Genomic DNA, 57,671 nt, shown 5'->3' with positions numbered 1-57,671 from the left:
TAAAGTTTTCAGAAACAAACGAGAAGTACTTATTTTCACCGCAAATCGGTCAAATTTTTGGAACTACAGATAGTGGCTCAACTGCTAAAGAAATTGAAAAGATGTTAAAAACGGAAAGTTAAACCTATTGATGGCATGACTTCAAGTCATGCCATCAATAAAAATCAGTAATTCAGAAGAATAATTCCTTATTTCATCCCTTCTAATAACAATTCAGCCAAATCATATACTTTCACAGAATCTTCTTTTTCTTTGTTTTTTACACCGTCCGACATCATTACCATGCAAAATGGACAAGCTACGGCGATTGTGGTTGCTCCTGTAGCCAAAGCGTCTTCAATGCGTTCTACATTAATGTCCTTTTTGCCTTTTTCTGGTTCTTTAAACATTTGTCCTCCGCCAGCACCACAGCATAAACCTTTGGTTTTGCAACGTTTCATTTCCACCAAATCTGCATCCAAGGCTTCTAATACTGAGCGCGGAGCTTCATAAATATCATTGGCACGACCTAAATAACAAGAATCATGGTAAGTGATTTTACGTCTGGTCGGCACTCCGACATTGAATTCACCCCCACCTTGTACCTTTACTTTGCCTGCATCAATCAGTTGTTGTAAAAAAGTAGCATGGTGAATTACTTCATAGTTTCCACCTAAAGCAGGATATTCATTTTTTAAGGTATTAAAGCAATGTGGACAAGCCGTTACGATTTTTTTTACACCATATCCATCTAATACCTGAATATTCATGGTGGCTTGCATTTGAAATAGAAACTCATTGCCCGCTCTGCGAGCAGGGTCGCCAGTACAAGATTCCTCTGTGCCAAGCACGGCAAATTTTATTCCTACGTGATTCAGTATTTTTGTAAATGCAATGGTTACTTTTTTATAGCGGTCATCAAAAGAACCTGCACAACCTACCCAAAATAATATTTCAGGTGTTTCGCCAAGGCTCATCATTTCTGCCATGGTAGGCACTTTATATTCTATTTCTTTTAACATATCTTTATTGATTTTCTTCGTTATTTCACAGGACAAATCATAATTTATTTATTATCTTTGTAATGAACAAAAACGTTTAGGACGTTAGGAGGAGGGATAAAATTAATTTTTAGGCACTCGCTCGTTGTTTTTAAAAGGAACTGTCAGAAATGATGGTTCTTTTTTATTATACGCATGGAATTTAAAGCTAATTGTTTTTTCCCTGTTCTTACCTCTTTAATTATTACATATTTATCTCCAATTATTTTCTGAAATTGAAAAACATCTTTACCTAATTTATTTTGACCATCATAGAAAACTAAATCAGGATTTTGTAAAATTTCTGGAATTAGGTTAAAGTCAGCATCTGTAATAGCTACTTGACCTTTCGGTGTTTCAATTTCTGGAACTCCATGATTCTTAATAATATGTTTTATCGCATATACATCAATAGAAAATCGATAATTAGTTAATTGAATGCCAGATTGCTGGGTTAAAATATTTGATAATTCATGGGTAATTTCACCTATAATTAAAACCTTGTTTTTGTTTTCAGTATCAGTTTTTGCTAGGGTTAGAATCTCGTTTAAATCCATTATTATTAATAAGTGTTTATTTATTATTTATCTCTTCCTGCATTTGCTTCGCTGTTTTTCTAGAACCATCGTGGCTCCAACCTGGAGGAGCAAAAACGTAATTAAAAGCATTCTTTAATGAACCAGCCTTCCAAACGTCTTTAGTAATATCAATCCATTCGCTAAAGGCAATTTTTACAGGATTATAAGTTTTTAAATTAGTAGTCAGTCCATAAGTAGGTCGTTCCTCTTCTTCTATAAAGGTGCCGAACATTCTATCCCAGATAATTAGAATCCCTGCATAGTTTTTATCTAAATATTTCACATCAGAGCCATGATGTACTCGATGGTGCGAAGGCGTATTAAAGATAAATTCAAAGGGTTTCCACATTTTTCCAATAGTTTCGGTATGAATCCAATATTGATATAACAAACTGATTTGTTGCATAATCACGATAACTATCGGATGAAAGCCTACAATAGGCATCCATAAGTAAAAAACAAATGAGCCCGAAATATTGCCCGTCCAAGTTTGACGAAGCGCCGTTGCCAGATTATACTTTTCAGAAGAATGATGCACTTTATGCGAAGCCCAAAAGTATCGAATCAAGTGTGCTTCTCGATGAAACCAATAATAGCTAAAATCGTCAGCAAAAAATGCCAAAACCCACATCCACCAAGCAGAACCATCCAAAGTAAACACATGAAAGTTTTCGTATAAATACAAAAAGATAAAAGCAATAGCCGTTTTAGAAATCAGTCCGCTCAATAAATTGCCAATCCCCAACGCCATAGACGTAAAGGAGTCTTTAGCCTCTAAATAATCTTTTTGTTCACGTGTAATAAAAATTGCCTCAATAATTACAGTCAATATAAAAAACGGAACAGCATATAAAATAAGATTCGGTGCCATTGTGATTAATTTGAGCGTTTGAAAATTGAACTGATAACCGAAACCTGATAGCCGTAAGCCACTACTTCAACACCTTATCTAAAAACACTTCAGTTTTTTGCTGTACATGCTGGTAGTCTTTTGATAAAACATAAGAGCCAATCACATGATTGCCCGCATTCGGAAAAACTACTTTTTGTTTTTCGTTGGCAGGAACACCCAATTCGTCATACATTTTCAACATCGCTGGTACAGATACTACTTTGTCTTGCTCTTCTTCATTTTTGTAATAATAGCCCATAAAGGTTGGACATTTTACTTTTTCAAACGTTGTTGGCGTCATGATATTCGTCAAGAAATTTTGCAAAGCAATTACACCATTGATATGATAATGTGTACTCCAATACCTGCCATGAATAGGGTTGTGTGGAGGGAAATCTCGTATTTCAGAACCTGTGACTAACTTCGCCAAAGTCCGCCCCCAATGATTATCCAATAACTCAGCATTATTGTCAAAAATTTTAATACAAGGCGAATACAATACAATCGATTTAATTTCGGGATGTTGCGAAGCCAAATACAATGTCAATGCTCCACCAAAAGACGTTCCTACCACAATTACTTCATCTCCCAGTTTTTTGCCAATGGCTAATGCTTCTTCGGCTGATTGAATAAAATCATCTGCTGTGACATTCTTCATAGTAGAATCGCCCAAATCGATACCATGTCCAGCCAAACGAGCCAAGTATAGATTGGCTCCATATCTTTTTGCCAAATTAGTATGAACAGGGTCGCCTTCTTCCTGACTTGCCGAAAAGCCGTGGATATATACAATGGCTAGTTTAGTTTTTACTTTTTGGGCAGTATCAGCCCAAATAATACGAGCTTCACAATCGTGACGAATGCCCACAACGGCTTTTTTATCAGTATTGATTTTAGTTTCCAAGTCGGTTAACGAACTTGGTAAATTAAAACTGTAAGTTTTGATAATTGGAGCATCTGGCTTTGGACCCATTAAATAGCCAAAAAAGCAAATGACAATTAATATGATAAATACCTTAAACAATGGTTTCATTATTCAGAAATTGTTAATATTTGATGGATAAATGTTTTTGTTTCTAAAATATCAAGCATGAAGCTCGCCACGTTTTTTCTACTAATGAACAAACTGGGTTTAGATATACTATTTAAGCTAATGTGTACTTTATGTTGTTTAGTGAAATTGGTTAAAACCACAGGACGAACTATTGTCCAATTTAAATTAGAGGATTTAATTAGTTTTTCTTGCTGTTCATGCGCTTCATAACCAAACTTAATATTGCTATAATCTATCATTAATCTAAACCACCATGGAATATCATTTCTTGTTTCCGAAACACCCCAAGCTGAAATAACAATAAGTGACTTAATAGGATATTGATTACTCAAACAAAGAATATTTTGAATTGATTTTTCAATGAAATCTTTGGGGGTATGTAACTTAGCCCAAGGAAAATCAGACTTTCTTGAAATATTTAATGCACTAATTACAATTGAACAATTCTCGATAGCACTTGCCAATACTGTTAAATCGCTTGGTGTTCCTTCAAAGACTTTTAACCTATCAGATTGGATTTCTATTTTTCGAATATCTCGTACTAAAATATTTACTTCGTATCCTCTTGCCAAAGCAAGGCTTAAAAGATGCTTTCCCGTTCTTCCAGTTGCACCTAGTATTAGTATTTTATTGTTATTCATAACTAATTAGTACACCTTAAATCACTAGTTACTTTACATCATTTACCCAGTTGAATCTATCAGAAGGAGAAAACTTCCAAGGAGCTTGGTTCGTTTCCAAATTAGAAAACATAGCATTCCATGAGGCAGGTGCACTAGACTCCTCCATAATTTGATATCGACGTAATTGCAGGATAATATCTAAAGGCGAAATATTAATAGGGCATTCTTGCACACAAGCATTACAAGTGGTACAAGCTCGTAATTCCTCTGAAGAAATATAATCTCCGTATAAGGCCTTCCCATCTTCTACAAAGATTCCCCCATTGACCGATAGATTTCTACCTACCTCCTCCAGACGGTCGCGGGTATCCATCATGATTTTACGAGGAGACAAAGCTTTACCTGTAATGTTAGCAGGGCAAGCAGCAGTACAGCGACCACACTCTGTGCAGGAGTAAGCATCCATCAGGTTTTTCCAAGACAAATCCTTAATGTCTTTTGCACCAAAACGAGCAATTTCTGTGCTGGCTTGCGCATCAGGTTGTGATAAGCCTAACATGATTTGTACTTCCTTTGTTACTTCTGGCATATTCGACATTTCACCTTTAGGCTTCAAATTTGAAAAGTATGTATTCGGAAACGCCAAGAAAATATGTAAATGTTTAGAATAAGTAACATATAAAGCAAAACCCAAAATACCCAGAATATGCAACCACCAAGCTGTGCGCTCATAAACAATGAGGGCTGTTTCGTTCCAGTTTATAAAGATTGGCTTCAAGAAAGAGCTAATCACAAAAGAGCCTACTTGATGATAATGCTCGTTGCCACGTTCTTGTAAAATACTATCTACAGCATTCATACTGAGGAGGGCTGTCATTAATATGATTTCGGCAAATAGGATAGTATTAGCATCGATTACAGGAAAACCATTGAGTTCACGGTGGCGTGCAGCTTGCAAACGTTCTACTTTGGTAATATTTCTACGGATTAGAAATATAAGACAAACCGAGAATACGCCGAAAGCCAGTATTTCAAAGAAATTAATCAAGATAGGATAGAGGCTTCCTAATACTGGAGCAAACACACGGTGAGTACCCAAGATACCATCGAGTACAATTTCCAATACCTCTACATTAATCAATAAGAAACCAGCATAAATGACAAAGTGCATAATACCGACGACGGGGCGGTCAAACATTTTCTTTTGTCCGAAAGCTATTCGTAACATTGTCTGCAAACGTTCAGAAGGATTATCCGAACGGTCTTCAGCTCTGCCCAATTGAATGGTCTTTTTAATGGTTTGTATGCGTTTTGAAATAAAATAAGCTGCCAAACCAAAAGCTGCTACAAAGAGAATTTGTTGAATGATTTGCATAGTTCAGAAAAATAAGCCTGTTTAGCTTACTTAATATTAAAATGTATCAGAACCTCTTTTTGATGATTTTAAAGAAAATCTGGTGATTTTTTTAACAATTTACTGAATTAATTGTGTGTTACAAAGATGTGGTTTTTCTATTTGTTATGCAAGCATACTATTTGAAAAATAATTTTAAAATTTTTGAAATTATTTTTAGAAAATGTTTGGTGCTAAAAAAAAGTTTCCTACCTTTGCAGTCCCGAAACACAGGCGGGATTCAGGTGAAGTAGCTCAGTTGGTAGAGCATCGGACTGAAAATCCGTGTGTCGGCGGTTCGAGTCCGCCCTTTACCACAAAAAACCCCTTAGACGTAACGTTTGAGGGGTTTTTTATTGAATTTACGTTAACTATCAACTGTACTCACAAATGCTGTGTAACAATTCTTCTAGTGTTATATCTATCAACTATCATAGATGTTAGCTTACAATCATCCTAATTTTAATACCTTATCTCCTGATTCTATATTAAACAATTTCTTAGAAAAATATGTCGGCAACTAGGGCGAAATAATACTCAAATTAGAGAAAATAGAGTCTAATATTAAACGAAAAATATTTTTCATCGAAAAAATAAAGTAAAAAAGAAAAATTGTTATATTTGAAATCTTCAAATAACTAAGTAGTTCAAACAATGGCAATAAGTTTAGTAAAAGGGCAAAAAATAGATATTGGATTGTCTAAAATTAGTGTAGGTCTTGGCTGGAATCCTAATGAAGGAACAGGAGAGAGCTTTGACTTGGATGCGTCGGCTTTCATGATAGATGCCAATAGAATTATTCCTGCTGATGATTTTTTTGTATTTTATGGAAACGTAGATTCTCCTGATGGAGCTTTGCACCACACTGGTGATGACCCTACTGGAGGAAATAGTGAACATGGAGATGATGAGACTGTGCAAGTAGATATTGCTAAAATTGACCCAAATATTCAAGAAATTCTTTTTGTAGTAACAATACACGAAGCTTCAGCTCGTAAGCAAAACTTTGGGCAAGTCAGAAATTCATATATTAGAATTGTTGATGAAGATACGAAACAAGAGATTGCAAAATATGAATTGGATGAAGATTTCTCAGTAGAAACAGGAATCGAATTTGGAAGACTTTACAAAAGGAATAATAGTTGGAAATTTGAAGCTTCAGGAATTGGATATAAAGAAGATTTGGCTTTCTTCTTGTCTAAATACTTTAAAGGACAAATTATTAAATAATCCTTTATTAAATTTAATAAAATACACTAATTCTACCCCTTTATGAAAGTATACAAGCATTATTCATTCGACCTTTGGCTTACACTTATTAAATCAAACCCTACCTTTAAAAAAGAAAGAGCATTTTTCTTTTTTAAACATCTCAACGCTTCAAAGAAAACCCTAATAGAAGTAGAAATCATTTTTCGTCGTATAGATTTAATGGTTAATGCTGTCAATCAGAAAAGTGGTAGAAATATTAGTGCAGAGGAGATGTACTTGATGGTTGTTTATGAGATAAACGAATCTGATTGTATTTTCCATAATCTTGATATAACATGGCTCCTTAATGAAATGGAGTTACTTTTCTTTCAATATATTCCTGTAATTTATGATGAAAACACACTAAATGCATTAAAAACCATTAAGGAGAATAATGAAATCTCAATGAGTATTTTGAGTAATACTGGATTCATCAAAGGCTCAACATTAAGAGTTGTATTAGAAAGATTAGAATTGGCGCATCTTTTCGATTTTCAACTTTATTCTGATGAAGAGGGATTATCAAAACCTAATCCCAAATTTTTCGAATTGATGTTGAATAAAGTCTCGACGCTAAAAGAAAATAGACCTATAAGTTCAAGTGAGATTATTCATGTTGGAGATAATTTAGTAGCAGATATTTATGGCGCAAATTTTATAGAAATCAATAGTTTTCAAATAAACTCAAATAAAAATACAATTTCTGACTTATTAAAATAATGCAAAATACTTATTCGCTACATAAAATTAATAGTATCGAAAGCCTAGGGTTTAGTCCTACTCATTATAGCAAATTCAAATATGGAGATGATGCAATAGCCCAAGAATTTGGTACATGTTTGGCAGAAGGTTTTATTAAGGACCAATTAATGAAATATCCAATTGATACTCAGATAGTGGTTATCTCTAGTCCATTTGCTTTTATTCCTACAGCTACATTTGCAATGAAAAACTATTTTGTATTTCGTTTAAACAGATGGCTGGCATCAAATAATTTCCAAGTTGTCCAAGAAACAAAAGTTACTCGTAGTATTACGTACAAGGAAGATTATGGAGAGTTGGATGAAATACAACGTATGAAATTAATTGGTAATGATAAATTTCATATAGATAAAGATTTCCTGAAAGATAAAGTGTTAATTTTCTTGGATGACATTAAAATAACTGGTAGTCATGAAAAGATGATTACAAAAATGCTAAGGGAATATAATTTAGAAAACGAAACCCATCTTTTATACTTTGCCGAATTATCTAACCGAAATATTCATCCTAATGTAGAGAACTTTTTAAACTACTATTGTGTAAAATCTATCTTAGATTTAGATGGCATCATCAAAAATGAAAGATTCGCCATTAATACTAGGATTGTAAAATACATTTTAAGTGGAGATAGTACTATATTCAAAATATTTATCCAAAATCATCATAATAGTTTTCTTGAATTACTTTATGATATGGCTATTGGCAATAGCTATCATACAATAGAGGCTTATCGAGAGAATTTGACTACATTAGAATCACACATTCAAAAAATAACTCAAACTCAAAATATAATAACTATTTAACATGGCAATTAATTTACAAAAAGGGCAGCGAGGGTCTCTGACTGCTCCTAAATTTACAATTGGTTTAGGTTGGGATACTAACAGTTCTTCAACAGGAAAAGATTTTGATTTGGATGCTTCAATTTTTGTAATGGGTGCAAATAAAAAAATCTTATCAGATAACCATTTTGTTTTCTATAATAATTCAAAAACACCTGATGGTGCTGTGGAACATTCTGGTGATAATTTAACAGGAGATGGAGATGGAGATGATGAACAAATTAAAATAGATCTTTCTAAAATAGATATTAATGTTACTGAAATTTGTATAGTAGTAACTATTCACGAGGCAGAAGATAGAAAGCAAAATTTTGGACAAGTGCGCAATTCATACATTAGAGTTTTTGATTCAACTACTAATATCGAAATACTAAAATATGAGTTAGAAGAAGACTTTTCAATTGAAACCGCTATTGAATTTGGTAGAATTTATAAGCGTGGTGATGAGTGGAAGTTTGAGGCAGTCGGTTCTGGAATGAAAGGAGGCTTAGAAGATTATCTAAATAAATATAACTAAAATAAACACTAATACTATGGCAATTAATTTATCGAAAGGTCAGAAAATTGACCTAAGAAAAGAATCAGGCTCTGAACTTACTAATTTTTGTGTAGGGGCTAACTGGGGAGCAATTGAAACGAAAGGCTTTTTTGGATTAACGACCAACAAACAAAATGTAGATTTAGATTTAAGCTGTATTTTGGTGGATGATAACAACAATCTGTGTGATCATATCTATTCGCCGTTGTATAAAATTGAGGTTTTACAGAAGTTCGGTTTACCTAAGGGTAAATTAAATACGATTGATAATGCCATGAGACATACAGGTGATGATTTGCAGGGCGATACTGGCGGTGACGACGGGCTAGACAATGAAATTATTACGGTAGATTTAACCAAAATCAACCCTAGTGTTACTAAAATATACTTTTTCTTGAACAATGCTGGTAAAGAGGATTTTTCTTTAATCCCTTATGCTAAAATCCGTATGTTTGAAGGCTCGCCTACTAGAGTGACTTCTGTTTTTGCTTCTTACAATGTAGCCGCAGAACCACAGTACAAAGGCAAAACCTCGTTGATATTAGGCAAACTCTACAAACGAAATGATAAATGGAAGTTTGATGCCATTGGCGATGCCACCGAAGATATGTTCTTAGGACAAACCATTCACAGAATCATGCAGTCATACTTATAATCATACCTAACCCCTATGGAAATCAATACTAATGGTCTAACACCTGCCGAACTAAGAGATGGTGTAGCACAAGGTGGTAAATTTGTATTTTTTAAACATACCATTTCTATCATTCTCATTACTTTCAGACAGACGTCTGATATTTATTATATAGAACCGGGTGGCTCTACCTTTACCCATTCATGGACTAGCATATTAATAAACCTGTTTTTGGGTTGGTGGGGTATTCCGTGGGGGCCTATTTATACTATAGGGGCATTGTATAATAATTTTAGTGGTGGCGAAGATGTTACCGAGGTAGTGATGTCTCAAATCAATAATAACGATTCATCTTATGGAACAGGCACAACCTATAATATTCCTGGGCAAGGTAATGGTACAAGTCAACCTACCTACAACATTCCAAATACTGGTACAACCAATGGTAACAATACCTACAACATTCCGCGTAATTAATTGTAAATTGTCGATAATGATGGATAGATTAAAAATCCATTATTATCGACAATTTTTTAAACAATCATCCACAAAGGATTAAGCATATGAGAAGACTACCCGTTTACTTAGTATTAGATACTTCTGGCTCAATGAATGGCGAACCTATTGAAGCCGTTAAAAATGGTGTACAAGTAATGATAAGTTCATTACGGCAAAATCCTCAAGCCATTGAAACAGCTTTTATTAGTGTAATTACTTTTGATACTAGTGCACAGCAAATAATTCCATTGACAGATTTAGCCTCTTTTCAGATGGTTGATATAAAAGCCTCAGGAGTAACTGCTTTAGGAGAAGCCCTTAAATTAGTTAGTAATTGTATTGAGCGAGAAGTTGCTAAAACCACGATGGAACAAAAAGGTGATTGGAAGCCTTTGGTTTTTATTATGACTGATGGTGTTCCAACAGATAACTGGCAACATGGATTAACGGAGTTTAAAAAGCATAAAACTGCTTTTACAATTGCTTGTGCTGCTGGTAGTGGTGCAGATACTTCTATTTTGAAGCAAATCACGAATGATGTAGTTAGCTTAGACACGGCAGATAGCGCCAGTATTTCAAAATTCTTTTTGTGGGTTACAGCCTCTATCGGTGTATCATCAACCAAGGTAGAAGACAGCGGTAAAGAAGTGCAAGGCTTAAAAGAATTGCCTCCGCCACCATCAGAACTGAATATTGTAGTTTAATTGACCCCTAAGATGAGAAGATTACCCGTTTATTTTCTATTAGATACTTCTGGTTCAATGTATGGCGAACCCATCCAAGCATTAAACAATGCCCTGAGCGGTATGATTAATACCCTCAGAATGGATGCTCAGGCACTGGATTCGCTGTGGATATGTATCGTAACTTTTGATAGAGAAGTAAAAGAAATAGTACCCCTTACAGAATTAGCCTCTTTTCAGTTGCCCGAAATCACTTGTCCGCAGAGTGGGCCTACCCACACAGGCAAGGCACTAGAGATGCTGTATCAAAAAGTAAAAACGGATATTATCAAGGGCAGTCCCACCCAAAAAGGCGACTGGAAACCCCTATTATTCCTTTTTACAGATGGCAAACCCAACGATTTGCAACTGTATAGAGAGATGCTTCCGCAAATAAAGTCCCTTAATTTTGGAGCGATTGTATGCTGTGCCGCAGGCAAACTAGCAGACGATAGCCTCTTGAAAGAATTGACTGATAGCGTAATTCATTTAGACAATGCCGATAGCACTACCTTGAAGCAGTTTTTTAAATGGGTTTCAGATACCATAGAACAAGGAAATAAAAGCCAAGGTACGGGCGAATCTGTCGCTTTACCTCCTCCTCCAAGCGAAATAAATATTGTAATATAATGAACCTAATACTCCATATTTTAATCAATATCCTTATCGTTGGTTTATTCCTTTATTCAAAACTTTTGCCTTATAAAGATAGACTAGGCGGTCAGTTCAAAAGTGCTTTTGATTTTTTTAGTAGCTTATTTACCCCTATTCTCAACGGACTAAAATCTGCCTTTAAACCCTTTGAGGTTGGGCAAGGGCTGTCTGTCGATATGTCACAAATTGTATTATTAATAATTCTGCTATTGTTGAACCGATTATTTTAATGTAAAACAATGAGACGACTCCCTATTTACTTCTTGATTGATGTATCCGAATCAATGGTGGGCGACCCAATCCAGCAAGTAGAAGATGGTATCGCTACCATCATCAAAGCCATCAAAACCGACCCTTACGCTATCGAAACCGTTTGGATTTCCATTATCGTCTTTGCGGGACAAGCAAAAACCTTAGTACCCTTACAGGAAGTAGTAAGTTTTTATCCTCCCCGATTTCCAATAGGAGGAGGAACTTCGCTTAGTAATGGACTCGGGCATTTGATGTTTGAATTACGCCGAAACATCGTAAAAACTACCATGGAACAAAAAGGCGACTGGAAACCCATTGTATTTTTATTGACAGACGGCGTGCCAACAGATGATACCAAAGCCGCCATAACAGAATGGAAACAGCATTGGGGCAAAACGGCCAACATGGTAGCCATTTCTTTTGGCAATGGTACAGACCTATCCTTGTTAAATGAATTGACCGACAACGTCCTGACGTTCAACAATGCCACTCCCGAAGATTACCGAAAATTCTTTAAGTGGATTACAGACTCTATCAAAACGAGTAGCATCAGTGTAGAAAACAATAATAGTGGTTTTGAAATGGCGAAGCTAGACGATAGCTCGCTTACCAAAATAGATTTTACCGATGCTAAAGCCAAGCCCGCACAGCAGTATATCGATAATAATTTTGTAGTATTAGCAGGAAAATGCCAAAATACTAAAAAACCATATCTTATCAAGTACAAGAAGTTTTTGAGTAATGCTAATACAATGGGCTTTAGTTATCAAAGCCTTTCGTACAGGCTTGTAGGAGCCTATAAAGTAGATGATACGTACAACGAGTTAACAGACATCAACGGTATCTCTGCAAAAATCAATACAGAAGAACTGGTAGGGATGCCCGCCTGCCCATGTTGTGGCAACCAATACGCGTTTGCGATGTGTGCCTGTGGAGAACTACATTGTGTTGGCACACAAAATATAAACGAAAATGATAAAAATGAAGCTGAAATAAGTGCAACTTGCCCTTCGTGCGGTGTACACGGAAGTTATGGTTTTAGTAGTGGCGGATTTGACGTAAACAGAACCCAAGGATAATACCTACCATGAACCAAACAACGAAGCAGTACATAGACACCCTTTTTGCACAAATAAACATAGTAGTACCAAGCCGCAGAAAACAATTTTTTGAGGAGTTTGTTCAAAATGAAAGCAATATTAAAGCCGTAAAAACCATACAAGAAAACCAAGAAATGATGATAGAGCAATGGAGAATAAAGAATATCATACAGGACATCATTGAAACGCATCTTGTAATACCCAATGCTACCGTAGGCAAACCCTATAAAGCCATTTTAGATTTGGGCAAACTTGGCGGTATGGAGGAAGACAACATTGTTTTTACAGAATTTGAAAATTTAGAACACCTAGGTTTAGCTTACGACAACGAGTCTGAAAGCATCAATGGAACGCCTACCCAAAGCGGAGATTTTAAAATCTCTATGAAATTCAGAGTGAGGGGCGAAGCCGACGATTCAGTATTGAACGAAAAACGCATTCCATTGATTATCAATGCCGACCCAAAGTCGCTTTGGAAAGATATACCCAGCACCCAACAAGAGGATAACTATTGGAAGCAAGACAAGGCTGATGCTTTTGATAAACTAGGCGACAGGCACATTGTGGTGGCATCTAAAAGGGGGCGTTCGCATGCCAATGTGGGTTCGTTTAGGGATGATGATTTTGCCTTTAAGCATTTTCCAGATACGGGCTGGAACCTAGTATGCGTTGCGGATGGTGCAGGCAGTGCCAAGTTTTCAAGAAAAGGCTCAAAACTAGCCTGTGATGGTATCATCGACTATTTCTCTGAAAATTTAACGGCAACATCCTTTGCTGAGTTTGATAATCTTCTACTGGAACATAACGCTGGCATTGGCGAAGATACCCAAAAGAAACTCAACCTTTTTGTGTATAACAAATTAGGAACGGCTGCCTTTACTGTTCATAAACAGCTAGAAGCTTTTGCTACAGATACCCAAGCAAACCTCAAGGATTTTCATACTACTCTGATATTTGTTTTATTCAAGAAATATGACTTCGGCTATGCCATCCTGTCGTTTGGGGTGGGCGACTGCCCAATAGGACTGTTGAACAAAGACTTGACTGAGATTAAATTAATGAATTGGCTAGATGTAGGTGAGTATGGCGGAGGTACAAGATTTATAACAATGTCTGAAATATTCAGTAGCAATAAATTCAGCACCCGTTTTGGCTTTAAATTAGTAGATGACTTTTCGTATTTAATGCTAATGACCGACGGTATCTACGACCCTAAGTTTGTGGTAGAAGCCAACCTAGAAAAAATCGAAAATTGGCAAGCCTTTTTGGATGATTTAGGCGGAAACAACGAAGAAAAAATTACAGTAGCCTTCAACCCCGAAAACATCGAAATAGCCAATCAACTATCGGCATGGATGGATTTTTGGAGTTCTGGCAATCATGATGACAGAACATTGGCAGTTATATTTTAAGTAATTGAGTGATTTAATGAATGAGCGATTTAGTAATTATAAAGTTAAACTGCGGCGACGGACTGCTCATAAATTACCAATGAAGCTGTTTAAACTTTCCCTTTCGGGTTAAACTAAGTCTTTTAGCATAGCTTGTTCCAAAATTTACTCAACGTAGCGATGCTATGCTTCTCAAATTTTGAAAAAATCAATTCAAAAATACAATACTTTCACCTTAGAAACGGAAAGTTTAAACAGCTTCAATTGTTAAAGTAGTACATTTAAAACAAACGACGTTGTTTTGTGAATTAAAGTGCTAACTAGCAATATATCAAATTCAAAACTCATCGCTTACAACTCACAACTCCTAAATAATGGGTGTAATTACAGTAAAATCCATCATCAACGATTCCACTTATCAATATGTTGATAACGGAAACCCCAAGAGTGGCACGGCAAAAAATGTGTATTTTAGCCCTGACAAAAAATACGTAGTCGCTATTTTTAAAGATAAACAAGACTTTAACCAAAAGGAAAGACTTACGAAGATTGTAACCCAGTATTACAATGCCATAAAAACCAAAGAAGCAGGAGATTATTACCTAGAAGAAATATATCGTTGGCCTACTGATGTGATTGAAATTGAAGGCAAAACGGGTTTAATTGTACCAATATATAACTCAAAATTCTTTTTTAAGAAAGGCTATGCTACTAGTGATTTAATTCAAGGCGAAGAAAAAAATGGAAAGTGGTTTGCTGCTTCTAAGTTTAGGAATAAGCTTTTCCCTTTGCGTTTGGACGAAAGCGAATTGGGTAACTGGTTGGGGTATTTTCAGATTTGTGTCAATTTGGCTAGGGGCGTAAAAAAAATGCACCAAATGGGTTTATCGCATTCGGATTTATCATACAATAATGTCTTGGTTGACCCAGTTACTAAGTCTGCCTGTATGATTGATTTAGACGGTTTAGTAGTGCCGGGGCTATTTGCAGCAGAAGTAATTGGCACAGCCGACTTTATCGCTCCAGAGGTACTAGCTACCAAACATCTGGGCAGAACAGACCCTAACCGCAAGCTACCCAATCGTTTAACTGACCTTCACGCCTTGGCGTGTTTAATCTATATGTATCTGCTACACAGGCATCCGCTAAAAGGAGGCAAAGTGCATGATTTAGATACAGAAAAGGATGATTTGCTTTCAATGGGCGAAAAAGCCTTGTTTATCGAACATCCCACAGATGCTACTAACAGGCCCAAGATGAACCAAATATCTAAATGGGATACCTATTGGGCAGATGTGAATAAGCTACCTTATACCCTAACGGGGCCATACCTAAAAGAGTTATTTAACCTAGCCTTTATCAAAGGACTACACAATCCCAGCGAACGCCCAAATGCCGATATGTGGGAACAGGCACTATTAAAAACTACAGACTTGATGCAGCCCTGTAGTAATACAGCCTGTGAACAAAAGTGGTACGTTTTTGATAATACCACCACGCCAAAATGCCCTTTTTGTGGTACTCCCCACAAAGGAACACTCCCTGTATTAGACCTATATCACCAATTTAAACCAAGTGTGTGGCATCCAGAAAACCATCGACTGATGGTTTACAACAATCAATATCTATTTCAGTGGCATGTAAATCGTAACATAACCCGAAACGAACGCCTGACACCTGCCCAAAAAGAACCCGTTGGATACTTTACTTTTTATAATAATGCTTGGGTTTTAGTGAACCAAAAACTAACAGGACTCAAGGATTTAACAGAAGATAAAATGATAGGTATTAACGAAATGGTAATATTAACTAATGGGAAAAAACTATTACTATCAAAAGAAGACGGTGGAAGAGTAGTGGTAATCACGATGGCAAATCAATAATTTAAAACTTAACTCATTTAAAATGAATTCGTTAATTCAAGATATTAGCATCCTATGGCAAGATGTAATCAACCATCCTGGCAATTCACTTGCCATCATTGGAAATTTAATTATTATCGAAAGTTTACTATCGGTTGATAATGCGGCTGTTTTAGCTACCATGGTAATGGACTTACCCCAAAATCAGCGAGATAAAGCATTAAAATATGGTATTTGGGGCGCATACTTTTTCAGAGGAATAGCCATGATTTTCGCTTCAATTCTCATTAGTATTTGGTGGCTAAAGCCAATTGGAGGGCTTTATCTTTTATACCTAGTTTTTGACTGGTGGAAAGGCAAACAAACTGAAACTACCGAAGATGATTTAATTGATAAAAAAAGCAATTGGCTTTATAAATTAACTGTTGGTTCATTAGGTACTTTTTGGGCTACAGTAGCTTTGGTAGAATTAATGGATATGGCTTTTTCAATCGATAATGTTTTTGCGGCTGTAGCGTTTACACCCAATATTATTTTGGTTTGTATAGGGGTATTTATTGGTATTTTAGCGATGAGATTTATCGCACAATGGTTTGTTAAATTGATGGAAAAGTACAGTTTTTTAGAAACTTCGGCTTTTATTGTCATCGCTATTTTAGGGTTAAAATTATTATTGTCGTTATATGAGTATCTTTATCCAGAGAGTGGTTTTAGTCAGTTTCTAAAAAGCCATATTGCAGATATTGTAATTTCAGGACTGACTGTTGGTATTTTCTTTATTCCTATTATTACCTCTTTACTTTTCAATTTTCCGAAAGCAAATAATAAAGACGTCTGATACAATCTATTTATTTCATTACAATCTATGTTGTTTGTATGTTCATAAATTTGTTACATCCCAAAATATTAAGATTAAGCCATTGGAAAATATTATCTTTGGGGCTGCAAACAAGCAAATCAAAATTTAATCATGAACTACATAGAAGTAAAACTAAACATCAACCCAGAATTTTCGGATATTTTCATGGCTGAGTTAGGTGAAATTGGCTACGAAACTTTTACCGAAGAAGCGGAGGGTTTGAACGCCTATATTACAGAAGATTTGTTTTCGGAAGAGCAACTGGATGAAATTATGGAGCGATATTTAGCGATGACTCCTATTAGTTATAGCTACTTGACTTTAGAAAAAAAGAACTGGAATGAGGAATGGGAGAAAAACTATGAGCCTATCTTAGCAGCAAACGGTCGTGTGAGAGTACGTGCTAATTTTCATGAGCCTGACCCAACTATTCAATATGAGTTGTTGATTAATCCTAAAATGTCTTTCGGAACAGGACATCATGAAACTACTTCGATGGTGTTGAGTTTACAAATGGAGATAGACCATCAAGGAAAAAAAGTATTAGACGTAGGTTGTGGAACAGGAATATTAGCCATTTTTGCTTCAAAATTAGGGGCTTCGGAAGTAGCAGGTTTTGATATTGAAGAATGGGCTGCCGAGAATTCGCGTGAAAATGTACAATTGAATGATTGTGATAACATCGTAATTCGTCAAGGAACTATCGAAGATGAACCTGCTGACCAATACGATATTATTTTGGCTAATATCAACAGGAATATCCTGATGCGTGATATTCCAAAATATGTAGCGTTTATGAAACCTGCCCCTTCAAAATTGATTGTAAGTGGTTTTTATCAACATGATATTGAGGACATAGAAAGCGTAGCGAAAGAAGCTGGATTAGTCAAAACACATACGGAAAATAAAAACAATTGGGCTGCTGTCATTTTTGAAAGAAAATAATTGACTTTGGCTATCAGCTATCGGATTTCGGTTTTGAGATGTAGAAGCTGTTTAAACTTTCCGTTTCTGAGGTGAAAGTATTCTAAAAGACTTAGTTTAATCCGAAAGGGAAAGTTTAAACAGCTTCGTATATAATGATAAGATAAAATGTAGCGGCAATCTTCAGATTTGCCGTTTTGTTTTTTAAATGTTTTTATAATACCCCAATCCGATAGCTGACAGCCGAAATCCATTTACCCCCTCACCAATCCCTCGGCTCTTAAATAATCATTCGTCAATACCTCTTTATCTGGATTCAATACTTTTTGTGTTAATACTTCACAGACAAATAATTCGTGGTCGCCAGAATCTATACTTCCTACACATCTACATTGCACATAACCTATGGCTTCTGTAAGGTAGGGACAACCCCTTTCGTCTACCTCAAAAGGTAAGTTTACAAATTTGTTAGAAGTCCTGCCACTTTTCCTGCCCAGTTTCGTAATGAGCTTTTTAGCTTGGTCTTTCGCCAAAAGATTTACATTCAGTATCATACTTTCTCGTACCAATTCGATGGTATAGTCCGTTTTGTATAAAGCCACTGTAATAAACTTCCCCTGCATAGCACTTTGCATAACCCAAGTGGCAATGTTGGCATTTATTTTTCCTAATGGCGAAACCGTTGTGATAGCATGCACATCGTAATTTTTGTATTTTAATAAAGATTTACTCATGGTAATTTTTATAGGATTTATAAATTACAAAACAGATTATTAGAAAGAAATAAAACTTTTACTTTAGTGACCCATTGCGCAATTACTAATAATTATTTGGCCTGATTTTACACTTTTCGTGTAACTTTGAAAACTGTTAATCAAAAAAGTTGTTTAAAGAGATGGAGGTAATTAGTAATTCTTCTGATATTGAACTGTTTCGGGTGGAGGCTCCTTCAGAAGGAGATGCTCGAAGAAAAATGAAGAAAATGAAATCATTTCAGATTCCTGATCTATACAAGAGTACTATCATCGGCGGTATCAAGGAGAAACGCCGTGTTCAAGATAAACTCAAAAAAGACTTTACACCAACAGTCTTAGACTACGGCACCGTAAAGTTCTTGATTTCTAGGCATTTTGGCTTTTGTTATGGTGTAGAAAATGCCGTTGAAATAGCATACAGAACGATAGAAGAAAACCCTGATAAAAGAATTTTTCTATTATCAGAGATGATTCATAATCCTGATGTAAATGCTGATTTATTAAGCAGAGGGGTTAGCTTTATCATGGATACTTCTGGTAAACAATTAATACCTTGGGTTGAACTGACTTCAGACGATGTCGTAATTGTACCTGCTTTTGGTACGACAGTTGAAATACAACAACGCCTTTCTGAAATAGGTATTAATGCTTATCAATACGATACTACTTGTCCTTTCGTAGAAAAAGTTTGGAACCGTGCTACAGCAATTGGTCAGAAAGATTATACGATTGTAGTGCATGGAAAACCTGCACATGAGGAAACCAGGGCCACATTTTCGCACGCCAAAGAAAATGCTGCCACAGTGGTTGTAAAAGACATGAAGCAAAGCATTGAATTGGCAAAGTACATTACAGGCGAAAAACCAGCAGAACAATTTTATGAAGAATTTAGTGGACAGTTTTCAGAAGGTTTTGATGTAGCTAAAGATTTACAAAGAATCGGTGTAGTAAACCAAACTACAATGCTAGCTTCTGATACACAGGGAATTGCTGATTATTTAAAGCAAATAATGGTTCAAAAACATAATATTGAAGGGAACGATGTAACAGCCTATTTCGCAGATACCCGAGATACCCTTTGTTATGCTACCAACGATAACCAGAGTGCTACTTATGGGCTATTGAAAGAAGATGCCGATTTAGTAATAGTAGCGGGTGGGTATAATTCATCAAATACCTCACATTTAGTAGAGCTTTGTGAACAAAAACTACCTACTTATTTTATTTCTTCTGCCGATAAAATTCTAACGAAAAATATCATCAGTCATTTTGATTTACATTCAAAAACTGAAAAAAATACGAGTGATTTTTTACCCAAAAAAGAACAAGTAACGATTATGCTTACTTGCGGAGCGTCATGTCCTGATGCGGTGGTTGAATCTATCTTATTGAAATTGCATTCATTTTTCCCAGATGCACAGCCTGTTCAGGGCTAAATTTTTGTTGAATTGTGAGAAAATCACAATTCAACAAAACACATTGCTCAAAATCCATGTAGCTTAATATTCTCTTCTTCCTATCTTTATTACCCTTATTTTATGGGAAATTTATAAGGTTAGACGGTTTTACAATAAATAGGTATTATTTACGTAAAGCTATCTTTACAAAATACAGTTTGCCCTAAAATAAAATTATATATTGTAACTTAAAGCCTTGATTTTTATTCCAAAAAGGTAAATGATAGATTCAAGCTAAAAGTGTTGAAAAATCGCCTTTACTAAGTTGAATTTTAACTGGTGATAAAACCACATAACTCAGTCTAATCCCTAGGGTAAAAAATCTTTTATTTGTATTCATAAATTAACCTTAACATAATGCAAAGACGTTCGGCAATCAAAAACTTGGCTCTTACGATTGGGGGAACAATCGTTTTACCAGCTTGGGCAAATGCTTGGAGTAAAGAATCACTTCAAAATAATACCTTTAAGATTAGCTATTCCCAAGAGGCTTTATTGGCAGAAATCGTAGAGACTATTATTCCAAAAACAGATACACCTGGTGCAAAAGAGCTTGGTGCAGATAAATTTATCTTGAAAATGGTAGCAGACTGCTATGATAAAAAGTCACAAGATGTTTTTGCAAAAGGGCTTGTTTCTGTAGATGAATTATCAAAAAAAGAAAATGGTAAAACTTTTGTAGAAAGCGATTCAACACAAAAATTAAACACTCTAAAGAAAATGAGTACCTCACAAAACAGTGATGACAAAGGATTTATTCAATTAGTAAAAGGGCTTACGATTGATGGATACTTGGTTTCTGAATATGTGATGACTAATCTAAGAATTTTTGAAATGGTTCCAGGGCGTTTTCATGGCTGTGTACCCATCAAGAAATAATATCAAAATTTTGTTTAATGGGTTAAACATCTAAGTAATGTATTCACGCATTAATTGAGTAATTAATACAATTAAGCAACGTTTTCATTTATCATAAACAATCGATAATTAGGAATTTGAAATGCTACCGCTACGGCAGAGCGTTCACCAATCACTATTTACTAATAACTACTTATTACTACTCTCAAATTTTATTTTAAAAAGATTATGTCCAATTTAAATATAGATGCTATAAAGAACCAAACTTACGATGCCATCGTGATTGGTTCAGGAATAAGTGGTGGCTGGGCTGCTAAAGAACTTACAGGAAAAGGGTTACGTACACTAGTACTGGAGCGAGGAAGAGATGTAAAACACGTAATCGACTATCCAACTACTTTGATGCAACCTTGGGAATTTGAACACCACGGACGTATTAACAAAGATGTAAAAGATGCTAATCCAATCGTAAGTAAATGTTATGCCTTTTATGAAGGTACGGAACAATTTTTTGTAAAAGATGCCGAACATCCTTATGTACAAGAAAAACCCTTTGATTGGATTCGTGGCTACCAAACTGGTGGAAAATCGTTGCTATGGGCTCGCCAAACACAGCGTTGGTCTGAATACGATTTCCAAGGGCCTGCTCGCGACGGCTTCGCTGTAGATTGGCCAATACGCTATGCAGACATTGCTCCGTGGTATAGTTATGTAGAAAAGTTTGCTGGAATTTCTGGCAATAAAGATAATGTGCCTAGTTTGCCAGACGGTGAATTTTTAGCCCCACATGAATTAAACTGTGTTGAAAAATACTTTAAAGAGCAAGTAGCCAAAAACTACAAAGACCGTCATATTATTACAGGACGTTGTGCACACCTTACATCACCTAAGCAAGTGCATTACGACCAAGGACGAGCACAATGCCAGAGCAGAACGATTTGTGAACGTGGTTGTCCGTATGGAGGTTATTTTAGTAGTAATTCATCAACGTTGCCTTGGGCTGCTAAAACAGGTAAACTAACATTACGTCCGAATTCAGTAGTGCATTCAATCATTTATGATGAGAAAAAAGGCAAGGCTACAGGCGTAAGAGTAATTGATGCTACTACCAAGGAAATGATGGAGTTTTATGCGCGAATTATTTTTGTAAATGCGGCCGCTTTAAATTCAAATTTGGTATTGTTGAATTCTACTTCACATCGTTTCCCGAACGGATTAGGAAATGATAGTGGTTTATTAGGAAAATACGTAGCCTTCCATAATTATACAGCAACTATTGATGCTGAATACGAAGGATTCTTGGATAGTACAACCGATGGACGTAAACCAAATTCAGCTTATGTTCCTCGTTTCAGAAACGTTGAAAAACAAGAAACGGATTTCTTGCGTGGTTATGCGGCTGGGTTCTCGGCTGGGCATTATCAGCACGATGATAGAAGTGGTTTAGGAGAAGATTTGAAAAAAGCTTTATTGAAACCAGCATATAACAATGTATGGAATGTTGGTTCGCACATGATGGGCGAAACTATTCCGAAGGAAAGTAATTATGTAGCTTTAGATAAATCGAAAGTAGACCCTTGGGGAATTCCTCAACTGAGAATTTCGGTTGATTATGATGATAACGACCGCAAGATGGTGAAAGATTTCTTTGAACAATTCACGGAAATGTATACAAAAGCTGGATTCACTAATATTAGAACGAACGATTCAAACCGTACACCTGGCTTAGATATTCACGAAATGGGTGGTGCAAGAATGGGAAAAGACCCTAAGACATCTATCTTGAATAAATGGAATGCGATTCATAGCTGTAAAAATGTATTTGTAACAGATGGTGCTTCTATGACGTCAACATCAACACAAAACCCATCGCTTACGTATATGGCAATGACAGCTCGCTCAGTTGATTATGCTGTAAAAGAAATGAGAAAGGGAACTTTATAGCGTTGAGTAATGAGCTATTAGCTTTGAGATTTAAGAAATAATAAAACTGAAAAAGGGTAAGCATCGAATTTGATGCTTACCCTTTTTCAGTTAATAAAATATATCGGCAAATAAAAGCTCAAAGCTGAATGCTTATTACTCAATGCTAATCACTATCTATAATGTTATAAAATTAGCTTTTGTTTAGAAGGGATTGAACATTTTCGATACATATATGTTAAAATGTGCTAATGAAACAAAAACTAAATGGCTTACTTTATATCCTTAAATATTGATATATTTTAATAATAACCATGAAACAAAATCCTTTTAAGTACGCATTACTACTAAGCTTCTTTTTATCGTCGTGTATTACCGCTTTAGGTCAAGATACTAACTTTCATATTTACTTAAGTTTCGGGCAGTCGAACATGGAAGGAAATGCTCCTGTGGAAGCCCAAGATACCGTTAACGTCAATCCTCGCTTTCAAGTAATGGAAGCTGTTGACTGCCCTAATTTGGGTAGGAGCAAAGGGCAATGGTATACTGCCATTCCTCCTTTGTGTCGTTGTCGTACAGGAATTACCCCCGGAGATTATTTTGGTAGGACGATGATTGAAAACCTCCCTGAAAATATAAAAGTGGGCATTATCAATGTTGCGATAGGCGGTTGTAAAATCGAATTGTTCGATAAAGACCATTTTGAAACTTATACGAGTACTGCGCCGTCTTGGATGAAAAACATGATAAAAGAATACGACGGAAATCCGTATGGTCGTTTGGTAGAAATGGCCAAATTAGCACAGAAGGATGGTGTGATTAAAGGCATATTGCTTCATCAGGGAGAATCCAACACAAATGATACGCTTTGGACTAAAAAAGTAAAGATAGTGTATGATAACCTTATGAATGACCTTCATTTAAAAGCTGAGGAGGTTCCATTGCTTGCTGGAGAAACAGTTAATGCAGACCAAGGAGGCATTTGTGCTAGTATGAACAAAATCATTGCTACGTTACCGCAAACTATTCCAAATGCTCATGTTATTTCTTCCGCAGGATGTACTGATGCAGCCGATAATTTGCATTTTAATGCGGCAGGTTATCGCGAATTAGGTAAAAGATACGCTATCAAAATGCTTACCTTGATTCAACATTAAATTCCTCCGTAAAAATACTGGTACCTCATCAAAAGGTCGATAAAATAAGAGATTAATACCCTTCTTCTAAACAAAGGGAATTAACGATTCATAAATTTGTTGTAGTGTAGATTTACTCCACGCATTTTGTGTGGAGTAATTTGTTTATGATGCCATTACACCTTAAACTTCTCTCTAGAACTCTTAATTTCTACAATATGCTCGTTTGCCCATGTGGCTAAATTATTAATATGCGGAATAAGACTAAAGCCTAAATGAGTCAATTGGTATTCTACCCTAGGCGGAATCTCAGGAAATACTTGTCTTGATATTAGTCCATCGGCCTCTAAAGTCCTCAAGGTGACAGTCAGCATTTTTTGTGAAATATCTCCGATTGTCTTATTGATTTCGTTAAAACGCATCGTGCCGTTTTGCCCTAAAACCATAAGAATTAATATCGACCATTTATCGCCAAACCTATCCAGTACGTTTCTAACAGGACAGTTGGCTGAAACTGTAAAATTTTCTATTATTTTTTCCATCATAATGGGTTGATTATCAGTAATAATTACGTTGAAGTAAGTGTCTAACTTTTAAGTGCCTTCTTGATTAATTATTAAATGCAAACTACTTTTACTCTCCAAAAGTAACTTAATTACTTTTAGTATGCAATAAGGCTTTAAAATAAACAATTAAAAAAATGAGCAAGATATTAGTAACAGGCGTAACAGGTGGGTTAGGTAGTGCAGTAGTAAAATTTTTATTAGGAAAAGCAGAGGCTTCAAACATTTCAGTATTGGTAAGAGACGCTGCCAAAGTTGAAGACTTGAAAAGCAAAGGCGTAAACATCATCGTTGGCGATTATAACAATTATGATTCATTGGTTGCTGCTTTCTCAGGGATTGATAAATTATATTTTGTGTCAGGAAATGATATTGCGAACCGTCTTCCTCAGCACGAAAATGTAGTAAAAGCTGCTACAGAAGCAGGGGTGAAGCATGTGGTGTATACTAGTTTCCAACGTAAAAATGAAACAGCTACTTCGCCAATTGCTTTTGTGGCTGAAGGACATTTAAAAACAGAAGAATGGTTAAAAGCATCTGGGCTGGCTTATACTATTCTAAAACATGGTTTATATACCGACCTATTACCAATGTTTGTGGGTGAGCAAGTACTAGAAACAGGAGTGATTTATCAACCTGCTGGTGATGGGAAAACCGCTTTTGCTTGGCGTGAAGATATGGCAGAAGCAGGAGCAAACGTTTTAACCAGTGAAGGACACGAGCATAAAATCTATGATATTACGGGTGCAAAAACTTATTCTTATCAAGACATTGCCAATATCATTTCAGAAATAACAGGTAAGCAAATAGTGTATGTTTCCCCAAGTGTAGAAGAGTTTTCAAAAACACTTACTGATGCAGGTGTTCCAGCGCAATACATTGGTTTATTTGCAGGCTTTAGTGGAGCAATCAAAGATGGTGAGTTTGATGAAGTAAGTTCTGATTTAGCAGATTTATTAGGCAGAACGCCACTAGATGTTGAAACTTTCTTGAAGGGAGTTTATGGGAAATAATTTGAAGATTTGAAAATGTGTTAATTTGAAAATAGATGCTTTAATACAAAAAACAAAACCAGTTGTTGAAACGTCAACAACTGGTTTTGTTTTTTGTAAAGAAAATTGACAACTGAAAGCTGATAGCTCATGGCTCAAAGCTCACAGCTATAAAGCCGCTAAAGCCTGTTCGATATCCGCTTTCAAATCATCGATATGTTCAATACCTACCGAAATTCTTAGTAAAGTAGGTTCAACACCTGCTGAAATTTGTTCTGCTTCTGAAAGCTGTGAGTGCGTTGTTGAAGCAGGGTGGATAATCAGCGTTTTTGCATCGCCCACATTCGCTAAATGACTAATTAATTGTAAGCTATTTACAAATTTTTCAGCTTTAGCTTTATCACCTTTCAGTTTGAACGAGAATACTCCTCCAAAACCACGCGTAAGGTATTTCTTACCCAATTCGTGATAGGGGCTATTTTCTAAACCAGGATAATTTACGTGCTCAACTTCTGGATGATTCAATAGCCAATTAGTAAGTGCCAAGGCATTTTCTCCAATTCTTTCTACTCTTAACGTCAATGTTTCTAAGCCTTGAATTAATAAGAAAGAGTTGAACGGACTTTGAGCAGGTCCCCAATCACGCAAGCCTTCTACTCTGGCACGAATAATAAACTGAATATTTCCGAATGGTCCGCCGATACCGAACACATCATTCAATACTAAGCCATGATAGCTTGGTGAAGGTTCTGTAAACTGTGGATATTTTCCATTACCCCAGTTGAATGTACCAGCATCTACAATTACCCCACCCATCGTTGTACCATGTCCACCAATCCATTTCGTAGCAGACTCAACAATGATGTGCGCACCATGTTTAATAGGCTGACAAATAGCACCGCCTGCCCCGAAGGTATTGTCTACAATAATTGGTAAATCGTACTTGGTCGCTAAGGCAGAAAAAGCTTCAAAATCTGGGATACTAAAGCTTGGGTTTCCGATAGTTTCTAAATAGATGGCTTTAGTTTTATCATCAATCAAGGCTTCAAAAGAAGATACATCATCACCATTGGCAAAACGAGCCTCCACACCGATGTTTTTAAATGAGTTTTTGAACTGATTGTACGAACCCCCATATAAAAATGAAGTAGTCACAAAATTATCACCAACAGTCGTAATATTATTGATAGCGATAAACTGTGCCGCATGACCAGATGCTACTGCCAAAGCTGCCACACCACCCTCAAGAGCCGCCAAACGTTTCTCGAAAACATCACTGGTTGGGTTCATGATACGGGTATAAATATTGCCAAATTCTTTTAAGGCAAATAAATTAGCACCATGTTCAGCATTGTTGAATTGATAAGCTGTTGTTTGATAAATAGGCACTGCACGAGAATTGGTTGTAGGGTCTACTTCTTGCCCAGCATGCAGTTGGAGTGTTTCAAATTTCATGAGATTGTTTGTTAAATTAGCCTGAGTATATTCTATAAAATCTATAGGCAAAGTTATGATATAAAATTTAAGTATAATGAATAGGGGAACAAATTTTTTAGAAATATCAATAGAAATTAATAATAGGGTTTTATGATTAATACTTCTTCAAAATCTTTTCAACGGCATCTAAATACCCACCACCAAAAAGATTTACATGAACCATTAATGGATATAAATTATAAAGAGGAATTCTATCGCCAAACCCATTTTCTATAGGATAGACTTCGTGGTAGGCTTCATAAAAAGTAGGCTCAAAGCCGCCAAACATGGTAGTAAAAGCCAATTCAGCTTCGCGTAATCCATAATAACAAGCAGGGTCTACCAAGGCTACAAAGCCCTTGCTGTCGGTCATTACATTACCAGACCACAAGTCGCCATGCAATAAAGCAGGTTTTTCATTAGGAATAAGGCTAGGGATTTTTTCAAAAAGCGTTTGAAATTTATCATACACTTCCTCAGAAATCTTACGGTCGTAAAGAGCTAAACCTGCCTGCACTTTCAATCTTTTTTCAATAAAAAACTGCACACCATCTTCCATCCATTCATTATTTTGACGTAAGGCGCCGATATAATTATTGAAGTCTAGTCCATGACTATGGTGTGTATGTGTATGAAGTTTTGCTAATTTTTGTCCGAAATCTTGCCAGTAGTTTTCTTGCTTATAGCCTGCCGTCAAGAATTCAATCATCAAATATTCTTTATCTAAAATCTTTCCGTAATTAATTACTTGAGGGATAGAAAGCACACCAGTATCCTGTAAAACTTGTAAACTTTTTGCCTCAGATTCAAACATACCATCATGGTCGCCCTGATTCCATTTAATAAAGTAATCGCCTTCTGCTACTTTTACTTTTACAGCAAGGTTGAAGTTTCCGCCATAAAAAAACTGGAAATCAAGCACCTCTGGGTTATGTCCTAAGTTTTCAAAAAGAATACTTTCTATAAATTGATATTGTTCCTGCGTCTGAAAAGTCATACAAATATTGATTATGGAATGCGAAAGTCAGATTAATTTATCGACTGTCTGCTATGGTTTATTCCAAAATTACTAGAAAACCATTAAATTGCATTGGTTGAACGATTTTATCAAAAACAAATTGTTAAAATCTATTCCAAAGATGTCAGCAAAATTTAAAAAAAAAATGAAATATAAGAAACACGTTTTTATTTGTACTAACCAAAAAGATGCACCCAAAAAAAGCTGCGGCGTAGAAAGAGGAGGAGCATTAGTTGATGCTTTTAAGGCATCTTTGAAAGAAAAAGGGCTATTGAGCGAAATCAGAGCACAAAAAACAGGCTGTTTAGATGTTTGTGCTTTTGGACCAGGCATGGTGGTATATCCAGAAGGAGTATTTTATGGCAATGTGCAATTATCTGATGTTGAAGAAATTGTAGAGAGCCATTTAATAGGCGACAAAGCCGTTGAGCGTTTAGTAATCGGATAATTGATGATAGCCATTAGAAACGGACTTGTCCGTTTCTAATAAAAAATTAACACTCAGATGTACAGAATCTATCCCACATTAATCAATTCATTTGTTTTGTATGAACAACAAGTATTAGATGCTCAGGGAAACATCCTTGTAGACTTGTGGGAAATGATAGACCGTATCAATAGAGTAAAAAAGCCAACCACAGAAGCTCAACAAAGAGGTATTGATTTTGAGAAGGCCGTAATTACTGGCGAGAATGAAGAGCTATTCGGTGAGGGAATCATTGAAAAAGCACGTGAATTATTGCCAGCCAAATACAAAACGCAGTTTTATACCGAAGCAAAGTATAAAAATTGTTTAATCTACGGCTTTGTAGATTTGGTAGGAGGCGACCGTGCTGTTGATTTAAAATCTACCAGATTGTACCAACCCAATCGTTTTGAGTTCAACCATCAAAACCTGTATATGTTAGGGTTACAGAAGTGGGGCGTAAGAACCTTGGATTATATCATTACAGATTTTAATGATGTATATCAAGAAAGCTATGATGTAAAAACCTATAATTTTACTCCGCTATATCAACAAATAGATGCCTTTGTTGCCTTCTTAGAACAACACCGCAAGCTAATTAAGGATAAAAAGATTTTTGATAAAAAAGGAGATACCAACCAGTTGTCTTTGTTTTAGGAGTGAGCTTTGAGCGGTAGGCAATAGGCTTTAAGTTTTTTCTACTCTTAAATCTTTTAGTACAAAACTTTTTAATATGTAAATTCTCAACATAATGACTGTCTTGTCTCATATCTAGAGTCTAGCTTCTTCTATCCAAAAATCCCCAAGTCTCCTATTCTTTCGCATAGCGCTTATCTCTAAAAGTCCCAAAATCTTCCAAACTTTTATCTTGTATTAAATTTTCCCTGAAAAGTCTAAATAATTATAATATTAATATAACTATTTTGCTAATTTTAGATAGGTAAATTCATTCTTTTTTTTAGATAAAATTGTATATTATTTGGATAAGATATTAAAAGAAAATGTTTTTTCAATAGGAATCTCTAGATATTTTTAATGTAATATTCTGCGATTAAGTATGTATAATATCGTTAATGTACTATTTTTTTTGTATTTATCGTTTGGGAAAGTATATAAAACATCCTTATACTTGCATTGGAAATACCAATAGCCCATAAGTTAGGTATCACTCAAACACCTATAAAGACTATGACCTAGAAAAGACCTCAATGTTGTTTGCCACAGCCAAAATAGGCAGAACTTAGTAGCACACCGATACTTGTTATATAATATGCACTTTACATAAAAGACTATAAGCTATGGCTTAATATCTACGTGCTACTCAACTGTAGTATCAATAACCTTTTTTTAATTTAAACTATGAATTCTACTCACAAAAACATCATTACACCCCCTTGTTCTTTCTTCACAACCCAGTTAAATATACTGGGAATCTATAGCCTACTATTAGGCTTTTTTATCATTTTACAATCCTGCTCTCCTGTACACGAGCTTACTCCAGAAGCTAAGAAAAGCGAATTGCTTTTGAAGGCTCAAAATTTGTTTAAGAAACAAATAGCTTCATCTACTCGAAAGTCTTCTGCTAATCCTAGGGATATTGATATTAGTAAGCTAGCTCCTCAGTGGGAAAAAAATAAAATAAGAAAAAGTTTGGATAGTCGTGGTATAGACATTTTACAGGTATTTGTAAAAAAAGATGCTGACCAAAAATGGATGATAGATTACTTTATACTTGATGGACAAGAGGTGTTGCATTTAAGAAAGCATACCAAGCATGATGGTTGTCTTACTACATATAATCAGCAAGGACAATTTTTAGAAAAAGGGAAAGTAAATCTAAAAAGTAATAAGTATAGTAAGTTTTTAACAAGAGATATGCTTATGAAATCTGCAAGGGTTGCAAATATGTGGCTTGAGCAAGATGCAAATGGGAATTATTATGCTTGTTCAGAGTCAGGTTGCATTATCATTCCTGTAGATGGTGGGAGTGGTGATGATAATGATGATGACGTCAATGATGATGATGATGACAGCAACGATGATGGTGATGGTGATTCTGAATCAGAAGAAGCCAATTGTCAATCCAATCAAAATAGTGTTCAACATGCTATTAATAACGTTATAGTAACTAATGAAAGTGATATAGATGGTGCTTCTAATCTTGCTTCGAATATAAATCCTTATGATAGAAAGGATGGTTCAAAAGAGTGGGTAGCTCTTCGATCACTTACTTACGCTATTTTCAGCCACGAGAATTACACTCAGGTTAAAAAGGATAGTAGCTCACCTTGGCAATGGGAAACAATAACACATTCTAGTTTATCTGATCAAGGGACAATAATTGGTGGTACTGCAGAGTATAGATTGAATCATTTTCATTCTGAATTAGGCAATTATTGGGCAAATGTAAAAATAAGCTTACATGTAGATTGGAAACCAGTGTGTAATCTCAACCCATTCCCTATTGGAATAAATTATAATGCGTCTAAATCTTTCCATGTAGATGACCAAGACTAAACAGATGAGTCAAATCAAGTTTAACTACACACAGCCATTAAGATGGTTGTGTGTAGGTCTGATATTTTTTTGTGTAATTTTCTTTTGTAAAGCCTCACAAGAAGAAGATATAAAAAATGTAATTATTTCTGCAGAAATACCTTTTGTATTAGAAAATGGTAATATTCAAATAATATCAAAAAAATATAAAGTTTATCATTGGAGGAATTTTATATTATACTTACTGCCATTTGAAAATATAGTAGAGAAAGATACCTCTATTATTTCTTGGAAGACGGATTACAGTTATTTTATTTATCAAAAGAACAATAAACGAGGAGTTTTTTTTGAATCATTGGAGAAGGTAACTAAAGATAGTGTAGATGTTGATTCCGTGTTACAAGAGTTAAATGCCTGGAAAAATATGAATTGTATTTTAATTTCAAAAATGCGTCTAACTAATTCCGTATTTAATTCAAAAAAAATAACACAGGAAATATACCTTAGTAAGGATGATAGTGTGTCTAGTCCAGATACAGCAATCGTTGAATTTTCAGAGAAGCTAAACAATATTCAGTATAGTCTATGTGAAGAGCTTGAAAAGAAGGGAACAAGAGTAAGTAGAATTAAGTTCTTATTTAACTCCAAAAGTAGTAAAGACTTCCCTTTTAAAATACCTAAAAGAGAATATGTATTTACTATAATATCCGATGAAGAGAATCAAAGTAAAGAAATTTCTACTTTTATGAAGACTTTTTGTTTAAAATAGTTCTTTTGATAATCCCCAAAAAATAGATTCTATTTTCGCTAAACTTATTCCTTACTTACCCAAATAGAAATAATTAATTTAGGTTGCGACTTATGTTTATAAATTATCTAACACGTCCTATTTTCTAATATGTCACGTTACAAGTTATTAGCAATTAGGACAATGTTAGACAAAACCATTTGCCTTTATTGTTTAGTAGACTGGGTGTCCCCGACGACTATTTTAAGAGTATGAAACACCCTGAAGACAAACAGCGCAAAATGTACGATGCTCAAGTAGTTGTATAGAGGATACAATAGTATAAAAGAGAGTTTTCTAAGCTCAATGTGAGGATATTTATCTTAAATTAACTCGTAAAAATAACTCAAAAAGACCTGATGAAAGATGTCAAGCATTTCTAAAAGAACACGACAGAAAAACTGTAGAACTCACTTTTAATGGAATTACTGATTTATTCTCTCGAAGTATTCATGCTGTCACTATTAAGGGCTTTATATTAAAATTAATCCTCTTTTTATTCGCATACGCAATCGGAAAATCATAGTCCATCAATACGTCGCAACTTAAAATAATTATATAAAACATGGGGAATAAAGATGATTTTCCCCATGTAAACAAAATTCTAAACAGAATTTATCTCATTAAAAATACCTGATTTAAGTATGAAAATTTACCAATTACTTGTAATGCTTTATTGTCTTATATTTTTAGGTTTTAAAATGGACTCTAAGCCTAAAAGTATCATTCTTGTAAGTCGACAATCTTCTTTAGTCTATCCAATGGATTTTAGTAGAACTATTATTCACTATTTTAAGGGTGACATGACTCTTTATAGTTTTCAAATGGAAATAGACACAGTTGTGGAAGTTGAAGATATAAGTATGGGGGAAAAACCAATAGTATGGGAAGAAAAAGAAAGTATGAATAATAACAATGCTAATTTAAATAATTACCCAAAGATAGAGCAATATTATTTGAGAAAAAATGGCTCTAGTCATGCATTAACGTTTAATCCATTTCTTAATGGCAAAGAGAAAAAAGTTGATTTTGTTGAATTTGATATGACAACGAGGTATGAGTCTAATTTAATGTTAGTTAATATGGTTGCAAGTCTCAATAAAAAACTAATTAAGTCTGTACAACCTTCAAGGAACAAATGGATTGATACTTATGTGATGGCAGATGGTGATAAAAATAAGATTGATTCCATAATCATTACCTACGATAATAGATTTAATAATATCCCATTTTCATTTAGTCGTCAGTTGGATAAAGTTCATGAATCAAAAGTTGTTTCTCTTCTTATAAAGCATCAAGTAAAAATTGATGATAATAATATAGCAGTCGAAAATTTTTACGAAATCAAAGAAAACCCTATTGATAATCCCCAAAAAATAGATTCCATTTTCGCTGAACTTATTCCTTATTTACCCAAATAGAAATAATTAATAACCTTATGAAAAAGAGTATTTCGCTATTATGTTTTTTAATAGCCTTTTATACACATGCCCAAAAACCTGTAGAGGTCAATAAAGCTTTAACGAAAGCAGGGAAAAATAGTATTGAGCTAGAAAAAGTAATTCAGTATTATCAAAAAGGTAAAGATTCCTTAAAATTGCAAGCTTGCTACTTTTTAATAAAAAACATGGAGGGGCTAACGCATTTAGATTCAGCAAATTTACAAGCCTTCGATACTATTTTTGGAGTGTATGACTCATTGGTTACAAATAAGGTGATTGTACATAAACAAGAAACAGAATATCCGCTCGTATATGACGCATGGGATAAAATTGTAGAAAAAAATGAAGACCCTAATACGATAGAATCATCTGATTTGGAAACCATAAAAGCAGATTTTTTAATTCAAAATATTGACTTAGCCTTTCATGTATGGCGTACTTATCCTTGGGCAAAACATCTAACATTTGAGCAATTTTGTGAATATCTTTTACCTTATAAAATAAGCAATGAGCCATTGTTGCCTTGGCGAGAAAAACAGATGAAAAAGTATGCTTGGCTACCTGATTCCTTACCAAATAAATCAGATGCCATTAACGCTACTAGGGTACTTTATAATAACCTTAAGTGGTTTTTGTTAAATAAGAAGTTGTGGGGGTATTTACCGTTGGTTGGCTCAGATAATTTACATACAGCCAAAGCAGGTACTTGCTATAACAAAACCGATTTGAATATGTTTGTGATGCGGGCAATGGGCTTAGCAGTCACAAGAGATTTTGTTTTATATTGGGGGAATAGAGATAGTAATCATTATTGGAATGCCTTTGTGATGAATGATGGCTCTTTTTTAGATTTTGAAGCACTTGGAGCGGCACGGCTTCTGTGGCAAGGCAGAATGCCCAAACATGCCATCGTAAATCCTATTGTTAGATTTGGCGGTTGGTCTGCTAAAATGTCAAAAGTATTCAGAGAAACCTTTTCTCAGCAGAAAGAGACATTAGTAGAAGATAACAAAATAGGAAGAACTGTACAAATACCTTATGAGTTTGAAAAAACACGTATCAAAGATGTTACATCTGAATATACGAAAGTGGCTGATGTTGACTTTCAATTATCGAAAAGGGTTACTTATCCTAAATACATTTACTTATGTACGCTAAATGAAAATGAATGGAAGCCTGCTTTTTGGGCTAGAGTACGAACAGAAGGGAGCGCTACATTTAAACAAATGGGAACAGAAATTGTGTACATGCCCTGTCGGTATGAAAATTGGAAATACATACCAGAAGGAAATCCTATTCTAGTAGATTCTTTAGGTAATAGCCATGAACTAACAATCAAAAAGGAGGTTCATGAAAAGGCTGAATTTAGCCATGATAGTTTTGCAACTAGAGTGATTAAAGGAGAGACATATCAATTATCATATTTTTATCAATATAAATGGATATTTCATAGTGAAAGTATAGCAGAAGCAAAATCAAAAATAACTTTTGAAAACGTACCAAAAAATGCTTTACTACGCCTACAAAAAGTAAATGGAAATAAAAATGAACGTATATTCTACTACGCCGATGGAGTCCAATCTTTTTACTAAACGCTGGTCATTTGTCAATTCTTCGCTTCTATGTTGTGTGTTAATTACACTTCTGTGCTGGAGTGTATTTATTGAAAGAACAGACATCTATGATGGTAAAGTATTGAGTAAATGCCTCTATTTCAATAAAGTTGCTAGTTTTACAGGCTTTGTGTTGGGGATAATTTATTTGTTACGTCGGCGAGTCGTTTATGTTGGCTTATCTCTTACATCATATTTTATAATAGCCTATTTAAGTTACTTATGTATACATGTTTTGTATTTTGATACTTACTTGGACGTTCGAATAGGAAGTCAATTTTTATTACTACTCATATCCTTGGTGATAAGTATAGAGCGACCCAAAGAAACCTATATCATCATTGTGATTTGGTTTTTTGCTTGTGTCGAAGCCATCTGGGGGCTTTATCAATTATATCAACATTTTTATGATTGGAAACACTTCGATAATCCGCTTGGTTCACTTTATAATACAGGTATTTACGGCATTTATCTATGCATTCCCTTTGTATTAGCGGTGGTGTCCTCTAAAAAATATGTGGCTACAAGTGCTTGTTCCAAACATTATTTATTTCATACAATTCGGTATATTACGTTAATACTTACAGGTACTGTTTTGCCATTTACAGGGTCAAGAACGGCATGGGTCGCTACTTTAGGTGGTTTGTTTGTATTTGTTTGTCATCGTTATCGGTTAATTCAGCTATTTCAACAAAATAAAATTTGGATAAAAGGCTTGGTTTCGTTTTTGCTGATTGGCATTGTCAGTTTATTTATTTTACAATTATTTTTTTTAAAAGAAAATTCAGCCATTGGACGAACGCTTATCTGGAAAGTTGGTTTTACTATGTGGCTTGATAATCCTTTTTGGGGGAAAGGTTTCAATTCAGTTTCACATCAATATTTCAATTATCAAGCTCATTATTTTAGTGTTGATAGGTCAGCTCAAGAACAATGGATAGCTGGTAACGTAAGTTATGTTTTTAACGATTTTCTGCAAATAGCTATTGAATATGGTTCAATAGGTTTGATACTATTTGTGGGTATTTATACGACAATTATTCGAAAAAATACGAGTCCTTATGTAGCTGTACTAGTCAGTTGTTTACTAACAGGACAAAGCTCCTATCCTTTAGAGAGTATTCCGACACAATTGCATTGGTATTTGATATTGAGTTTATGCCTTTTAAGGGTTGTACCACTAAAAAGCATTCTGCTTTCAAAATGGACAATGTCAATTTTAGGAGTAGCAATTTTCTCGCTGTCCTTGATTTTATGGTTAAAGACTAGTCAAAGTGATGAGACAGAAAGAGCTTCATACAAGGCTGAACAGTTATTTAATCAAGAACAATATAAAATGGCAATTCTGGTTTATGAAAAGATTCCGAATCTTAATGCTGTAAATCTATTAGTCTACGGTAAATCACTAGCCTTAGATGGGCAACATTCAAAGGCAATTCGGGTTTATGAACAAGCGAAAGTTCTTTTAGCTGAGCCTTTTTTGTGCAATAATCTTGGACTTAGTTATCAAGCTATAAAAAAATTTAAAAAGGCAGAAGAAAACTATCGTTTATCACACAACATGATACCTAATTTAATTTATCCTAAGTATTTGCTTGCTAATTTATACATTGAGAAAGGAGATGTGAAGAAAGCAAAGGAACAAGCAATAGAAGTAGTAGATAGCCCGGTTAAAGTATATTCAGAGGCAGCTGAAGAAATGAAAGAAGAGATGAGAGATTTTATAAGAACAATAGCATTAAAATAGCTTGAGGGGATAGACTCTAAGTTCATTCAGTCTAAAATCCACAACTAAAAAATCCCCTTCAATTCAATCAAATCCTTCACCTCATGTTTAGGCTTTAATGTAAGCTCCTGTGCTCTTCCATCAGGATTAAAGAAAACCGTGTCGATACCCGCTTGATGAGCCCCCACAATATCGCTTTGAAAGCTATCACCAATCATAATACACTCTGAAGGCTTGGCACCAACCAAATCTAAGGCATATTCAAAAATGCCCGCCTCTGGTTTTTTATAACCAGAATTTTGAAAAGTGACAATCTCTTTAAAATAATGTTTAATTCCGCCAGCCGTCATTTTTATGTCTTGTACCTCCATAAACCCATTGGTGATGATGTGTAAGGGATATTTTGGGAATAGATATTCTAGCACCAATTTAGCATTCGGTAATAAATTAGGTTTGCGGACTGAAATATTGATATATTTATCTGAAATTTCATCACACAGAGAATAGTCGTAGCAGCCTAACTCACTGAAAATCATTCTAAAACGTTGATGGCGCAATTCGGGTTGACTAATCTTTCCTTGCTCATACAAATCCCATAGCTGATGATTTATTTTATTGAAGATAGTATAGAATTGCACAGAAGAGAGAATACCGTAAGTATGTAAGTCAAAATGTAGATATACTTCGTCTAAAGCAAGTTTAGAATTCGTATTATGGTCCCAAAGAGTATGGTCGAGGTCGAAGAAAAGATGCTTATACATATTTTTTTTTATACAAATATGATAGGTGAAACCTTTGAAACAAAAACTAAGCGTTTATTTTAAAGGATAAAACCTGAATTAATTTGCATCAAGATATTCTTTTATATAAATTCATAGTTTGTAAAAAACAATTTTAAGAAATCTAATTTAACCATAAAAATGGCTAGTCAACCCACAGAAGAAAACCAGATAAACGTAGAATTAACAGAAGCAATGGCAGAGGGAGAATACGTTAATTTGGCGATGATTGCACATTCTCAGAGTGAATTTGTTATTGATTTTATCAAAATGATGCCTGGAATCCCTAAAGCGAGAGTAAAATCAAGAGTAATTCTTACACCTGATCATGTTTATCGTCTTTTGAATGCCCTCAAAGAAAATATTCAAAAATATGAAGAGGCTTATGGCCCAATTACGGACGATAAAAACCAAAATGGCTTTCAGTTCCCAACCAATTATCGTGGTCCTATCGGAGAAGCCTAATATCCACATCGGGTTTTTACAAATAAGATAATACATTCAGAATTTTCATCAACAGAGCGTAAATGTAAGTAAATAGAATATTCTATTGCTCATTTACGCTCTATTGTTGAAATAACAATGAAGCTGTTTAAACTTTCCGTTTCTAAGGTGAAAGTATTGTATTTTTGAATTGATTTTTTCAAAATTTGGGAAGCATAGCATCGCTACGTTGAGTAAATTTTGGAACAAGCTATTCTAAAAGACTTAGTTTAACCCGAAAGGGAAAGTTTAAACAGCTTCAATGAGTAGATAACCAGTGCCTAAGGGCTTTAAAATAAATAAATATAAATATTGTGAGACAATGAATCAAAAACTGACCAGAGAATATTTAGCGGCTAATGCTGAAAATTTGAGTAAACTTGTTGAGTTACCTAGTGATAAAATTTTTGAACTTCCTGAGAAAGTACTTCAATTTGGTACTGGTGTTTTATTAAGAGGACTTTGTGATTATTTTATTGACAAGGCTAATAAAAAAGGTATTTTCAATGGTCGTGTAGTAGTAGTTAAATCTACAGATAAAGGGGGTACAGATGATTTTAATGAACAAGACGGACTTTTTACCCATGCCGTAAAAGGATTGGAAAATGGACAGAAAGTAGAAGAATATATTATCAATGCTTCTATTTCTCGTACTATTTCGGCACGTTCTCAGTGGAAGGAAATACTAGCTTGTGCTAAAAACCCTGAAATGCAAATAATCATTTCTAATACTACTGAGGTAGGTATCACTTTATTAGAAAACGATAAGATAACAAATAATCCTCCACAGTCATTCCCTGTAAAACTATTAGCGTTTTTATATGAGCGTTGGCAAGTATTCAAAGGTTCTGCTAAAAGTGGGATGGTAATTGTCCCCACTGAATTAATCGTTGGGAATGGAGATAAGTTACAAGAAATTGTATTGGAACAAGCACATCGCAACGGACTTGAACCTGAATTTATCGAATGGCTTGAAAACCACAACTACTTCTGTAATTCATTAGTCGATAGAATTGTACCGGGAAAACCTGACCAAGAGATTTGTAAAGAAATAGAAAAGAAATTTTCTTATCAAGACGATTTGATGATACTTTCAGAAGTGTATCGTCTTTGGGCAATTCAGGGAGATGAAAAAATCCGAAATATCCTATCATTTGCTGCTGTTGATTCGGGAGTGATTATCGAAAAAGACATTGAAGTTTATCGTGAATTAAAGCTACGAATGCTTAACGGAACACATACTTTAACCTGCGGAATGGCATATTTACTAGGTTTCCGTTTGGTAAAAGATGTAATGAGTAATAATTATTTAAGTAAAATTATTACTAATATGATGTTAGGGGAAGTATCTTTAGCAATTCCTTACAAGATTGACCCTAAAATCAGAGACCGTTTCGGTAGAATGGTGTTAGATCGTTTCCGTAACCCTTTCTTACAACATAAATTATTAGACATTACCGTTCAGTACACTGCCAAAATGAAAATGCGTAATGTGCCTATTCTTTTGCAATATTATCGTGAATTTGGTAAAGCACCCGAATTGTTTGCCATGGGCTTTGCCGCTTATTTACAGTTCATGAAAGCTGAAAAAGAAGTAAATGGTAATTATTTCGGAGAATGTAATGGTGAATATTACCCAATCAATTGTAATTTCGCACCATACTTTTACGAAGCTTGGGAAAACTTTGATTTAGACAAAGTATTATCTAACAGAAGCTTGTGGGGTGAAGATTTAACACAGTTAGAAGGATTTTCAGACGCAGTGAGGAAATATTTATGAAAAAAGTAGTCACTTTCGGTGAGATAATGATGAGGCTCAGCACGCCACGTCATACTCGCTTTCAACAGGCGACAAGTTTTGATATTAATTTTGGTGGGGGCGAAGCGAATGTTTCGTCCTCATTGGCTATTATGGGGGTTCCAGCGAGCCATGTCACCCGTTTCCCTGACAATGATTTGGGTAATGCCGCCATCAATACATACAGACGGTACGGGCTTAGTATGGATGATGTTGTAAGAGGGGGCGACCGCATAGGCATTTACTATGTAGAACAGGGAGCAGCCATGAGACCAAGTAAGGTAATTTATGACAGAGCCGATTCAGCCTTTGCTACCCTCAAGCCTTCGGAATTTAATTGGGAGCATATCTTTGAAGACGCCCAGTGGTTTCATTTCACAGGTATCACCCCCGCTATTTCAGAAAGCGCCGCTCTGGCTTGTTTAGAGGCCGCCCAAACGGCTAGTCGTTTAGGTTTAAAAGTCTCCGCAGATGTGGGGTATCGTTCTAATTTATGGAAATGGGGAAAAAGGCCCAATGAAATAATGCCTGAACTGATTGAAAATTGCGATGTAATTATTTGCAGTAAAGGCGATGCTGAAGATATGTTTGGGATAGTTCCTAATGACGACAAGAGAAGTTTTAAATCAGTTTGTCAACAACTGACCGACCGTTTTCCAAAATTGAAAAAAGTATTAACTACCAAACGAGGTCAAATTTCTGCTTCACACAATACTTTAACAGGAAAGTGTTGGAACGGATTTGAAATGTTAGAAACCAAGCAAATAAATATTCCTGATATTGTTGATAGAATTGGCGGAGGAGATGCCTTTATGGCAGGGTTTATTTTTGGCGAAATCATCTATCAGAATACACAGAAAGCAATAGAATTTGGGGTAGCAGCTTCTGCTTTAAAACACACCATAGAGGGCGATTTTAACCTATCTTCAGTAAGCGAAATCGAAGCAGTAATGAATGGCGATGTCAGTGGAAAACTAAGAAGATAAAACCGATTATGAAGTTTTCAAAAACACTACTTTATACAAAACTAAGCGAAACCCCTATTATGCCTCTTTTCAACCATCCCGATGTAGAAAAGAGTAAGGCCGTAGTAAAAGCCTGTTATAATGGTGGTATCAGGGTTTTTGAATACACAAATCGTGGTGTGGGTGCCGATAAAGTTTTTGCAGAGTTGGTAAAATATATTCGCACAGACTTTCCAGATATGGCAATCGGTATCGGCACTATCTTCAATGCTCAGGAGGCTGAATATTTTGTCAGTTTAGATACAGACTTTATCGTTCAGCCAACGCTAGATGCTGGCGTAGCTAATGTTTGCCAACAAAATAACATGGCTTGGTTTCCAGGGGTACTTACGCCCAACGAAATTTATAAGGCTAATCAGTTAGGAGCAGATATTGTAAAAATATTTCCAGCCAATATTTTAAACCCTTCTTTTGTAAAATCAGTCAAGACAGTGATGCCTCAGGTAGAAATGATGATTACTGGTGGCGTAGAACCCAATGAACAAAGCCTAACTACATGGTTCAACGCTGGTGCTAAAGCTGTTGGCATGGGCGGACAGTTGTTTCCGAAGTCAATTTTAGATAATAATAATTTCAATTGGATTGAAAATACTGTCAAAGAATGCCTTAATGTTATTAAAAACTAAGGGCTATTTATCATATTTTATCTTCTTGGCTTTAATTCCTACTAATTTTTCCTCGTGGTTTTAAGGTAATCTCTTACATTCTCATTAATTTTGTACTTTTACAAGAATATCCGATAACAGGTAGTTTAAATTGACTAACTTTACACAATACCTGTTCAAAAGAAATATAAAAAATAAAGAACAAATTCACAAAATGGGATTATTCAATTTCCTGACTTCAGACATTGCGATTGACCTTGGCACTGCCAATACGTTAATTATCCATAAAGATAGAATTGTGGTTGACGAACCATCAATTATTGCCCTTGATAAATTGAGCAATAAAGTATTAGCCATTGGTAACAAGGCAATGCAGATGCACGAAAAAACCAATGATAATATCAAAACGATTCGTCCTTTGAAAGACGGAGTGATTGCTGACTTTACGGCAGCCGAATTGATGATTCGGGGAATGATAAAAATGATTGATACGGGAAGTCGTTTCTTTACGCCATCTCACCGAATGGTTGTTTGTATTCCTTCTGGAATTACAGAGGTAGAAAAAAGAGCGGTAAAAGATTCTTGTGAACACGCTGGAGCAAAAGAAGTGTATATGATTCATGAACCTATCGTTGCGGCAATAGGTATTGGAATAGATATTGAACAACCAAACGGTTCAATGATTGTGGATATTGGCGGAGGTACTACCGAAATAGCAGTCATTGCGCTTTCAGGTATTGTTTGTGAGGCTTCAGTACGTATCGCTGGAGATGTATTTACCCGTGATATTGTTGATTATATGCGTCGCGAGCATAATTTATTGATTGGTGAGCGTTCGGCAGAGTTAATCAAAATAGAAGTAGGTTCAGCGTTGCCAGAATTGGAAAATCCACCAGCAGATTATGAAATCCGTGGACGTGACTTAATGACTGGTATCCCGAAAGAAATAAAGGTTACTTATTCAGAGATTGCTTATGCCCTAGATAAATCAATTTCTAAAATTGAAGAAGCCGTAATGAAAGCCCTAGAGGTGTCACCTCCTGAACTTTCGGCAGATATTTATCACAATGGTATTCATTTAACAGGTGGAGGAGCGTTGTTGCATGGTTTAGATAAGCGTTTAGCTAACAAAACTAAATTGCCTATTCATATTGCTGATGATCCATTAAGAGCTGTAGTGCGTGGAACAGGTGAAGTATTAAAACACCTCGACCATTTCAAGCCTATTCTCATCTCTTAATTAACTAGGCTAAGGAATGAGTAAATGAAAGAATGATATTTTTATGTTCTTTCGTTTACTCATTTTTACATTATAGCCTTTTCTGTCAAATCAATTATTCCAAGATTCTTCTTTTAATAAATGTATCAGTTAATCCAATTTATCTCTAGGAAACGAGCCTTCATTTTGTTTGCATTATTGGAGGTACTGAGTCTGTGGTTTTTTTATTCATATAATAATTACCCCAGTGCTATCATGTTCAACACTACGAACTATTATGCTGCACAAGCATTGGATATTTCCAATAGTATCGTAGAGTATTCTAACCTGAGCAAAGTGAATGAAGATTTAAGCTCGGAAAATAAAAGACTTTATGAGTTAGTAGAGAAGCTACAAGCTCAACAAACGCCCATTACTCACTCTATCATCAATTACAAAGCTGATTCTGCTGTGGCAGCTCGCTTTAAGGTTACGGTAGCCAAAGTTACTAACCTAAGCGTAGCTCAGTTTAATAACTATATTACGATAGATAAAGGTACGGCTGATGGTTTAGCACCTGGGATGGGAGTAATTTCTTCAACGGGCGTAGTAGGTAAAATAAAATCATGTTCGGAACATTATTCAAGAATAATCTCTATACTACATTCAGAATATACTGTTTCTGCCAAGATTAAAAGCAACAATGAAATCGGCTCTATCAAATGGGATGGACTGAATCCTTCTGTCGTAGAAATGACAGATGTTTCAAGGTACAAAAATGTGAAAGTAAAGGATACTGTAATGACGTCAGACTTCAATTACGTCTTCCCGTCGAACATCGTCATTGGTTACGTTAGCAAAGTAGGTTTAAAACCAGACCAAACTTTTCATGACATAAAAGTAAAATTGGCCACTGACTTTAGTACGCTTTCGTATGTATATGTTATAAATAACAAACTAGAAAAAGAACAAAGAACCTTAGAAAGTACTGATAGTGAAGTAAAAAAATAGCGTACTATTTTCCAATAATTTGCATAGCCATTATAAACTCGGCAATCTAATTAATAATGACTCCAAGAAATATTTTTCCTCAAATACTTACTTTTATATTTTATCTTTTGTTGCAAATTTTCTTTGTTAGACAATTGGTATTTCTCAATCACGCATTTTGTTTTGTTTATGTAGCTACGGTCATTTTGCTTCCTTTTGATATTAATAGAGTCCAATTGATTTTCTTAGGTTTTATTGCAGGAATGTTTGTTGATATATTTTATAATACCATTGGTGCTAATGCAGCAGCCATGACATTCATCGCTTATATTCGTACACCAATTTTGGCTTTATTGGTGCCTCAGAGAGGCTATGACGAACGCCAAATACTAAGTTTGAAATCAATGGGGGTATCTTGGTTTCTGACCTATGTAATGATATTGACGGTTATTCATCACTTTATTTTATTTTCATTAGAGGCCTCCAATTTCGGGCTTATTCTCCCCATCTTAGCAAAAGTGATTGCTAGCACGATTTTTACTACATTAGTAATTGTAATTATCCAGTTATTTAGAAAAGATTAAAATAAAAAAAGTTTTACGCCTTTTTGTCAGGAAAAAAGTTCAAATCATGCTTGGCAAGTTGTTTGTTTATAGAGATTATCTAAAACAATGTAATGTAGATTCAATAAATTACTTGATAATTACGGTATCATTTTCTATTTTTATCAAGTGATATTCAGCAGCAATCATGGACGAGCAAGAAGAAATTAAAATAACTCAAACCTATACTGAAGTAGAAAAACACAGAGTTTTCGAAAAAGAGTTTATGCCGTACATTGACTCAATGTACAACTTTGCCTTCCGTCTGACAAACGATGAGGATGATGCTAACGACCTTGTTCAAGACACATACCTGAAAGCATTTAGATTTATCAATTCATTTGCCGAGGGAACTAATGCTAAAGCATGGCTGTTCAGAATCCTGAAGAATAGTTTTATTAACGATTTTAGGAAGAAATCTAAAGAGCCGTCGAAGGTTGATTATCAGGATGTTGAAACAACTTATAATTCAGAAGAAGACGCAGAAACTACTCAAACAGTTGATTTAAGAGCAGATACTGTTCAAGATTTAATTGGAGATGAAATTGCCAATGCGCTAAATGCTTTACCTGTTGATTTTCGTACTGTTATTATACTATGTGATGTTGAAGGGTTTACTTATGAAGAAATGGCGAAGATATTAGATATACCTATAGGAACCGTACGTTCTCGTTTACACCGTGCCAGAATGTTGTTAAAAGAAAAATTGAAATCGTATGCCAAATCTTTGGGCTATGACGTAAATGCTGACAGCATGGCAGAATAGTCAACTATTGATGGAAAAATAATTATAATCAAGAAATTTTTTATATTTTTTAGTATATGGGAATTTTTTTTACAACCTTCCTGTTCAATAACTACTTGATTATCATAAATAGTAACCCCAATACAACGCCAAATTAAAATTTGTTTAATCCAATAGAATAATGGTTTCCGAGGTTGAAAAAATTCAAAAAAAAACAAGCTGTGAGCATCAATCTGAATGCATGAAATTAGTTCAATTAATTGTGGACGGTCAGGCATCAGAAGAGCAAATAGCCCAATTTAAACAGAACATGGATAAATGTTTGCCGTGTGAGAAAGGATATGAATTGGAAAAGTGTATTAAAGAAACAATGCAATTAAGATTGGAAAAGAAATGTGTTCCGACGAGTTTGATTGATTGTATCAAAAAGAAAATAAGTGCATTATAATTGAGTATTTAAGCTCAAAAAATAAAGGTTATTAAGTTGGTCGTTTTGTTTACGATATACTTAATAGCCTTTTACTTTTAATTAATTAGGGTATTTTACTTGTTGAAAATTGGAAAACGGAAAACTTATTATCTTCTCTGCCCCTTCTGGTTCGGGCAAAACTACTATTGTTAAGCACTTGCTTGCCAATAATGCCAATCTTGGATTTTCTATTTCTGCTTGCACGCGTGACAAACGTGGACGGAATGAAGAAAATGGAAAAGATTATCACTTTATGACGCCAGAGGAATTCAAAACTAAGATTGATAAAGATGAATTTGTAGAATGGGAAGAAGTTTACCCTGGTGCTTATTACGGTACGTTGAAGTCAGAAATTGAACGTTTATGGGCATCTGGTAAACATGTGATTTTTGATGTGGATGTTCGTGGAGGAGTAAAATTGAAGGAATATTACAAAGAACGAGCGTTGTCTATCTTTGTAAAAGTACCAAGCGTACAAGAGCTAGAAAAACGCTTGCGCGAACGTGGTACAGATTCGGAAGACTCTATTTCTAAGAGAGTATTCAAAATGAATTTTGAAATGTCATTCCAAGATAAATTTGATATTGTGTTATTGAATGATGATTTAACAGAGGCATTCAGAAAAGCTCAAAAACTATTTGATGAATTTATAAACTAAGCTTTAAAAGCTGTGAGTATTGAGCTATGAGCTTATCCATTTGTTAATACCAATAATAATAATTGTTCATAGCTTGTTGCTCAAATCTTAAGAGCTCAGAACTATATGAAAATAGGTCTCTTTTTTGGTTCTTTCAATCCCATCCATATTGGGCATTTAATAGTTGCCAACGTAATGGCTACTACTACCGACTTAGAACAAGTCTGGTTTGTAGTGTCGCCACAGAATCCATTTAAAAAGAATAAATCGCTATTACACGAATTTGATCGTTTGGATATGGTTGAAAAAGCCATCGCTGATAATCCTAGATTCAAAGTAACTAATATCGAATTTTCGATGCCCAAACCTTCTTACACGATTGATACACTAATCCGTTTACAAGAGAAGCATCCACAACATGAATTTAAATTGATTATTGGTGGTGATAACTTGGCTCAATTTCCAAACTGGAAAAACCACGATAAGATATTAGAATACTTCGGCTTATATGTTTATCCCCGCCCCAATGCCGAACTGAGTGATTTAGAGAAACATCCTAACGTACGTTTAGTCAAAGCACCTTTATTGGATATTTCTGCCACTTTTATTCGAGAATGCTTAAAGAATGGACAATCAATCAGTTATATGATTCCCGAGGCAGTGGAAGAGTTCATTTTGAGGAAAAAATTTTACTTATGAAAATTAGCATTTTAGGTTGCGGTTGGCTAGGCTTGCCTTTAGGTAAGTATTTAGTAGCACAAGGACATCAAGTAAAAGGTTCTACTACCTCTGAAGCTAAATTCCCATTATTGCAAGCTGTGGGTATTAGTCCTTTTGTGGTTAAATTCTCTCCCGAAGTTGAAAGCGATAATCTTGCAGAGTTCCTGAATTCAGATGTCTTAATTATTTGCATTCCTCCTCGTGCTGGCAAATTTGGGGAAGACTATCATGTACAACAAATACAATCATTAATTACCTCTCTTTCTTCATCCAGTATTCAATCTATTCTCTATACATCATCTACTTCTGTATATCCAGATTTGAATAGAACAATCACCGAAGACGACGAAGTGATAGCGTCTTCTGCGTTGATAAAGGTAGAGAATCTGTTAAAAGGACTGGACTTAGCAACAACAATCTTGCGTTGTGGAGGGTTGATGGGACAGGAAAGAATAGGGGCGAAGTATTTTGCTGGTAAACGTATAAATACGGGACAAATTCCTGTCAATTATATACACCAAGACGATGTAATAGGCATTATTGCGATGATACTTGAAAAGGGTATTTGGCAGGAGACTTTTAATGCTGTTTCGCCAGAACATCCCGTTCGGGAAGCGGTATTTTTAAAGAACTGTGAAGAATATGGGTTTGAAAAACCTATTTTTGAAGAAGCTACTGAGCCTATTCCCTTTAAAATTATAAGTCCTCAGAAGCTCATACAACAAACTGGCTATCAGTTTAAATATGCTAATCCATTGGATTTTAAATATAAGGTTGATTAATTAGTGAGTTGTGAGTTAGTGAATTGTGTGATTTAAATTTCTTGTAGCGGTAACCCTTGCAGTTACCGTTTATCGGATACAAGAAACGGTAACCGCAAGGGTTACCGCTACAAGATTATAATAGATTATAATGATTAGCTGCTATCTGAAATCCGATTTCCGATGACCAATTAATCACTAATTCACTAACTCACAATTCACCATTATTTAAGCGTTCTTTCAAACAGTTTAAAGATACGCTTGTATTCATCTATCCACGAAGTAGGTTCTACAAAACCATGGTCTTCCATCGGATAAGATGCCAATTCCCAGTTGTCTTTTTTCAATTCAATCAGCCTTTGAGCCAAACGAACAGCATCTTGATAATGTACATTTACATCTATCATACCATGACATATCAATAGATTTCCCTTCAATCCATCTGCATAATATATTGGTGAGCTTTTGCGATATGCAATAGAGTCTGTTTGGGGTTCATTCAGAATGTTTGCCGTATAAGGGTGATTATAGGCCGCCCAGTCTGTTACAGGTCTTAGTGCAGCACCCGCAGCAAATACATCTGGCGTAGTAAACATTGCCATCAAAGTAATAAAACCACCATATGAACCACCATAAATACCGATTTTTTTAGGGTCTACCCCTTGGTTTTCAACCAGCCATTTTGCTCCATCTACTTGGTCTGTCAAATCTTTACCACCCATAAAACGATAAATGCCTGTACGCCAATCTCTACCATAACCTGATGAACCACGGTAATCAATATCTAGGACAGTATAACCGTTATCAACTAACATATTATGGAACATATATTCACGGAAATACTGGCTCCACCATTTATGTACATTTTGTAGATACCCCGCACCATGTACAAAGATTACTGCTGGTTTTTTCCCTTTCTCTCCTTTGGCTTCATATAAACGAGCATATACCTCAGCGCCATCCTTTGCACTAAAAGTAATGATTTCAGGCTCACGCCATTTGTATTCTTTAAACTGCTGACTTTGTGATTTAGTAATCTGGGTAGGGGGAGCATTTACAATATTGTCTTGAATATACACTTCCCAAGGACGATTTGAATAAGAATTCAAATACGCTAATTTGGTTTCATCGGGTGAAAGCACCACTTGGTTCGAGCCCGTCATTTTTGTTAAACGTATTCTATCCCCACCTGTTACAGCCATTTTATAAAAATGCTGTTCTCCTGGATGTACCTCGTTTGAAGTAAAATAAAAAAATAGTTTGTCTTTTGATAGTTGAAGGCTCTGTACTTCAAATTTACCTTTTGTTAATTGTTTTTTAGCCCCAGTTGCTAAGTTGGCAGTGTAAATATGAGAATAACCATCTTCTTCTGATTGATAATATACCGTTTGATTATCCCCTAAAAAACCAATATTTCCGAAATTAATCCCCGGTCCGCCAATCCAAGCCTCATCTCTTTGTCTGTCGATAGTCTTCAGTTTTCGGGTAGCAACATCCAATTTCAAAATCCAACGGTCTTTATTATCCTGACTTCTTACAACCAAGACACAATATTTACCATCTTCCGACCATACGACTTCACTAAAGATTACTTTTCTAGGTTCTACCTTTTTATTTTTGGTCGTATCTTTTTTAGCATAATCTTTTAAATAATCAGGTTGGTCATAAATTCCCTCAATCTCCTTCGTAGAAACCTGTAAAGCGGTATCTTTTTTGATGTCATATACCCAAAACTCATAACTTGGCATCGGCGCACCTACTTTGGTTCTAGCAGGCAAATCTTCGGTAAACCCCGATTCGGTTACATAGCTTGGCACAACAGCATTTTTAGCACCCGTTGCCGATTTAGTTAAACGATAGGTAATATAATTTTCATCAGGACTCAAAGTCTGAATATCTACTCTTTTATCATCAATATAAATCTCTTTGGCACGTTTAGGCAAATCAGCTTTGGCAATTATATCTCCCTGCTTTTTCTTATCAGCACGTTCTTTTAATATTTCAAAAAGACTTAACTGGTCAGTTTTTTGCCATTTTTCTTGTTCATTTAGCTTTGCTTCCGCTTTTTTAGCTCCACTTAAAAAATTGCTGAGTTGTTCTGTTTCGCCAGTGGATAAATCAAAGCTAAACAAGTTGCTGGCTTTGGTATAAATAATTTTGTTTTCCTTGCCATTAAAATTAGGGTTACCTTCCGTTTCAACAGTATTAGTAATCTGGCGAACAGCCATTGTTTTGCAGTCTAGCAAAAACAAATCGCCATTTTTTGTATAGATTTTTTTAGAGAAATCTCTATTATATACCCCCGAAAATGAAGGTAAAGCTCTACGTGTTTGAGGAGCTATTTTAAATGGTTTTTTTTCAGTGACAGAAGCCCCATATAACGAATCCGCCTTATTTCTGAATGGATTCCAATTAAAATAAACCATTTTACTATCCTCCGACCAATTGATAGAAGAAGGCAAAGCTCCAATGGTAAATTTAGGGTCTTGCATAATATGTTCAACACTCAATTGTTGAGCATACAGTGTAAAACAAAAACAAGTGGTAATAAGTAGGGTAAGTATTTTTTTCATGTTGATGAGTTTTTACTATAATTTACATCTATTAATTTATATTAGACACCTTTTTATAAGGTATCTAATATAAGCCCTATATCTAACTAATCCCCCATTCCTTAATCTTAGAAATCAGCGTATCAATATCACCAGCACCAACGGTTACTATTAGCTCAGGCTGTTTGGCCTCTAATAAGTCTAATACTTTTTCTTTACTGCAAAGTGTTTTGATAGGCGATGTTACCTTATCGAAAATAATTTGCGACGTAACGCCTTCGATAGGTAATTCCCTCGCTGGATAAATATCTAATAAAATTAAATCGTCAGCCAAGCTCAAGCTTTCTGCAAAGCCTTCTTGGAAGTCACGGGTACGTGTAAACAAATGTGGCTGAAATACTACCGTTAATTTACGCGTTGGATATAATGCCTTCACAGAAGATAAAAAGGCCTGTATTTCGGTAGGATGATGGGCGTAATCGTCGATATAAACAATTTTCTCTGAACGGATATGGTATTCAAAGCGACGTTTTACACCACCAAAACTGCAAATACCCTGTTTGATTTGTTCAGCCGTCAATCCTGCTTCTAAAGCTACGGCCGTAGCTGCCAAAGCATTTTCTACGTTATGAAAACCAGGCGTCAGCAAAGTACAATCTTTAATAATACCATTTGGATAGATAATATCAAAAATCATTTCTGCATTTTCAATCCTAAGGTTTTGTGCATAAAAATCACCTTCATTTAATGAATATTCTGCCGATTCATTCTTGGTAAAACCTGCTAAATTCAACCCTTTGCGTTGGTACAATTTTCCGCCATCTTTGAGCTGAGAAACGAATAATTGAAAAGATTCTAGCAACTGACTGTGGTCACCATAAATATCTAAATGGTCGGCATCTGTTGAAGTAACAATGGTTAGATTAGGATATAGTGTAAGAAACGAACGGTCGAACTCATCAGCTTCTACCACACAAATTACATCATCAGGAGATTCATTGATTAAAAAATTGGTACCATAATTCTGTGTGATTCCCCCTAAAAAAGCGGTAACGTTTTTACCAGCCTGTTTTAGAATATGCGATACCATCGATGAAGTAGTGGTTTTGCCATGTGTACCAGAAACTGCAATGGTATAGAAGCTTTTGGTTAATAACCCCAATACTTGCGAACGCTTCATCAATGTGAAACCATTATCTTTTAAATAATTAAATTCAAGGTTATCTTTAGGTATAGCGGGTGTATAGACGATTAAAGTTTCTTCTTTATTCGCTAAAACCTCAGCGGGAATCAAATTGATGTTATCAGAGAAATGAACAGGGATTCCTTCGGCTTGTAAAGCATTGGTCAAGGGGGTAGCGGTTTTGTCATAGCCAGCTAACGAATATCCATTGGCAATAAACCAACGTGCAATTGCCGACATACCGATGCCACCTATGCCAAGAAAATAAATGTGTTTTAGGACTTTAAGATTCACTTTTATCAAGGGTTAAATTTCATTAGAACAAAGATATTTTAAAAAAATTAAAACAAAATGATTTTACAAAGTCTTACCATTATCAATAAGTATAATATTAATTTTTTGTAAAATGACAAATCTATCTACCAAAGTCCATTGTGATACTTTTAAGGGAGTTCGTGTGGTAAGTCCACTATTGTATGCCTTTGAATTTATGAGTATTGCTGGTAATGGTACTAGCGACTATGATTTCTTGAAAGAGTATGCTAAAAATAAGGCTTGGGATTTTGATTTAAATATGGTTCTTGACTTTATAAAACTTCGAGAAAATACTGTTGTCATAACTTGTCCAAAAGAAAAAATTCAATGGGTAAACAAGGGTTTTACCAGAATGACTGGCTATGGCTTTAATGAAGCAGTAGGTAAATCTCCGAATTTTCTTCAAGGTAAAGAAACATCTTTAGTAACACGACAATTGATTAGAGAAAGTCTAAATCTCAGGGCTCCATTTTCGGGAAAAGTAATCAATTACCGTAAAGATGGAGATTCTTACCTCTGTAGAGTTGATATTTTACCTGTATTTAACCGAGATAATGTATTAAGTAATTTTATAGCCTTAGAACATGAACTAGTTTAGTATAAATGATGATGACTAATCCCATGAAGCAATTGTTTTGTGGGATTTTTTATTGGAAGAATAATCATTTGAAAAAATAGATGAAGACAAAATATTATTATTGATATTTCTTGAAATATATACTGTAGATTTGGTTACTTATTTTCTTGATAAAATTATATTTGTAAAATAAAAATTAAACTTCTCGAAGAAAACACATAAAATTAATTCAAAGTATAAATAGTAAAATGTAATTTCGCAGTATATTATCTAATTGAACCATCAAGATTGAATAATTAACAGAAATATGTCTTATCAAAGAAAAACTAAAATCGTAGCAACAGTAGGTCCGGCGTCTGATTCAAAAGAAATGCTGGTTAAGTTTGCTAAAGCAGGTGTAAATATTTTCCGACTAAATTTTTCGCACGGCTCACACGAAGATCATTTACAAAGACTAAACACAATCAGAGAAATAGCTGATGAATTAGATATAAATCTTGCAGTGCTTCAGGATTTACAAGGTCCTAAAATTCGTACTCAACTTGTCGAAAACAATGGCGTTACTATCACCGCAGGAAATACCTTAACATTCGTAATGGATGAAAACTTAATGGGAACCTCTGAACGTGTTGGTACAACTTATACTTCTATGTATTTAGATGTAAACGTTGGAGAAAGAATTTTGATGGATGATGGAAATTTAGAAGTTAAGGTTTTAGAGATTGATAAAGTAAAGAAAGAGGTAATTACAGAAGTTATTTACGGTGGCGTATTGAAATCTAAAAAAGGTATTAACCTACCAGGCACTAAGGTTTCTTTACCATGTTTAACTGAAAAAGACCTTAAAGATTTATATTTTGGCTTAGATAATGGCGTAGATTGGATAGCCCTTTCATTTGTTCGTACTGCTGCTGATATTCATGATATCAAAGATAGAATCAAGGCTTATGGTAAAAAGAATACAAAGGTTATTGCTAAAATCGAAACGCCATTTGCGATTGATAATTTAGATGAAATTATCGAAGCTACTGATGCTATCATGGTTGCTCGTGGTGATTTAGGTGTTGAGATTGACGGTGCTAGAGTACCACATTTACAAAAGTTAATGGTTGAGAAGTGTACTTTGGCTGGAAAACCAGTTATCGTGGCTACTCAAATGTTAGAATCAATGATTTCTAACCCAGTACCTACTCGTGCTGAAACTTCAGATGTAGCTAATGCTGTATTGCAAGGAGCTTCTGCTACGATGTTAAGTGGTGAATCTGCTTCGGGAGCATATCCTTTGAAAGCTGTTCAAACGATGGCTCATATCCAAGAGGTAGTTGAACAACAACAAAATGAGATTAAAATCGTAAAAGGTGACGAGGCTTCAATTTACTTCAAAAACCACTCTTTAAGTAAAGGTGCTACAGCATTCCCTTTAAACGACCGTATGATTGCTGGTGCATGTCGTTTGGCACGTGATACTGAAGCAAAAGCAATTTTATGTATTACAAACAGTGGTTATACAGCCTTCCGTTTGTCTGCTCACCGTCCTAAAGCAGGTTTATATATCTTCACAGCTAATAAAGCCGTTCAGCAAGAAATGGGGTTATTATGGGGAGCAAATGTTTTCTATTATGAAACCCAAGGAAATGATGTTGAAGCAACTGTAAAAGGAATGACTGACTTCTTGAAGGAAAAAGGTTTATTAGCAGTTGGTGATACTTTCGTATCAACATTAAGCATACCTTCTGATAAAAAATTGAAGACTAATACCGTTCAATTAGGAATTGTTGAATAGTTTTAGATAATTGAAAAAGCCCTGTAAATTTGATTTGCAGGGCTTTTTTGTGTTTTTGAGATGCTTTTATTGTTTTAGGCAAACTTAGTTTAATAATGATCGGATTTTCGCTGTCGCAAGTTGACAAAACCATAAAATAAAATTTCTCCATCAAAATGTAATTTACTGGGCTTTCTGATTATTTTTAGGGAAAATAAACGGAGATACTATGTCCCTAATCCCTATTTCAAAATTATTGGCTACTGGCATTGGTTATTGCTTGACCAACAAAGATTTAATGGAAGCCGTTGATAAGAACGGCTTTTTATCAATTTCTACGGCTTTTGAAATTGGTAAGACAGCAGTACAAGCCATTGGTCCTGAATTGATGGGAGGTTTTAATGAAGAAATTGATTATCAGAAATTCAGAAAAACATTATTTGAAGAACATCCTGATAAAATCAATCATGATTTGTCTAATTTGTTGAAAGATGCAACAGTCCGTTCTGTTGGATTTGTGAAAAAACTGTATCTCGAAAAAATTACCCAAGAACAAGAAACTACTTTTTGGAGTAAAATCAAACCTAATCCTTTCAAAGAAGAGGAAACTACTTTGAAAAATATGCAATCCGATTTGAAGTTTTGGATTCAAGATGAAGATATTGAAACGTTATTGCTCGAAAAACCAGAAGGTTGTTTAAATGATATTACCCAATATCTTTTTGAGGTTTCTGGGCAAGAACAAAATGATGAACAATGGATTGCATTACGAGCATTTTTTAAAGAGAAGCTGCCTTTTTGCTTTGATTTGGCATTTAAAGAAGCCCTCAAAGAAAACCAAAATGGACGAATTGCCTTTCAAATTTGGATTTGGCAAGACATCCAAAAGGACGTAAAAACCACAAAAGCCATTACAGAAGCTATTTTAAAAGAAGTACAATCTTTAAAATTAGCCTTAGAAAATAAGGACTCCGAACCTGCCAATTCTCTACAATTTAAAGCACAAATTACACATTCTTTTGAAGAATTGAACCGCAAATTTGAAGTATTTTGTGTAGAGATTATTGGAAAGTTGGACGAATTACTTTCTGTTACTAAAGAGATAAAAAGAGACACAACTGAAATAAAAGAGAATGTAAAAGTGGTAAGAGAACTTTTAAAAACTCAACAATTACTTAAACCTGAGTTAAAAAAAGGGTGGAGCGAGTTGAAGGAGGTAAACCTTTTAGAACCACAAAATTCAAATTACGCAATAGAATTTTTAAATGGGAAAAGCCCTGAATGGTTTATTATTAAAAAACATACATTTAAGAGAGACGTATTGAAAGATATAGAAGCCTGTTTAAGTGAAAATAACGTAATTCTTCTTACAAGTGCTGGTGGGGAAGGTAAAACAACTTTGTTACATCAAATCGGAATAGCCTATTTTGACAAGAAATACAGAGTCGTTTATGATTTTAATTTTAATGAATCCCTAAATTTGAGTTCATTACATTTTGATGACAGACCAACGATATTACTCTTGGATAATGCTAATCTAAGAAACGATATTTATAGCTTGTTAGAAAAAAGAACTCTTGCATCCTCTTTTGGTTCTAAAAATATAAAAATAGTTATCGCTTCTCGTAAAAATGAATGGACGTATTTTTTGAGTACTGCGGATGAAGCTAAAAGAATTAACCAAGGAATTAATCGTGAATTTTCACTGGGAAAATTGTCTGAACATGAAGTTTCAAGATTAGCCGACCTTTTTACTAAATCCAATATTCCAATTAAGTATGAAAAGAAAGATTTAGAAAAAATAATAAAAGATAGAAGAGAAGACTTCCTTCTTTCAACAATGATTACTATCACAAAGGGTAAACCTTTTGAAGATACAATCCAAGATATTGTTGAAAACATTGATAAAATGGACGTTGATTCAACAGCATTATTTTCACTTTCCATTATTGTTACCATAGAATTACGAGCAAAGCGATATGCTGAAATAGATTGTTATTGCACAAAAGCATTTTTGAGAGAATGTTTAAAGGAAAACGGGACAAAAAATATTGATAAAACATTCTCACAAATACAGTCTATTTTAACTGGCGAAGCATTTATCCAAGATAATGGTATGAAGATAACTACAAGAAATCCACAAATCTCAGAACTCTATTATAAATATATCTTTCAAATTGAGCCCCCGAAAAGAGATGAACTTGATATTTTAGAAACAATTTTACTTTCGGCGAGGAAAGTTGGGGACAAATTTGGAGAATATCTATTAATGAATCTACCTTATAATTATATTAAAGATAATTTAGAGTTAAGCAGATTACTTTTTCAAATTTCAGCAAGCTTTGGCTTTCTATCACACAATTGTATTTATTGGATAAATTTAGAGATTGATAGAAATAACATAGGGGATTATTCAACAAAGTATTCCGCTCTATGGATTTGTAAGGAAAGTGTTCAAGAAACTAATGATGCTGAATTGTATCAACTATGGGCAAATTTAGAAATAGAACAAAATAATATTGGAAATTATGAGATTGAAAACACAGCCAGATGGATTTGTATAGAAGGTATCAAAAACACAAAAAATATTGGCCTCTATCGATTATGGATAAAATTAGAAATAGAACAAAATAATGTTGGAGATTATGAGACAGAAAACACAGCCAGATGGATTTGTAGAGAAGGCATCAAAAACACAAAAAATATTGACCTCTATCTATTATGGACAAAATTAGAAATAGAACAAAATAATATTGGAGATTATGAGACTGAAAACACAGCCAGATGGATTTGTAAAGAAGGCATCAAAAACACAAAAAATATTGACCTCTATCGATTATGGACAAAATTAGAAATAGAACAAAATAATGTTGGAGATTATGAGACTGAAAACACAGCCCGATGGATTTGTAGAGAAGGCATCAAAAACACAAAAAATATTTACCTCTATCAATTATGGGCAAAATTAGAAATAGAACAAAATAATGTTGGAGATTATGAGACTGAAAATACAGCCAGATGGATTTGTAGAGAAGGTATCAAAAACACAAAAAATATTGACCTCTATCTATTATGGACAAAATTAGAAATAGAACAAAATAATGTTGGAGATTATGAGACTGAAAACACAGCCCGATGGATTTGTAGAGAAGGCATCAAAAACTCAAAAAATATTAACCTCTATCGATTATGGGCAAAATTAGAAATAGAACAAAATAATGTTGGAGATTATGAGACTGAAAACACAGCCCGATGGATTTGTAGAGAAGGCATCAAACATACAAAAAATGCAGACTTATACGAGTCATGGGCAAAATTAGAAATAGAACAAAATAATATTGGAGATTATGAGATTGAAAACACAGCCCGATGGATTTGTAGAGAAGGCATCAAAAACTTAAAAAATATTAACCTCTATCGATTATGGGCAAAATTAGAAATAGAACAAAATAATGTTGGTGATTATGAGACTGAAAACACAGCCAGATGGATTTGTAAAGAATTGTTTTTAGCTATCTCTCATAAAATAGAAATGGATTTGATAATATATATAAAATGGCTTTGTTTAGAATTTATAAACGAAAATATTGGAAGTGAAAATGAAACGTATTCAGCGAAATGGCTTTTAAATAAAATTTTTCAAAAAAAAATATCCCTCGAAGAATTTAGCAAGCGAGTGAATGTTAGTTTCAATTCAGTTGATGATTTAGAAATATTTATTGCTAATAATGCTAAAAAAATAATAAGTAATGAGATTAGTATTGCAAAAATTGATGATTAAAACAATTTGAATATTTAATGTAAGTTGCGTAGTGTTAAAACTGTCTATCGAGTATATACATGATAATAAAGCAAAGAATTTTCAATAAAAACCCTTTTGCAGTGACAGCATGAATCTTTTTAGGGAGTTTTGC

Annotated in this window: 55 protein-coding genes, 1 tRNA gene and 1 pseudogene (1 of these 57 running past the window's edge); 43 read left to right on the top strand and 14 right to left on the bottom strand. The window is 34.8% G+C overall.

Features of this window, described 5'->3' with window-relative positions; genetic code table 11:
* Positions 1-122: the 3' portion of a hypothetical protein gene (locus VB264_RS17625; protein ID WP_323251399.1), read on the top strand. It extends 292 nt beyond the left edge of the window; only the last 122 of its 414 coding nucleotides appear in the window; the start codon falls outside the window, past its left edge; the stop codon is at positions 120-122.
* A 66-nt stretch (positions 123-188) separates the two neighbouring features.
* On the opposite strand, the gene VB264_RS17620 is transcribed toward VB264_RS17625, so the two are convergent.
* The 6 genes from VB264_RS17620 to VB264_RS17595 all read right to left on the bottom strand — a co-directional run bounded on the left by VB264_RS17620 (position 189) and on the right by VB264_RS17595 (position 5,541).
* Positions 189-1,001: a (Fe-S)-binding protein gene (locus VB264_RS17620; RefSeq protein ID WP_323251397.1), complete on the bottom strand. Its 813-nt coding sequence runs from the start codon at positions 999-1,001 to the stop codon at positions 189-191.
* Positions 1,002-1,144: 143 nt separating this feature from the next.
* The gene (locus tag VB264_RS17615; RefSeq protein WP_323251395.1) at positions 1,145-1,576 is read right to left on the bottom strand and encodes a PBECR3 domain-containing polyvalent protein; all 432 of its coding nucleotides are present in this window, start codon (positions 1,574-1,576) and stop codon (positions 1,145-1,147) included.
* 16 nt (positions 1,577-1,592) lie between these two features.
* The gene (locus tag VB264_RS17610) at positions 1,593-2,468 is read right to left on the bottom strand and encodes a sterol desaturase family protein (protein WP_323251393.1); all 876 of its coding nucleotides are present in this window, start codon (positions 2,466-2,468) and stop codon (positions 1,593-1,595) included.
* A 61-nt stretch (positions 2,469-2,529) separates the two neighbouring features.
* Positions 2,530-3,522, bottom strand: a complete 993-nt coding sequence (locus VB264_RS17605) for an alpha/beta hydrolase (protein ID WP_323251391.1) — start codon at positions 3,520-3,522, stop codon at positions 2,530-2,532.
* On the bottom strand, positions 3,522-4,184 hold the full coding sequence (locus tag VB264_RS17600) for an NAD(P)-dependent oxidoreductase (RefSeq protein WP_323251389.1): 663 nt from the start codon (positions 4,182-4,184) through the stop codon (positions 3,522-3,524). The genes VB264_RS17605 and VB264_RS17600 overlap by 1 nt, the downstream gene beginning before the upstream one ends.
* Positions 4,185-4,212: 28 nt before the next feature.
* On the bottom strand, positions 4,213-5,541 hold the full coding sequence (locus tag VB264_RS17595) for a (Fe-S)-binding protein (RefSeq protein WP_323251387.1): 1,329 nt from the start codon (positions 5,539-5,541) through the stop codon (positions 4,213-4,215).
* Positions 5,542-5,803: 262 nt separating this feature from the next.
* Between VB264_RS17595 and VB264_RS17590 the strand changes: the two genes are divergently transcribed.
* The 15 genes from VB264_RS17590 (at position 5,804) to prmA (ending at position 17,869) form a co-directional block, all read left to right on the top strand.
* Positions 5,804-5,876: transfer RNA gene (locus tag VB264_RS17590), tRNA-Phe, on the top strand.
* A 337-nt stretch (positions 5,877-6,213) separates the two neighbouring features.
* Positions 6,214-6,789, top strand: coding sequence for a TerD family protein (locus VB264_RS17585; protein WP_309915145.1), 576 nt, complete (start codon positions 6,214-6,216; stop codon positions 6,787-6,789).
* Positions 6,790-6,831: 42 nt separating this feature from the next.
* Positions 6,832-7,530, top strand: a complete 699-nt coding sequence (locus VB264_RS17580) for an HAD family hydrolase (RefSeq protein ID WP_323251385.1) — start codon at positions 6,832-6,834, stop codon at positions 7,528-7,530.
* Positions 7,530-8,375 carry a phosphoribosyltransferase family protein gene (locus VB264_RS17575; RefSeq protein WP_323251383.1) on the top strand — a complete coding sequence of 282 codons (846 nt, stop codon included), beginning with the start codon at positions 7,530-7,532 and terminating at the stop codon, positions 8,373-8,375. Before VB264_RS17580 ends, VB264_RS17575 begins: the two co-directional genes overlap by 1 nt.
* 1 nt (position 8,376) lies before the next feature.
* Complete coding sequence (locus tag VB264_RS17570) at positions 8,377-8,931, top strand: TerD family protein (protein ID WP_309915154.1); 555 nt, start codon at positions 8,377-8,379, stop codon at positions 8,929-8,931.
* Positions 8,932-8,947: 16 nt separating this feature from the next.
* The gene (locus tag VB264_RS17565) at positions 8,948-9,607 is read left to right on the top strand and encodes a TerD family protein (RefSeq protein ID WP_323251380.1); all 660 of its coding nucleotides are present in this window, start codon (positions 8,948-8,950) and stop codon (positions 9,605-9,607) included.
* A 15-nt stretch (positions 9,608-9,622) separates the two neighbouring features.
* Positions 9,623-10,063 carry a hypothetical protein gene (locus VB264_RS17560; protein ID WP_323251378.1) on the top strand — a complete coding sequence of 147 codons (441 nt, stop codon included), beginning with the start codon at positions 9,623-9,625 and terminating at the stop codon, positions 10,061-10,063.
* An 86-nt stretch (positions 10,064-10,149) separates the two neighbouring features.
* Positions 10,150-10,788 (top strand): vWA domain-containing protein, encoded by a 639-nt coding sequence (locus tag VB264_RS17555; protein WP_309915163.1) that lies wholly within the window; start codon positions 10,150-10,152, stop codon positions 10,786-10,788.
* 12 nt (positions 10,789-10,800) lie between these two features.
* Complete coding sequence (locus VB264_RS17550; RefSeq protein ID WP_309915165.1) at positions 10,801-11,436, top strand: vWA domain-containing protein; 636 nt, start codon at positions 10,801-10,803, stop codon at positions 11,434-11,436.
* A complete protein-coding gene (locus VB264_RS17545) occupies positions 11,436-11,690 on the top strand; it encodes a hypothetical protein (protein WP_309915169.1) in 255 nt (84 codons plus the stop codon). Before VB264_RS17550 ends, VB264_RS17545 begins: the two co-directional genes overlap by 1 nt.
* Before the next feature lie 9 nt (positions 11,691-11,699).
* The gene (locus VB264_RS17540; RefSeq protein ID WP_323251374.1) at positions 11,700-12,791 is read left to right on the top strand and encodes a TerY-C metal binding domain-containing protein; all 1,092 of its coding nucleotides are present in this window, start codon (positions 11,700-11,702) and stop codon (positions 12,789-12,791) included.
* An 8-nt stretch (positions 12,792-12,799) separates the two neighbouring features.
* On the top strand, positions 12,800-14,224 hold the full coding sequence (locus tag VB264_RS17535; protein ID WP_323251372.1) for a PP2C family serine/threonine-protein phosphatase: 1,425 nt from the start codon (positions 12,800-12,802) through the stop codon (positions 14,222-14,224).
* A gap of 353 nt (positions 14,225-14,577) precedes the next feature.
* A complete protein-coding gene (locus tag VB264_RS17530; RefSeq protein ID WP_323251370.1) occupies positions 14,578-16,086 on the top strand; it encodes a helix-hairpin-helix domain-containing protein in 1,509 nt (502 codons plus the stop codon).
* Between the two features lie 22 nt (positions 16,087-16,108).
* Positions 16,109-16,903: a DUF475 domain-containing protein gene (locus VB264_RS17525; RefSeq protein ID WP_323251368.1), complete on the top strand. Its 795-nt coding sequence runs from the start codon at positions 16,109-16,111 to the stop codon at positions 16,901-16,903.
* A gap of 132 nt (positions 16,904-17,035) precedes the next feature.
* Complete coding sequence (gene prmA / locus VB264_RS17520) at positions 17,036-17,869, top strand: 50S ribosomal protein L11 methyltransferase (RefSeq protein WP_323251366.1); 834 nt, start codon at positions 17,036-17,038, stop codon at positions 17,867-17,869.
* Positions 17,870-18,102: 233 nt separating this feature from the next.
* On the opposite strand, the gene VB264_RS17515 is transcribed toward prmA, so the two are convergent.
* Positions 18,103-18,582 carry a flavin reductase family protein gene (locus VB264_RS17515; protein ID WP_323251364.1) on the bottom strand — a complete coding sequence of 160 codons (480 nt, stop codon included), beginning with the start codon at positions 18,580-18,582 and terminating at the stop codon, positions 18,103-18,105.
* 248 nt (positions 18,583-18,830) lie between these two features.
* On the opposite strand from VB264_RS17515, the gene VB264_RS17510 reads away from it, so the two are divergent.
* From VB264_RS17510 to VB264_RS17495, 4 genes are all read left to right on the top strand, one after another.
* Positions 18,831-20,039: a 4-hydroxy-3-methylbut-2-enyl diphosphate reductase gene (locus tag VB264_RS17510; protein WP_323251417.1), complete on the top strand. Its 1,209-nt coding sequence runs from the start codon at positions 18,831-18,833 to the stop codon at positions 20,037-20,039.
* A gap of 378 nt (positions 20,040-20,417) precedes the next feature.
* The gene (locus VB264_RS17505) at positions 20,418-20,939 is read left to right on the top strand and encodes a gluconate 2-dehydrogenase subunit 3 family protein (protein ID WP_323251362.1); all 522 of its coding nucleotides are present in this window, start codon (positions 20,418-20,420) and stop codon (positions 20,937-20,939) included.
* Between the two features lie 207 nt (positions 20,940-21,146).
* Entirely contained in the window at positions 21,147-22,862 is a 1,716-nt protein-coding gene (locus VB264_RS17500; protein ID WP_323251360.1) for a GMC family oxidoreductase, read from the top strand.
* A gap of 293 nt (positions 22,863-23,155) precedes the next feature.
* Complete coding sequence (locus VB264_RS17495) at positions 23,156-23,998, top strand: sialate O-acetylesterase (RefSeq protein ID WP_323251358.1); 843 nt, start codon at positions 23,156-23,158, stop codon at positions 23,996-23,998.
* Positions 23,999-24,153: 155 nt separating this feature from the next.
* Here VB264_RS17495 and VB264_RS17490 read toward each other — a convergent pair whose 3' ends face one another.
* Positions 24,154-24,519: a winged helix-turn-helix transcriptional regulator gene (locus VB264_RS17490; protein ID WP_323251356.1), complete on the bottom strand. Its 366-nt coding sequence runs from the start codon at positions 24,517-24,519 to the stop codon at positions 24,154-24,156.
* Between the two features lie 158 nt (positions 24,520-24,677).
* Between VB264_RS17490 and VB264_RS17485 the strand changes: the two genes are divergently transcribed.
* A complete protein-coding gene (locus VB264_RS17485; RefSeq protein ID WP_323251354.1) occupies positions 24,678-25,553 on the top strand; it encodes an SDR family oxidoreductase in 876 nt (291 codons plus the stop codon).
* Between the two features lie 147 nt (positions 25,554-25,700).
* Here the strand turns inward: VB264_RS17485 and VB264_RS17480 are convergent, their stop codons facing one another.
* Positions 25,701-26,987, bottom strand: coding sequence for an O-acetylhomoserine aminocarboxypropyltransferase/cysteine synthase family protein (locus tag VB264_RS17480; protein WP_323251352.1), 1,287 nt, complete (start codon positions 26,985-26,987; stop codon positions 25,701-25,703).
* A gap of 136 nt (positions 26,988-27,123) precedes the next feature.
* Positions 27,124-28,005: a fructosamine kinase family protein gene (locus VB264_RS17475; protein WP_323251350.1), complete on the bottom strand. Its 882-nt coding sequence runs from the start codon at positions 28,003-28,005 to the stop codon at positions 27,124-27,126.
* Between the two features lie 166 nt (positions 28,006-28,171).
* Between VB264_RS17475 and VB264_RS17470 the strand changes: the two genes are divergently transcribed.
* The 7 genes from VB264_RS17470 to VB264_RS17440 all read left to right on the top strand — a co-directional run bounded on the left by VB264_RS17470 (position 28,172) and on the right by VB264_RS17440 (position 36,577).
* Positions 28,172-28,474, top strand: a complete 303-nt coding sequence (locus tag VB264_RS17470; RefSeq protein ID WP_309915208.1) for a (2Fe-2S) ferredoxin domain-containing protein — start codon at positions 28,172-28,174, stop codon at positions 28,472-28,474.
* Between the two features lie 57 nt (positions 28,475-28,531).
* Entirely contained in the window at positions 28,532-29,149 is a 618-nt protein-coding gene (locus VB264_RS17465) for a hypothetical protein (protein WP_323251348.1), read from the top strand.
* 702 nt (positions 29,150-29,851) lie between these two features.
* Positions 29,852-31,009, top strand: a complete 1,158-nt coding sequence (locus tag VB264_RS17460; RefSeq protein ID WP_323251346.1) for a hypothetical protein — start codon at positions 29,852-29,854, stop codon at positions 31,007-31,009.
* On the top strand, positions 30,996-31,757 hold the full coding sequence (locus VB264_RS17455; protein ID WP_323251344.1) for a hypothetical protein: 762 nt from the start codon (positions 30,996-30,998) through the stop codon (positions 31,755-31,757). Before VB264_RS17460 ends, VB264_RS17455 begins: the two co-directional genes overlap by 14 nt.
* A gap of 662 nt (positions 31,758-32,419) precedes the next feature.
* Positions 32,420-33,196: a hypothetical protein gene (locus VB264_RS17450; protein ID WP_323251342.1), complete on the top strand. Its 777-nt coding sequence runs from the start codon at positions 32,420-32,422 to the stop codon at positions 33,194-33,196.
* 17 nt (positions 33,197-33,213) lie between these two features.
* Positions 33,214-34,809 (top strand): hypothetical protein, encoded by a 1,596-nt coding sequence (locus VB264_RS17445; RefSeq protein WP_323251341.1) that lies wholly within the window; start codon positions 33,214-33,216, stop codon positions 34,807-34,809.
* Positions 34,763-36,577, top strand: a complete 1,815-nt coding sequence (locus VB264_RS17440; protein ID WP_323251339.1) for an O-antigen ligase family protein — start codon at positions 34,763-34,765, stop codon at positions 36,575-36,577. Before VB264_RS17445 ends, VB264_RS17440 begins: the two co-directional genes overlap by 47 nt.
* A gap of 44 nt (positions 36,578-36,621) precedes the next feature.
* Here the strand turns inward: VB264_RS17440 and VB264_RS17435 are convergent, their stop codons facing one another.
* Entirely contained in the window at positions 36,622-37,317 is a 696-nt protein-coding gene (locus VB264_RS17435) for a YjjG family noncanonical pyrimidine nucleotidase (protein ID WP_323251337.1), read from the bottom strand.
* Between the two features lie 159 nt (positions 37,318-37,476).
* Between VB264_RS17435 and VB264_RS17430 the strand changes: the two genes are divergently transcribed.
* From VB264_RS17430 to VB264_RS17375, 12 genes are all read left to right on the top strand, one after another.
* Positions 37,477-37,800: a DUF3467 domain-containing protein gene (locus VB264_RS17430; RefSeq protein ID WP_323251335.1), complete on the top strand. Its 324-nt coding sequence runs from the start codon at positions 37,477-37,479 to the stop codon at positions 37,798-37,800.
* Between the two features lie 340 nt (positions 37,801-38,140).
* Complete coding sequence (locus tag VB264_RS17425; RefSeq protein ID WP_323251334.1) at positions 38,141-39,598, top strand: tagaturonate reductase; 1,458 nt, start codon at positions 38,141-38,143, stop codon at positions 39,596-39,598.
* Complete coding sequence (locus VB264_RS17420; protein ID WP_323251332.1) at positions 39,595-40,602, top strand: sugar kinase; 1,008 nt, start codon at positions 39,595-39,597, stop codon at positions 40,600-40,602. Before VB264_RS17425 ends, VB264_RS17420 begins: the two co-directional genes overlap by 4 nt.
* Positions 40,603-40,610: 8 nt before the next feature.
* Positions 40,611-41,267, top strand: coding sequence for a beta/alpha barrel domain-containing protein (locus VB264_RS17415; RefSeq protein WP_323251330.1), 657 nt, complete (start codon positions 40,611-40,613; stop codon positions 41,265-41,267).
* A gap of 193 nt (positions 41,268-41,460) precedes the next feature.
* Positions 41,461-42,486, top strand: coding sequence for a rod shape-determining protein (locus tag VB264_RS17410; RefSeq protein WP_323251328.1), 1,026 nt, complete (start codon positions 41,461-41,463; stop codon positions 42,484-42,486).
* Between the two features lie 120 nt (positions 42,487-42,606).
* Positions 42,607-43,455 carry a rod shape-determining protein MreC gene (gene mreC, locus VB264_RS17405; RefSeq protein ID WP_323251326.1) on the top strand — a complete coding sequence of 283 codons (849 nt, stop codon included), beginning with the start codon at positions 42,607-42,609 and terminating at the stop codon, positions 43,453-43,455.
* 56 nt (positions 43,456-43,511) lie between these two features.
* Entirely contained in the window at positions 43,512-44,018 is a 507-nt protein-coding gene (locus VB264_RS17400) for a hypothetical protein (RefSeq protein WP_309915233.1), read from the top strand.
* A 166-nt stretch (positions 44,019-44,184) separates the two neighbouring features.
* Positions 44,185-44,802 carry a sigma-70 family RNA polymerase sigma factor gene (locus VB264_RS17395; RefSeq protein ID WP_184129601.1) on the top strand — a complete coding sequence of 206 codons (618 nt, stop codon included), beginning with the start codon at positions 44,185-44,187 and terminating at the stop codon, positions 44,800-44,802.
* 220 nt (positions 44,803-45,022) lie between these two features.
* Positions 45,023-45,229: a phosphohydrolase gene (locus VB264_RS17390; RefSeq protein ID WP_309915235.1), complete on the top strand. Its 207-nt coding sequence runs from the start codon at positions 45,023-45,025 to the stop codon at positions 45,227-45,229.
* 109 nt (positions 45,230-45,338) lie between these two features.
* Positions 45,339-45,908, top strand: a complete 570-nt coding sequence (gene gmk / locus VB264_RS17385) for a guanylate kinase (protein ID WP_323251322.1) — start codon at positions 45,339-45,341, stop codon at positions 45,906-45,908.
* Positions 45,909-46,013: 105 nt separating this feature from the next.
* Entirely contained in the window at positions 46,014-46,586 is a 573-nt protein-coding gene (nadD, locus tag VB264_RS17380; protein ID WP_323251320.1) for a nicotinate (nicotinamide) nucleotide adenylyltransferase, read from the top strand.
* Entirely contained in the window at positions 46,583-47,389 is an 807-nt protein-coding gene (locus VB264_RS17375; RefSeq protein ID WP_323251319.1) for a Rossmann-fold NAD(P)-binding domain-containing protein, read from the top strand. The genes nadD and VB264_RS17375 overlap by 4 nt, the downstream gene beginning before the upstream one ends.
* A gap of 203 nt (positions 47,390-47,592) precedes the next feature.
* Here the strand turns inward: VB264_RS17375 and VB264_RS17370 are convergent, their stop codons facing one another.
* Together VB264_RS17370 and murC are read right to left on the bottom strand one after the other, a co-directional pair.
* Entirely contained in the window at positions 47,593-49,941 is a 2,349-nt protein-coding gene (locus VB264_RS17370; RefSeq protein WP_323251317.1) for a S9 family peptidase, read from the bottom strand.
* A gap of 82 nt (positions 49,942-50,023) precedes the next feature.
* The gene (murC, locus tag VB264_RS17365) at positions 50,024-51,397 is read right to left on the bottom strand and encodes a UDP-N-acetylmuramate--L-alanine ligase (protein WP_323251315.1); all 1,374 of its coding nucleotides are present in this window, start codon (positions 51,395-51,397) and stop codon (positions 50,024-50,026) included.
* Positions 51,398-51,509: 112 nt separating this feature from the next.
* Here murC and VB264_RS17360 point away from each other — a divergent pair, with 112 nt between their 5' ends.
* From VB264_RS17360 to VB264_RS17350, 3 genes are all read left to right on the top strand, one after another.
* Positions 51,510-52,016 carry a PAS domain-containing protein gene (locus VB264_RS17360; RefSeq protein WP_323251313.1) on the top strand — a complete coding sequence of 169 codons (507 nt, stop codon included), beginning with the start codon at positions 51,510-51,512 and terminating at the stop codon, positions 52,014-52,016.
* A gap of 286 nt (positions 52,017-52,302) precedes the next feature.
* A complete protein-coding gene (gene pyk / locus VB264_RS17355) occupies positions 52,303-53,778 on the top strand; it encodes a pyruvate kinase (protein WP_323251311.1) in 1,476 nt (491 codons plus the stop codon).
* 208 nt (positions 53,779-53,986) lie between these two features.
* Positions 53,987-57,538 (top strand): P-loop NTPase, encoded by a 3,552-nt coding sequence (locus VB264_RS17350; RefSeq protein WP_323251309.1) that lies wholly within the window; start codon positions 53,987-53,989, stop codon positions 57,536-57,538.
* Between the two features lie 34 nt (positions 57,539-57,572).
* On the opposite strand, the pseudogene VB264_RS25175 reads toward VB264_RS17350, so the two are convergent.
* A pseudogene (locus tag VB264_RS25175) lies at positions 57,573-57,671 on the bottom strand (IS982 family transposase); the annotation flags it as partial.

The organism is Arcicella aquatica, assembly GCF_034928825.1.
Lineage (GTDB): Bacteria > Bacteroidota > Bacteroidia > Cytophagales > Spirosomataceae > Arcicella > Arcicella aquatica.
The sequence above is the reverse complement of the archived record's forward strand: the minus strand, read 5'-3'. Positions and strand labels throughout refer to the sequence as shown.

Excerpts from the sequence above, each read along its gene's own strand:
- VB264_RS17585 (WP_309915145.1), top strand. The coding sequence starts at position 6,214 with ATGGCAATAAGTTTAGTAAAAGGGCAAAAAATAGATATTGGATTGTCT.
- VB264_RS17395 (WP_184129601.1), top strand. The coding sequence starts at position 44,185 with ATGGACGAGCAAGAAGAAATTAAAATAACTCAAACCTATACTGAAGTA.
- VB264_RS17575 (WP_323251383.1), top strand. The coding sequence starts at position 7,530 with ATGCAAAATACTTATTCGCTACATAAAATTAATAGTATCGAAAGCCTA.
- VB264_RS17475 (WP_323251350.1), bottom strand. The coding sequence starts at position 28,005 with ATGACTTTTCAGACGCAGGAACAATATCAATTTATAGAAAGTATTCTT.
- VB264_RS17470 (WP_309915208.1), top strand. The coding sequence starts at position 28,172 with ATGAAATATAAGAAACACGTTTTTATTTGTACTAACCAAAAAGATGCA.
- VB264_RS17555 (WP_309915163.1), top strand. The coding sequence starts at position 10,150 with ATGAGAAGACTACCCGTTTACTTAGTATTAGATACTTCTGGCTCAATG.
- VB264_RS17425 (WP_323251334.1), top strand. The coding sequence starts at position 38,141 with ATGAATCAAAAACTGACCAGAGAATATTTAGCGGCTAATGCTGAAAAT.
- VB264_RS17620 (WP_323251397.1), bottom strand. The coding sequence starts at position 1,001 with ATGTTAAAAGAAATAGAATATAAAGTGCCTACCATGGCAGAAATGATG.
- VB264_RS17435 (WP_323251337.1), bottom strand. The coding sequence starts at position 37,317 with ATGTATAAGCATCTTTTCTTCGACCTCGACCATACTCTTTGGGACCAT.
- VB264_RS17570 (WP_309915154.1), top strand. The coding sequence starts at position 8,377 with ATGGCAATTAATTTACAAAAAGGGCAGCGAGGGTCTCTGACTGCTCCT.
- VB264_RS17500 (WP_323251360.1), top strand. The coding sequence starts at position 21,147 with ATGTCCAATTTAAATATAGATGCTATAAAGAACCAAACTTACGATGCC.
- VB264_RS17495 (WP_323251358.1), top strand. The coding sequence starts at position 23,156 with ATGAAACAAAATCCTTTTAAGTACGCATTACTACTAAGCTTCTTTTTA.
- VB264_RS17540 (WP_323251374.1), top strand. The coding sequence starts at position 11,700 with ATGAGACGACTCCCTATTTACTTCTTGATTGATGTATCCGAATCAATG.
- VB264_RS17490 (WP_323251356.1), bottom strand. The coding sequence starts at position 24,519 with ATGGAAAAAATAATAGAAAATTTTACAGTTTCAGCCAACTGTCCTGTT.
- VB264_RS17580 (WP_323251385.1), top strand. The coding sequence starts at position 6,832 with ATGAAAGTATACAAGCATTATTCATTCGACCTTTGGCTTACACTTATT.
- VB264_RS17410 (WP_323251328.1), top strand. The coding sequence starts at position 41,461 with ATGGGATTATTCAATTTCCTGACTTCAGACATTGCGATTGACCTTGGC.
- VB264_RS17565 (WP_323251380.1), top strand. The coding sequence starts at position 8,948 with ATGGCAATTAATTTATCGAAAGGTCAGAAAATTGACCTAAGAAAAGAA.
- VB264_RS17460 (WP_323251346.1), top strand. The coding sequence starts at position 29,852 with ATGAATTCTACTCACAAAAACATCATTACACCCCCTTGTTCTTTCTTC.
- VB264_RS17525 (WP_323251368.1), top strand. The coding sequence starts at position 16,109 with ATGAATTCGTTAATTCAAGATATTAGCATCCTATGGCAAGATGTAATC.
- VB264_RS17560 (WP_323251378.1), top strand. The coding sequence starts at position 9,623 with ATGGAAATCAATACTAATGGTCTAACACCTGCCGAACTAAGAGATGGT.
- VB264_RS17485 (WP_323251354.1), top strand. The coding sequence starts at position 24,678 with ATGAGCAAGATATTAGTAACAGGCGTAACAGGTGGGTTAGGTAGTGCA.
- VB264_RS17465 (WP_323251348.1), top strand. The coding sequence starts at position 28,532 with ATGTACAGAATCTATCCCACATTAATCAATTCATTTGTTTTGTATGAA.
- nadD (WP_323251320.1), top strand. The coding sequence starts at position 46,014 with ATGAAAATAGGTCTCTTTTTTGGTTCTTTCAATCCCATCCATATTGGG.
- VB264_RS17440 (WP_323251339.1), top strand. The coding sequence starts at position 34,763 with ATGAACGTATATTCTACTACGCCGATGGAGTCCAATCTTTTTACTAAA.
- VB264_RS17535 (WP_323251372.1), top strand. The coding sequence starts at position 12,800 with ATGAACCAAACAACGAAGCAGTACATAGACACCCTTTTTGCACAAATA.
- pyk (WP_323251311.1), top strand. The coding sequence starts at position 52,303 with ATGTCTTATCAAAGAAAAACTAAAATCGTAGCAACAGTAGGTCCGGCG.
- VB264_RS17545 (WP_309915169.1), top strand. The coding sequence starts at position 11,436 with ATGAACCTAATACTCCATATTTTAATCAATATCCTTATCGTTGGTTTA.
- VB264_RS17450 (WP_323251342.1), top strand. The coding sequence starts at position 32,420 with ATGAAAATTTACCAATTACTTGTAATGCTTTATTGTCTTATATTTTTA.
- VB264_RS17510 (WP_323251417.1), top strand. The coding sequence starts at position 18,831 with ATGAAATCATTTCAGATTCCTGATCTATACAAGAGTACTATCATCGGC.
- VB264_RS17605 (WP_323251391.1), bottom strand. The coding sequence starts at position 3,522 with ATGAAACCATTGTTTAAGGTATTTATCATATTAATTGTCATTTGCTTT.
- VB264_RS17420 (WP_323251332.1), top strand. The coding sequence starts at position 39,595 with ATGAAAAAAGTAGTCACTTTCGGTGAGATAATGATGAGGCTCAGCACG.
- VB264_RS17360 (WP_323251313.1), top strand. The coding sequence starts at position 51,510 with ATGACAAATCTATCTACCAAAGTCCATTGTGATACTTTTAAGGGAGTT.
- prmA (WP_323251366.1), top strand. The coding sequence starts at position 17,036 with ATGAACTACATAGAAGTAAAACTAAACATCAACCCAGAATTTTCGGAT.
- VB264_RS17550 (WP_309915165.1), top strand. The coding sequence starts at position 10,801 with ATGAGAAGATTACCCGTTTATTTTCTATTAGATACTTCTGGTTCAATG.
- VB264_RS17350 (WP_323251309.1), top strand. The coding sequence starts at position 53,987 with ATGTCCCTAATCCCTATTTCAAAATTATTGGCTACTGGCATTGGTTAT.
- mreC (WP_323251326.1), top strand. The coding sequence starts at position 42,607 with ATGTATCAGTTAATCCAATTTATCTCTAGGAAACGAGCCTTCATTTTG.
- VB264_RS17610 (WP_323251393.1), bottom strand. The coding sequence starts at position 2,468 with ATGGCACCGAATCTTATTTTATATGCTGTTCCGTTTTTTATATTGACT.
- VB264_RS17515 (WP_323251364.1), bottom strand. The coding sequence starts at position 18,582 with ATGAGTAAATCTTTATTAAAATACAAAAATTACGATGTGCATGCTATC.
- VB264_RS17455 (WP_323251344.1), top strand. The coding sequence starts at position 30,996 with ATGACCAAGACTAAACAGATGAGTCAAATCAAGTTTAACTACACACAG.
- VB264_RS17390 (WP_309915235.1), top strand. The coding sequence starts at position 45,023 with ATGAAATTAGTTCAATTAATTGTGGACGGTCAGGCATCAGAAGAGCAA.
- VB264_RS17370 (WP_323251317.1), bottom strand. The coding sequence starts at position 49,941 with ATGAAAAAAATACTTACCCTACTTATTACCACTTGTTTTTGTTTTACA.
- VB264_RS17480 (WP_323251352.1), bottom strand. The coding sequence starts at position 26,987 with ATGAAATTTGAAACACTCCAACTGCATGCTGGGCAAGAAGTAGACCCT.
- VB264_RS17615 (WP_323251395.1), bottom strand. The coding sequence starts at position 1,576 with ATGGATTTAAACGAGATTCTAACCCTAGCAAAAACTGATACTGAAAAC.
- VB264_RS17430 (WP_323251335.1), top strand. The coding sequence starts at position 37,477 with ATGGCTAGTCAACCCACAGAAGAAAACCAGATAAACGTAGAATTAACA.
- VB264_RS17530 (WP_323251370.1), top strand. The coding sequence starts at position 14,578 with ATGGGTGTAATTACAGTAAAATCCATCATCAACGATTCCACTTATCAA.
- VB264_RS17375 (WP_323251319.1), top strand. The coding sequence starts at position 46,583 with ATGAAAATTAGCATTTTAGGTTGCGGTTGGCTAGGCTTGCCTTTAGGT.
- VB264_RS17595 (WP_323251387.1), bottom strand. The coding sequence starts at position 5,541 with ATGCAAATCATTCAACAAATTCTCTTTGTAGCAGCTTTTGGTTTGGCA.
- VB264_RS17400 (WP_309915233.1), top strand. The coding sequence starts at position 43,512 with ATGACTCCAAGAAATATTTTTCCTCAAATACTTACTTTTATATTTTAT.
- VB264_RS17505 (WP_323251362.1), top strand. The coding sequence starts at position 20,418 with ATGCAAAGACGTTCGGCAATCAAAAACTTGGCTCTTACGATTGGGGGA.
- VB264_RS17445 (WP_323251341.1), top strand. The coding sequence starts at position 33,214 with ATGAAAAAGAGTATTTCGCTATTATGTTTTTTAATAGCCTTTTATACA.
- VB264_RS17415 (WP_323251330.1), top strand. The coding sequence starts at position 40,611 with ATGAAGTTTTCAAAAACACTACTTTATACAAAACTAAGCGAAACCCCT.
- VB264_RS17600 (WP_323251389.1), bottom strand. The coding sequence starts at position 4,184 with ATGAATAACAATAAAATACTAATACTAGGTGCAACTGGAAGAACGGGA.